This window comes from Proteiniclasticum sp. (assembly GCF_032054185.1).
Classification (GTDB): Bacteria; Bacillota; Clostridia; order Clostridiales; family Clostridiaceae; genus Proteiniclasticum.
The window spans coordinates 57672-114847 of the sequence record NZ_DAMBTF010000003.1 but is presented as its reverse complement, the minus strand read 5'-3'; the positions used below and the strand labels follow the sequence as shown (position 1 = coordinate 114847).

At 42.5% G+C, this 57176-nt stretch carries 62 protein-coding genes and 1 other annotated feature (2 of these 63 cut by a window edge); of the genes, 9 read left to right on the top strand and 53 right to left on the bottom strand.

Annotated elements, in window-relative coordinates; translation table 11 throughout:
• The 26 genes from tsf to pta form a co-directional block, all read right to left on the bottom strand.
• Nucleotides 1-56 carry the beginning of a translation elongation factor Ts gene (gene tsf, locus RTX25_RS02570; protein ID WP_312650100.1) on the bottom strand. The gene continues 856 nt to the left of window position 1, outside the view, so 56 of the gene's 912 nt are visible here — the first part of the coding sequence; the start codon lies at nt 54-56; the stop codon falls past the left edge of the window.
• A gap of 84 nt (nt 57-140) precedes the next feature.
• On the bottom strand, nt 141-842 hold the full coding sequence (rpsB, locus tag RTX25_RS02565; protein WP_312650097.1) for a 30S ribosomal protein S2: 702 nt from the start codon (nt 840-842) through the stop codon (nt 141-143).
• A gap of 186 nt (nt 843-1028) precedes the next feature.
• Nucleotides 1029-1802 (bottom strand): GTP-sensing pleiotropic transcriptional regulator CodY, encoded by a 774-nt coding sequence (codY, locus tag RTX25_RS02560; protein WP_312650094.1) that lies wholly within the window; start codon nt 1800-1802, stop codon nt 1029-1031.
• 455 nt (nt 1803-2257) lie between these two features.
• The gene (gene topA / locus RTX25_RS02555; RefSeq protein ID WP_312650091.1) at nt 2258-4354 is read right to left on the bottom strand and encodes a type I DNA topoisomerase; all 2097 of its coding nucleotides are present in this window, start codon (nt 4352-4354) and stop codon (nt 2258-2260) included.
• 312 nt (nt 4355-4666) lie between these two features.
• Nucleotides 4667-5632 (bottom strand): DNA-processing protein DprA, encoded by a 966-nt coding sequence (gene dprA / locus RTX25_RS02550; protein ID WP_312650088.1) that lies wholly within the window; start codon nt 5630-5632, stop codon nt 4667-4669.
• 83 nt (nt 5633-5715) lie between these two features.
• Nucleotides 5716-6531 carry a ribonuclease HII gene (locus RTX25_RS02545; protein WP_312650086.1) on the bottom strand — a complete coding sequence of 272 codons (816 nt, stop codon included), beginning with the start codon at nt 6529-6531 and terminating at the stop codon, nt 5716-5718.
• Nucleotides 6524-7378 (bottom strand): ribosome biogenesis GTPase YlqF, encoded by an 855-nt coding sequence (gene ylqF, locus RTX25_RS02540; protein ID WP_312650260.1) that lies wholly within the window; start codon nt 7376-7378, stop codon nt 6524-6526. Before ylqF ends, RTX25_RS02545 begins: the two co-directional genes overlap by 8 nt.
• A gap of 42 nt (nt 7379-7420) precedes the next feature.
• A complete protein-coding gene (locus RTX25_RS02535) occupies nt 7421-7930 on the bottom strand; it encodes a GNAT family N-acetyltransferase (protein WP_312650083.1) in 510 nt (169 codons plus the stop codon).
• Between the two features lie 141 nt (nt 7931-8071).
• Nucleotides 8072-8419: a 50S ribosomal protein L19 gene (gene rplS / locus RTX25_RS02530; protein ID WP_312650081.1), complete on the bottom strand. Its 348-nt coding sequence runs from the start codon at nt 8417-8419 to the stop codon at nt 8072-8074.
• 119 nt (nt 8420-8538) lie between these two features.
• Nucleotides 8539-9270, bottom strand: coding sequence for a tRNA (guanosine(37)-N1)-methyltransferase TrmD (gene trmD / locus RTX25_RS02525; protein WP_312650080.1), 732 nt, complete (start codon nt 9268-9270; stop codon nt 8539-8541).
• The gene (gene rimM / locus RTX25_RS02520; protein ID WP_312650078.1) at nt 9260-9757 is read right to left on the bottom strand and encodes a ribosome maturation factor RimM; all 498 of its coding nucleotides are present in this window, start codon (nt 9755-9757) and stop codon (nt 9260-9262) included. Before rimM ends, trmD begins: the two co-directional genes overlap by 11 nt.
• Nucleotides 9758-9840: 83 nt before the next feature.
• Nucleotides 9841-10068, bottom strand: coding sequence for a KH domain-containing protein (locus RTX25_RS02515; RefSeq protein ID WP_312650076.1), 228 nt, complete (start codon nt 10066-10068; stop codon nt 9841-9843).
• 14 nt (nt 10069-10082) lie between these two features.
• Nucleotides 10083-10328 carry a 30S ribosomal protein S16 gene (rpsP, locus tag RTX25_RS02510; RefSeq protein WP_312650074.1) on the bottom strand — a complete coding sequence of 82 codons (246 nt, stop codon included), beginning with the start codon at nt 10326-10328 and terminating at the stop codon, nt 10083-10085.
• Nucleotides 10329-10353: 25 nt separating this feature from the next.
• Nucleotides 10354-11697: a signal recognition particle protein gene (gene ffh / locus RTX25_RS02505; protein ID WP_312650072.1), complete on the bottom strand. Its 1344-nt coding sequence runs from the start codon at nt 11695-11697 to the stop codon at nt 10354-10356.
• 11 nt (nt 11698-11708) lie between these two features.
• The gene (locus tag RTX25_RS02500; RefSeq protein ID WP_312650069.1) at nt 11709-12026 is read right to left on the bottom strand and encodes a putative DNA-binding protein; all 318 of its coding nucleotides are present in this window, start codon (nt 12024-12026) and stop codon (nt 11709-11711) included.
• Nucleotides 12027-12132: 106 nt separating this feature from the next.
• Entirely contained in the window at nt 12133-13038 is a 906-nt protein-coding gene (gene ftsY / locus RTX25_RS02495; RefSeq protein ID WP_312650066.1) for a signal recognition particle-docking protein FtsY, read from the bottom strand.
• On the bottom strand, nt 13031-16597 hold the full coding sequence (gene smc / locus RTX25_RS02490) for a chromosome segregation protein SMC (RefSeq protein ID WP_312650063.1): 3567 nt from the start codon (nt 16595-16597) through the stop codon (nt 13031-13033). The genes ftsY and smc overlap by 8 nt, the downstream gene beginning before the upstream one ends.
• Nucleotides 16597-17619: a radical SAM protein gene (locus RTX25_RS02485; protein ID WP_312650061.1), complete on the bottom strand. Its 1023-nt coding sequence runs from the start codon at nt 17617-17619 to the stop codon at nt 16597-16599. Before RTX25_RS02485 ends, smc begins: the two co-directional genes overlap by 1 nt.
• On the bottom strand, nt 17612-18301 hold the full coding sequence (gene rnc / locus RTX25_RS02480) for a ribonuclease III (RefSeq protein WP_312650058.1): 690 nt from the start codon (nt 18299-18301) through the stop codon (nt 17612-17614). The genes RTX25_RS02485 and rnc overlap by 8 nt, the downstream gene beginning before the upstream one ends.
• 134 nt (nt 18302-18435) lie before the next feature.
• A complete protein-coding gene (gene acpP / locus RTX25_RS02475) occupies nt 18436-18669 on the bottom strand; it encodes an acyl carrier protein (RefSeq protein ID WP_312650055.1) in 234 nt (77 codons plus the stop codon).
• A gap of 68 nt (nt 18670-18737) precedes the next feature.
• Entirely contained in the window at nt 18738-19724 is a 987-nt protein-coding gene (gene plsX, locus RTX25_RS02470; protein ID WP_312650054.1) for a phosphate acyltransferase PlsX, read from the bottom strand.
• A gap of 208 nt (nt 19725-19932) precedes the next feature.
• A complete protein-coding gene (gene rpmF / locus RTX25_RS02465) occupies nt 19933-20118 on the bottom strand; it encodes a 50S ribosomal protein L32 (protein ID WP_312650052.1) in 186 nt (61 codons plus the stop codon).
• A 2-nt stretch (nt 20119-20120) separates the two neighbouring features.
• Nucleotides 20121-20618, bottom strand: a complete 498-nt coding sequence (locus RTX25_RS02460) for a DUF177 domain-containing protein (protein WP_312650049.1) — start codon at nt 20616-20618, stop codon at nt 20121-20123.
• Between the two features lie 167 nt (nt 20619-20785).
• A complete protein-coding gene (locus RTX25_RS02455; protein WP_312650046.1) occupies nt 20786-21502 on the bottom strand; it encodes a DUF2087 domain-containing protein in 717 nt (238 codons plus the stop codon).
• 172 nt (nt 21503-21674) lie between these two features.
• Nucleotides 21675-22868, bottom strand: a complete 1194-nt coding sequence (locus RTX25_RS02450; protein ID WP_312650044.1) for an acetate kinase — start codon at nt 22866-22868, stop codon at nt 21675-21677.
• A gap of 30 nt (nt 22869-22898) precedes the next feature.
• The gene (pta, locus tag RTX25_RS02445; protein ID WP_312650042.1) at nt 22899-23900 is read right to left on the bottom strand and encodes a phosphate acetyltransferase; all 1002 of its coding nucleotides are present in this window, start codon (nt 23898-23900) and stop codon (nt 22899-22901) included.
• 129 nt (nt 23901-24029) lie between these two features.
• Between pta and RTX25_RS02440 the strand changes: the two genes are divergently transcribed.
• Nucleotides 24030-25223: a nucleotidyltransferase gene (locus RTX25_RS02440; RefSeq protein WP_312650039.1), complete on the top strand. Its 1194-nt coding sequence runs from the start codon at nt 24030-24032 to the stop codon at nt 25221-25223.
• 135 nt (nt 25224-25358) lie between these two features.
• Nucleotides 25359-26237, top strand: a complete 879-nt coding sequence (locus tag RTX25_RS02435) for an SDR family oxidoreductase (protein ID WP_312650037.1) — start codon at nt 25359-25361, stop codon at nt 26235-26237.
• A gap of 106 nt (nt 26238-26343) precedes the next feature.
• On the opposite strand, the gene RTX25_RS02430 is transcribed toward RTX25_RS02435, so the two are convergent.
• The 7 genes from RTX25_RS02430 to RTX25_RS02400 all read right to left on the bottom strand — a co-directional run bounded on the left by RTX25_RS02430 (nt 26344) and on the right by RTX25_RS02400 (nt 33066).
• Nucleotides 26344-26835 carry a CarD family transcriptional regulator gene (locus RTX25_RS02430; RefSeq protein ID WP_312650035.1) on the bottom strand — a complete coding sequence of 164 codons (492 nt, stop codon included), beginning with the start codon at nt 26833-26835 and terminating at the stop codon, nt 26344-26346.
• A gap of 319 nt (nt 26836-27154) precedes the next feature.
• Nucleotides 27155-27712 carry an ATPase gene (locus RTX25_RS02425; protein WP_312650032.1) on the bottom strand — a complete coding sequence of 186 codons (558 nt, stop codon included), beginning with the start codon at nt 27710-27712 and terminating at the stop codon, nt 27155-27157.
• Between the two features lie 4 nt (nt 27713-27716).
• The gene (gene coaD / locus RTX25_RS02420) at nt 27717-28208 is read right to left on the bottom strand and encodes a pantetheine-phosphate adenylyltransferase (protein ID WP_312650030.1); all 492 of its coding nucleotides are present in this window, start codon (nt 28206-28208) and stop codon (nt 27717-27719) included.
• Nucleotides 28209-28211: 3 nt separating this feature from the next.
• Nucleotides 28212-28808 carry a 16S rRNA (guanine(966)-N(2))-methyltransferase RsmD gene (gene rsmD / locus RTX25_RS02415; protein ID WP_312650028.1) on the bottom strand — a complete coding sequence of 199 codons (597 nt, stop codon included), beginning with the start codon at nt 28806-28808 and terminating at the stop codon, nt 28212-28214.
• Between the two features lie 7 nt (nt 28809-28815).
• Nucleotides 28816-30837, bottom strand: a complete 2022-nt coding sequence (gene recG, locus RTX25_RS02410; protein ID WP_312650027.1) for an ATP-dependent DNA helicase RecG — start codon at nt 30835-30837, stop codon at nt 28816-28818.
• Nucleotides 30838-30879: 42 nt separating this feature from the next.
• Complete coding sequence (locus RTX25_RS02405; RefSeq protein WP_312650025.1) at nt 30880-32520, bottom strand: DAK2 domain-containing protein; 1641 nt, start codon at nt 32518-32520, stop codon at nt 30880-30882.
• Between the two features lie 198 nt (nt 32521-32718).
• The gene (locus RTX25_RS02400; RefSeq protein ID WP_312650022.1) at nt 32719-33066 is read right to left on the bottom strand and encodes an Asp23/Gls24 family envelope stress response protein; all 348 of its coding nucleotides are present in this window, start codon (nt 33064-33066) and stop codon (nt 32719-32721) included.
• A gap of 261 nt (nt 33067-33327) precedes the next feature.
• On the opposite strand from RTX25_RS02400, the gene rpmB reads away from it, so the two are divergent.
• Nucleotides 33328-33519 (top strand): 50S ribosomal protein L28, encoded by a 192-nt coding sequence (rpmB, locus tag RTX25_RS02395; RefSeq protein ID WP_312650019.1) that lies wholly within the window; start codon nt 33328-33330, stop codon nt 33517-33519.
• A 155-nt stretch (nt 33520-33674) separates the two neighbouring features.
• Here the strand turns inward: rpmB and RTX25_RS02390 are convergent, their stop codons facing one another.
• The 11 genes from RTX25_RS02390 to priA form a co-directional block, all read right to left on the bottom strand.
• Nucleotides 33675-34310 (bottom strand): thiamine diphosphokinase, encoded by a 636-nt coding sequence (locus RTX25_RS02390; protein ID WP_312650016.1) that lies wholly within the window; start codon nt 34308-34310, stop codon nt 33675-33677.
• Nucleotides 34307-34960, bottom strand: coding sequence for a ribulose-phosphate 3-epimerase (gene rpe, locus RTX25_RS02385; protein ID WP_312650013.1), 654 nt, complete (start codon nt 34958-34960; stop codon nt 34307-34309). The genes RTX25_RS02390 and rpe overlap by 4 nt, the downstream gene beginning before the upstream one ends.
• Nucleotides 34954-35817 carry a ribosome small subunit-dependent GTPase A gene (rsgA, locus tag RTX25_RS02380; protein ID WP_312650010.1) on the bottom strand — a complete coding sequence of 288 codons (864 nt, stop codon included), beginning with the start codon at nt 35815-35817 and terminating at the stop codon, nt 34954-34956. The genes rpe and rsgA overlap by 7 nt, the downstream gene beginning before the upstream one ends.
• Nucleotides 35818-35956: 139 nt before the next feature.
• Complete coding sequence (gene pknB, locus RTX25_RS02375; protein WP_312650007.1) at nt 35957-37870, bottom strand: Stk1 family PASTA domain-containing Ser/Thr kinase; 1914 nt, start codon at nt 37868-37870, stop codon at nt 35957-35959.
• Nucleotides 37867-38592 (bottom strand): Stp1/IreP family PP2C-type Ser/Thr phosphatase, encoded by a 726-nt coding sequence (locus RTX25_RS02370; protein ID WP_312650004.1) that lies wholly within the window; start codon nt 38590-38592, stop codon nt 37867-37869. Before RTX25_RS02370 ends, pknB begins: the two co-directional genes overlap by 4 nt.
• A gap of 14 nt (nt 38593-38606) precedes the next feature.
• Nucleotides 38607-39632, bottom strand: a complete 1026-nt coding sequence (gene rlmN / locus RTX25_RS02365) for a 23S rRNA (adenine(2503)-C(2))-methyltransferase RlmN (protein ID WP_312650001.1) — start codon at nt 39630-39632, stop codon at nt 38607-38609.
• A gap of 163 nt (nt 39633-39795) precedes the next feature.
• A complete protein-coding gene (rsmB, locus tag RTX25_RS02360; protein WP_312649999.1) occupies nt 39796-41112 on the bottom strand; it encodes a 16S rRNA (cytosine(967)-C(5))-methyltransferase RsmB in 1317 nt (438 codons plus the stop codon).
• Between the two features lie 11 nt (nt 41113-41123).
• On the bottom strand, nt 41124-41816 hold the full coding sequence (locus tag RTX25_RS02355; RefSeq protein ID WP_312649997.1) for a zinc metallopeptidase: 693 nt from the start codon (nt 41814-41816) through the stop codon (nt 41124-41126).
• Complete coding sequence (gene fmt, locus RTX25_RS02350; RefSeq protein WP_312650257.1) at nt 41816-42754, bottom strand: methionyl-tRNA formyltransferase; 939 nt, start codon at nt 42752-42754, stop codon at nt 41816-41818. Before fmt ends, RTX25_RS02355 begins: the two co-directional genes overlap by 1 nt.
• Nucleotides 42754-43269, bottom strand: coding sequence for a peptide deformylase (def, locus tag RTX25_RS02345; RefSeq protein ID WP_312649994.1), 516 nt, complete (start codon nt 43267-43269; stop codon nt 42754-42756). The genes fmt and def overlap by 1 nt, the downstream gene beginning before the upstream one ends.
• Before the next feature lie 25 nt (nt 43270-43294).
• On the bottom strand, nt 43295-45478 hold the full coding sequence (gene priA, locus RTX25_RS02340; protein WP_312649991.1) for a primosomal protein N': 2184 nt from the start codon (nt 45476-45478) through the stop codon (nt 43295-43297).
• Nucleotides 45479-45677: 199 nt separating this feature from the next.
• On the opposite strand from priA, the gene RTX25_RS02335 reads away from it, so the two are divergent.
• Complete coding sequence (locus RTX25_RS02335; protein ID WP_312649988.1) at nt 45678-46340, top strand: DUF3221 domain-containing protein; 663 nt, start codon at nt 45678-45680, stop codon at nt 46338-46340.
• Between the two features lie 33 nt (nt 46341-46373).
• On the opposite strand, the gene RTX25_RS02330 is transcribed toward RTX25_RS02335, so the two are convergent.
• On the bottom strand, nt 46374-47240 hold the full coding sequence (locus RTX25_RS02330; RefSeq protein WP_312649987.1) for a CHAD domain-containing protein: 867 nt from the start codon (nt 47238-47240) through the stop codon (nt 46374-46376).
• 324 nt (nt 47241-47564) lie between these two features.
• Nucleotides 47565-47799 (top strand) — a binding site (T-box leader).
• A gap of 67 nt (nt 47800-47866) precedes the next feature.
• On the opposite strand from RTX25_RS02330, the gene RTX25_RS02325 reads away from it, so the two are divergent.
• From RTX25_RS02325 to RTX25_RS02305, 5 genes are all read left to right on the top strand, one after another.
• Nucleotides 47867-49030 (top strand): ABC transporter substrate-binding protein, encoded by a 1164-nt coding sequence (locus RTX25_RS02325; RefSeq protein WP_312649982.1) that lies wholly within the window; start codon nt 47867-47869, stop codon nt 49028-49030.
• Nucleotides 49031-49101: 71 nt separating this feature from the next.
• Nucleotides 49102-49986, top strand: coding sequence for a branched-chain amino acid ABC transporter permease (locus RTX25_RS02320; protein WP_312649980.1), 885 nt, complete (start codon nt 49102-49104; stop codon nt 49984-49986).
• 8 nt (nt 49987-49994) lie between these two features.
• Entirely contained in the window at nt 49995-50918 is a 924-nt protein-coding gene (locus tag RTX25_RS02315) for a branched-chain amino acid ABC transporter permease (protein ID WP_312649978.1), read from the top strand.
• 2 nt (nt 50919-50920) lie between these two features.
• A complete protein-coding gene (locus RTX25_RS02310) occupies nt 50921-51709 on the top strand; it encodes an ABC transporter ATP-binding protein (RefSeq protein WP_312649975.1) in 789 nt (262 codons plus the stop codon).
• Nucleotides 51693-52397 carry an ABC transporter ATP-binding protein gene (locus tag RTX25_RS02305; protein ID WP_397428509.1) on the top strand — a complete coding sequence of 235 codons (705 nt, stop codon included), beginning with the start codon at nt 51693-51695 and terminating at the stop codon, nt 52395-52397. The genes RTX25_RS02310 and RTX25_RS02305 overlap by 17 nt, the downstream gene beginning before the upstream one ends.
• 49 nt (nt 52398-52446) lie before the next feature.
• Here the strand turns inward: RTX25_RS02305 and RTX25_RS02300 are convergent, their stop codons facing one another.
• From RTX25_RS02300 to RTX25_RS02265, 8 genes are all read right to left on the bottom strand, one after another.
• Nucleotides 52447-53076, bottom strand: coding sequence for a zinc ribbon domain-containing protein (locus tag RTX25_RS02300; protein WP_312649969.1), 630 nt, complete (start codon nt 53074-53076; stop codon nt 52447-52449).
• On the bottom strand, nt 53073-53420 hold the full coding sequence (locus RTX25_RS02295; protein WP_312649967.1) for a hypothetical protein: 348 nt from the start codon (nt 53418-53420) through the stop codon (nt 53073-53075). Before RTX25_RS02295 ends, RTX25_RS02300 begins: the two co-directional genes overlap by 4 nt.
• Nucleotides 53407-53898 (bottom strand): RNA polymerase sigma factor, encoded by a 492-nt coding sequence (locus RTX25_RS02290; protein WP_312649964.1) that lies wholly within the window; start codon nt 53896-53898, stop codon nt 53407-53409. The genes RTX25_RS02295 and RTX25_RS02290 overlap by 14 nt, the downstream gene beginning before the upstream one ends.
• Nucleotides 53899-54067: 169 nt before the next feature.
• Nucleotides 54068-55273: a bifunctional phosphopantothenoylcysteine decarboxylase/phosphopantothenate--cysteine ligase CoaBC gene (gene coaBC / locus RTX25_RS02285; protein ID WP_312649961.1), complete on the bottom strand. Its 1206-nt coding sequence runs from the start codon at nt 55271-55273 to the stop codon at nt 54068-54070.
• A 1-nt stretch (nt 55274) separates the two neighbouring features.
• A complete protein-coding gene (gene rpoZ, locus RTX25_RS02280) occupies nt 55275-55493 on the bottom strand; it encodes a DNA-directed RNA polymerase subunit omega (RefSeq protein ID WP_312650255.1) in 219 nt (72 codons plus the stop codon).
• On the bottom strand, nt 55490-56104 hold the full coding sequence (gene gmk / locus RTX25_RS02275) for a guanylate kinase (RefSeq protein WP_312649959.1): 615 nt from the start codon (nt 56102-56104) through the stop codon (nt 55490-55492). Before gmk ends, rpoZ begins: the two co-directional genes overlap by 4 nt.
• Nucleotides 56097-56372, bottom strand: coding sequence for an extracellular matrix/biofilm regulator RemA (gene remA / locus RTX25_RS02270; protein ID WP_312649956.1), 276 nt, complete (start codon nt 56370-56372; stop codon nt 56097-56099). Before remA ends, gmk begins: the two co-directional genes overlap by 8 nt.
• A 10-nt stretch (nt 56373-56382) precedes the next feature.
• Nucleotides 56383-57176, bottom strand: the 3' portion of a protein-coding gene (locus RTX25_RS02265; RefSeq protein WP_312649953.1) for a YicC/YloC family endoribonuclease. Its footprint extends 85 nt past the window's final position; the window shows 794 of its 879 coding nt (coding positions 86-879); its start codon lies off the right edge, out of view — the gene reads right to left on this strand; the stop codon is at nt 56383-56385.

Below are 57176 nucleotides of genomic sequence, written 5' to 3'. Positions count from 1 at the left end.
ATCATACCTGCGCCGGTCTTATCTCTTAATTCTTTAACAGCTTGTGCACTTATCACAATAAATTCCTCCTAATTGTTATTTAAGTATTTAACTTACTCTATAAGAAAAGGTAAATGGAAAACCACCTACCTTTTACTTTTTTACTCAGCTAATTCTTCGCCCTGTCTTGCTTCTAAGATAGCATCTCCAAGTCTTGCTGTGATTAGCTTTACCGCTCTTATAGCATCATCATTTCCAGGGATGATGTAATCAATTTCGTCTGGATCGCAGTTTGTATCTACGATAGCAACGATAGGAATATTCAGCGCCTTTGCTTCAGCAATGGCTATTCTCTCTTTTCTTGGGTCAACGATGAAGATCGCACCGATGTTGTTCACATCAAGGTTCTTGATTCCACCAAGGTTCTTTTCAAGCTTTTCAAGCTCGTTCATTAGGGAAGCTACTTCCTTCTTAGGTAGAACATCAAATGTTCCATCTTCCTGCATGACACGGATTTCTTCCATTCTTGCTATTCTCTTCTTGATTGTACCGAAGTTTGTAAGCATTCCGCCTAGCCATCTGTTGTTTACGAAGTGCATGTTTGCTCTAAGCGCTTCTTCCTGAATCGCCTCCTGAGCCTGCTTCTTTGTTCCAACAAACAGAACGTCCTTACCTTCTGCTGATACTTCTCTGATGAAGTTATAAGCTACATCTACGAGCTTCACAGTCTTCTGCAGGTCTATGATATAGATCCCGTTTCTCTCTGTGAATATGTATGGAGCCATCTTAGGGTTCCATCTTCTGGTCTGATGACCAAAGTGAACACCAGCTTCTAGAAGCTGTTTCATTGAAATTACTGCCATTTTTTCTACCTCCTGGTTTTTAACCTTCCATCTACGTCATCTCCCAGAGAAACCTCTTCGGCACCCTCTCTGAAATCAGCAGATGTGATTATTTTTATCCTTGAGTAGTATATCATAGTTACTTCCACTAAGCAACAAAAACCGGTCCTAAAACCGATTTTTGCAGATTTTCAATATTCATCTCTATTACTTTTTGATATCCAGCTTTTCCAGAAGTTTATCATTCAGAATGGTAATTCTTGTCCCCTTCATGCCTAGTGATCTGGATTTGATTACGCCTGCACTCTCAAGTTTTCTCAGAGCATTGACGATTACCGATCTTGTGATGCCCACCTTGTCTGCGATTCTGGATGCAACAAGAAGTCCTTCATCGCCATCAAGTTCCTTGAAAATATGATTTACAGCTTCTTTTTCGCTATAGGACAGTGTATGGATGGCAAGATCAACCACATCATTCTTTCTCTGGTTTTCTTCGCTCTCCAGCTGCTTGGATCTTAAGATCTCAAGACCTACGATTGTTGCGGAATACTCGGCAAGAACGATATCTTCATCACTGAATTCATCTGAAAGCGTAACAAGAATCAATGTTCCCAGTCTTTCACGATTGCCGTTGATTGGAACGATGGTCGTCTTTTTGTTTTTGCCTTCATATTCATTTTCGATATTCAGTACATAACGTTCATCTGACTTCAGGTTTGTCAGCGTTTCCCCGATTTTAAGTAGAACATCATTATATTCATCTTTGAATCTCATATCATCGAGAATATACGAATATTCATCTTTAACCGTAAACTGACGGGTAAACCTGTGGCCCAGAATCTTTCCTCTTCTACTGACAACATATACATCTGAGTTTAATTCATCGCTGAGAATTTCGCAGATATCATCAAAAACGACTGGTTCTGTTCCAGATTTCTGAAGTATTTTATTGAGCTTTCTGGTTTTATTAAGTAATGACATTGTACATCCCCCTATTTATTTATCTATTAATATTGTGAATATTTAGAATTATTATTTATCCTTTACAGATAATATCATAAAAATAAAGATTATTCAATAATATTACACAATTCACTCACTTTAAAGTATCTTTATTTTTAGACATGTTTCTTCCTGAATCCCTCAGATCAATAGTCTGAACTTAACTTTTTTACAAATTCATCCGAATTCAGGCTAACTGCAGATTTCAGCGTTCGTATTGAGGTTCAGTCCATATTATGAAACTGACACGGAATTCTATACTTGATTCTGTTGAGAATGTGTACAAAATATGAATCGCACCATTAAGAATTATATCTTCATTTTATGCACAAAGCAAACAATTAATTCGAAATTTTAGAATTCACAGAATTTCTTTAAAGGGTTTTGCCAAAGAAAAGAGCGTCAGACCTATATTGCGCTGACGCTCCTATGTTTTATTCCTGCTCTTCAGTTTCTTTCTTTTCTATGATTTTATGTCTACAGCTTTCATTGGAACATTCAAGATAACTGCCGTCCTTTTTGGAATACTTCTTGTACATCAGGCTCTCGCATACTGGACAAGGAGTCTTCACCGGCTCATACCAGCTTACATAGTTGCAGTCAGGGTATCTTGAACATCCGAAGAATTTTTTTCCCTTTCTGGATTTTCTTGCAAGTACGTCACCTTCATGACAGGTAGGACATTTCACGTCCAGTCTTTCCACAATGGCCTTGGTATTCTTGCATTCCGGGTAACCCGAACAGGCGAGGAATTTACCGAACCTTCCATTTTTGATGACAAAATGACTTCCGCACTTTTCGCATATCTCATCGGTGACCTCATCCTCTATGGTCACCTTTGACACTTTACTCTCAGCGAAGTCGATGTCCTTCTTCAATGGATTGTAGAAACTTCCTACAACTTCTTTCCAGGTTTCCGTACCTTCTTCGATAAGATCCAGTCGGGATTCCATTTCAGCCGTAAATTCCACGTCTACGATATCTTTGAAATATTCGCTCATGATATCATTGACGATTTTACCGAGATCCGTAGGAACAAGACTTCTTTTGTCTCTTTCCACATATAAACGGTTAAGCAATGTGGATATTGTCGGCGCATAGGTTGAAGGTCTTCCGATTCCAAGCTCTTCCAGAGTCTTGACAAAGCTTGCCTCTGTAAATCTTGGAGGCGGCTGTGTGAAGTGCTGATTCAGATTGATGTCCTTGCTCTTCAGCTTCTCGTTCTCTTCAAGATCAGGAATGGAAGTGTTTTCCTCTTCATCCTCAACTTTATAGTCATAAAGTTTCATGAATCCGTCAAATGCGACAGATGAACCGCTGGCTCTGAATTTGTAGTCACCGTTCAGCACTTCAAGGCTGATGGTATCCAGTTTACACGAAGCCATCTGGCTGGCTACGAATCTCTCCCAGATGAGCTTGTAGAGCTTGTATTCTTCGGACTTCACACTGGCTTTGACCATTTCAGGTGTCAGATTCACATCACTTGGTCTTATGGCTTCATGAGCATCCTGAGCATTTTTCTTACCTTTATACACTCTGGGTGTACTTGGATAATATGCTTTTCCGTAGGTTTCTTCAATGTAGGTTTTTGCCGAAGCCTGAGCTTCCGATGAGATTCTCGTGGAATCGGTTCTCATGTAAGTGATGAGACCTATCGAACCGTAACCCTTGATGTCCATACCTTCGTACAGTTTCTGAGCAATACTCATGGTTCTTCTTGTCTGATAATTCATCCTTCTTGAAGCTTCCTGCTGTAGGGTGGAGGTGATAAAAGGTGCAAGAGGATTTTTCGTCTTTGTTCCCTTCTTGATGGAAGAAACAGTGAACTCTCCTTTTTCCAGGTCTTTTCTGATTTTAAGTGCTTCTTTTTCTGATTCAATTTCCACTTTTTTGTTCTTGTACTGGGTGAGCTTTGTTTTGATGATTTTCTTGTCTTTGATCAGATCAGCCTCTATGCTCCAGTACTCCTTAGAAACAAAGGCTTCAATTTCCTTTTCGCGATCACAGAGTATTTTAAGCGCTACCGACTGAACACGCCCCGCACTCAGGCCCCATTTCACGTTACGCCAGAGAATCGGACTGATTTCATATCCGACCAGTCTGTCCACAACTCTTCTTGCCTGCTGCGCATCAAAGACTTTAAGATTGATGGGTCTCGCGTTCTTGATCGATCTTCTGACGGCATCTTTGGTGATCTCATTGAACTCAATTCTGATGTTGTCTTCGGGATCGAGTTTCAGTACACTGGCCAGATGGAAGCTTATGGCTTCTCCTTCTCTGTCAGGGTCAGTCGCGAGATACACTTTGTCGGCTTTTTTTGCAGCTTTGCGCAGCTTGGCAAGCAGATCACCTTTTCCCCTGATGGTGATATACTTAGGTTCAAAGTCTTCTTCCACATTCACGCCCAGCTGACTTTTGGGCAGGTCTCTTATATGTCCCATGGATGCTTCCACTACATAACCTGATCCCAGATATTTTTTAATGGTCTTGGCTTTTGCCGGTGACTCGACGATAACTAATTTCTGACTCATATACTCTCCTCTTATTGACGATTTCATTAAAATCAATTGCTTCTTATACTACTTCAATTTATAGTAGAACATTTCTTAATAATATATCATACTATTTCAACAATATTGTATTTATTCACCTTGGTGATAAATCCCTGAATTAATTCCATATTCTATACTATGATTTTTAAAATGTCAAAAGAATCTTAGTATCCAATTCGTTTACACCTGACAGGATTTCACCTAGAACAAGGTTTCACAGCAGAAACTACGGCAGAATATTAGCCTTTATTTAAATGAAACTCGGCAGCTTGTCGATTAGCTAACCTGTATTTATGTGAAATATTCTCCGGTGCCTTCCCCCAAAATATCCGACAATGACTTTATCCAGTCAAGCTCGACATTCTCCAGTCCGAAAATTTTCTCCAGTGCACTGAAATCAGGATTGAGCTCCATTAGCCCCAGATCTCTGATTCGGTAATCTAGAATATTCATCTCTTCAGAGAGAAAATCACTGATCAGATTTTCTTTTGCATATAGTATTTTAGCGCCAAGCTCGATCAGCTGATTACTCCCTCTTCCAGCAGAGGAATAGATACTGTGCGGAACCGCATGTATGATCCGGTTAATTTCCTCACCGAAGGAAGCTGTATGAAGCGAACCGCTTTTTTCTGCAGCTTCAGTGACGATGATCTGGTCTGAGAGTCCGGCAATGATCCGATTCCTCATCGGAAATGTCCATTTTTTCGGACCAAATCCACGAGGATACTCTGTAATCAAAAGCCCACTCTGCCTGATTTCCTCAAAAAGAGCACCATTCTCTTCAGGATAGACCACATCCAGCCCGGCGCCCAGTACACACACCGTTTTGCCGCTCTCCTTAAGTACTGCCCTGTGGGCAGCTGAATCCACTCCCCGTGCCCCTCCGCTGATGACGACCAGTCCGATTCTCGCCAGAGCGGATGCGATTTCAAAAGTCGCTCTTCTACCGTAGTCACTGCATCTTCTGGATCCAACAATTCCCGCTGAAGGTCTGTCAAGCAGCAGCAGATCTCCATCATAGAAAAGAATCAGAGGCGGTCCCTGCAGGTCATAAAGTCTCTCCGGATAATTCTCGTCTCCTATCACCACGTAGTTTCTGTTTGAGCGAATCAGCCTTCTGATTCTTTCTTTCTCCTCCACAGAGTATGATCCACCTGAATCCTCCATTCTTCTTACGCATTTCCGGTAGTCTGCAGAGTGCAGAGCTGCCATAAGCCTTAACTCCCGATCGATCTGTCTATAACTTTCCTTGTCCATAAATAAAACCTCCATGGAATAATGAACCTGGAATTTCTTCCTGGAATCATTATTCCATGGAGGTTAAATGTTAAACAGTATACTTACCGTTTTCCCATGCATTTCTCCTGATCTATGAAATTTCGTATAAAACTCATTCGGTGTACAGGAGTCGCACCATTTCTTTTCAGCGCTTCGATATGATCCTGACTTGCATAACCGGAGTTATGGTCGAAACCGTACTCAGGATAATAAACACTGAGATTTTCCATCAGTCTGTCCCTATGAACCTTGGCGATAATAGAAGCGCAGGCTATGGACGCACTAAGTGTGTCTCCTTTGATCAGCGAAATATTCTCTCCCGCATAGTTCTTAACCTTATATCCGTCAGAGAGTACAAGTTCAGGCTTAACATCAAGACTTCTTATGGAACCTCTGAAAACCTCATGGTTGCAGTAGGAGATTCCAAGTCTGTCGATATCCAGATTGCTCATCTCGTAGATGGCATAGGAAAGCGCCTTTTCTCTAATCAGAAGATCGAGCTCCTCCCGTCTTTTCTTCGACAGTTTTTTGGAGTCGTTGATGCCAAGGATGAGATTCAAAAGAGTGGAATCCGGCTTTAGAATCACGGCCGCGCCTACAATGGGTCCCGCAAGCGGTCCTCTGCCCACTTCATCAACACCGCAGACCAGTTTCCCGAAGGAGAGGTCATGGTCATACAGCACTTTCACTCTGTTTACTTCTTTTTCTCTTTTCAGATATTCACATTCCAGATAGTCTGCCAGCGAATTGACCGATTTACGCCTGTCCATACGGAGAAGCTTAAGACAGTTCTCTCTGTCTTCCTCGATGGATGCCATATTGTCTCTGATATAGGTTCTGATTTCTGTGACACTTTTATCCAGAATGTGGCTAATCATGGTTCGCCTCCGGCCATTCAAGAGAAATCTTTCCAAGCTTTGCGCTTCTGAACTCATCAAGAATCATGACAGCTACACGCTTATAGTCGATTTCTCCTCCTTTAAAGATACAACCTCTTTTATGGGCAATATTGTCCATATTCTCCAGAGGATCCTCAGAAAGGCTCTCCAGATTATATCTGTCCATGAGCCTGTCTTTATAATTAATGGAAAGTCGACCGATCAGCTTAAGTGCAAGGGTTTCAATATCCATAATTTCATCCTTTATGGCTCCTGTAAACGCAAGATTAAGCGAGGTCTCTTCTTCAAATTTCGGCCATAGTATTCCTGGGGTATCCAGAAGCTCTATCCCATCCTTTGTCTTGATCCACTGCTTGTTCTTTGTGACACCCGGACGGTTCCCTACTTTTGCGATTGAGTTTTTGGCCATTCTGTTGATGAATGAACTCTTACCGACATTTGGTATTCCGACAACCATTGCACGAATGGTGTAGCTTACGATACCTCTTTCCCTGTTTCTTGCCAGCTTGTCTTTGAGCAGCTCGTTCAGCGTCGGTTTGATTGCATTGAGACCCTTCCCTGTCAGAGAATTGACTTCAAGAACCAGGGTATTTTCATTCTCCAGAACCTTTTTCCAGTTTCTGGTGACTCTGTCTTCAGCCATATCCGCTTTATTGAGTAGGATGATTCTAGGTTTATTGCCCAGTATTTTTTCGATTTCAGGGTTCTTGGAGGATGCCACGATTCTTGCATCTCTGATTTCGATGACAGCATCCACTAGCTTCAGATTATCTGTAATTTCTCTTCTGGTCTTGACCATATGACCCGGAAACCAGTTGATTTTCATATCCATATTAACACTTCCTTTTAGGCTCTTCCTTTTTCTTCATTATAAATGGATCCAGTATCTTGCTACGATTTCTTCACCATATACTATTTCATTTTCGAGGATTCCACCATTTTTTATGATTGTTTTTTCTGAGGGGATGTTATTTTTACTGCAGGTGACGAGTACTTTCTGATAGTTCATTTCCTTGACAATCAGAAGAGCTTTCTTCAGCATGATGTCTGCCAGACCTCTGCCCCGTTCACTAGGTCTTATTCCGTAGCCGATATGCCCACCTACACTCATGAGGTAATCATTCAGCTCATGCCTTAGGGCGAAGGCACCAAGTATTCTATTCTCTCTTAGGAGAAGCCACAGGCTTGCGGTGACCATCCCATCGGGTGCGTCGTGTTCAAGCTGTCTGGACTCTTTCAGCCAGTCTTCAAAAGACATTCCCCTTAGATCTGCGGCATAGGGTACCATCTTTTCCATATGCTCTTCCCATTCCTGATTGAATTGAAGGAATTCATCTTCCATGGATTCGTCAGGTTTTAAAAGTATCAGCTCTTCCATCTTGCATACATCCCTTTGTATCTTTCTTCTTTCTATTATACCGTAAGGAAGAGAATTTCAGCATTAAATTCGTTTTCGATCATGAAAAGCCAGCTCCGGCAATAAAACAAAAAAGAGACCGAAGCCTCTTTTTTATCCATATTATCTAGCGTTCTTAACCTTTGCAGCCTTACCGACTCTGTCTCTTAAGTAGAATAGTTTAGCTCTTCTTACTCTACCCTTTCTGACAACTTCAAGCTTGTCTACGGATGGTGAATTTACCGGGAAAGTTCTCTCTACTCCAACACCATATGCAAGTCTTCTCACTGTGAAAGTCTCTCTGACTCCACCGTTCTGAACCTTGATTACGGCACCTTCAAATACCTGGATTCTTTCCTTGTCGCCTTCTTTGATTCTAACGTGTACCTTTACGGTATCTCCTACGTTAAATTCTGGTAGTGCAGACTCTCTCAGCTGCTCAGCTTCAATAGCTCTGATTAATTCGTTCATTGTGTATTCCCTCCTAAAGATAAATTGACGTTCATACAGAAGTTGAACTTCCCAGTGGACCGCCCGTACTAACACAAACTATATTCTATCATAATGTTTATTCCCATTACAAGTAGGATTTAATCATTTTTCTCTTCTTTGGAAAACTTTTTCAGGATTTTCCGATCATCCTTGGATAAGGTATGTTTATTGTAAAGATCAGGTCTTCTTACCATAGTCGTCGTAAGCATCATATATCTTCTCCATTGTCTGATGTTTTCATGATGACCGGAGAGAAGGACATCCGGTACACGCTTCCCTTCATACTCGTCAGGTCTCGTATACTGAGGATATTCCAGAAGATTTTCCGAAAAACTCTCTTCAACGGAGCTGTCGTCAGTTCCAAGAACGCCTTCCTTAAGTCTTAATATGCTGTCGATGATGGGTATTGCAGCCATTTCGCCACCCGTGAGGATAAAATCGCCAAGTGAGATTTCCAAATCGATCTCATCGTAGATTCTTTCATCGATTCCTTCATAGTGCCCGCAGAGAAAGATGATCTGATCCTCTCCGGACAACTGACGGGCGATCTCCTGATTGAATGTCTTTCCTTTTGGGCCAAGGAAAATCACAGGGCCTCTGTTCACTTCCTTCAGTGCTCTGATGGCATCAGAAACAGGCTGGACAGTCATTACAAGACCACTGCCTCCGCCATAAGGATAATCATCCACTTTTCTGTGTCTGTCTTTGGAATAATCTCTTATATTTACAGCATTGATCTCGAACAGTCCTTTTTCCTTGCCTCTGCCGATGATGCTCTCGTTGAAAAGATCGAACATTCCGGGAAACAGCGTGAGTATATCAATCCTCATCCATCCACTCCCTGACGGGCTTAATGACAATCCTTCCCTTTTCGATATCCACATCAAGCACTACATCTCTGATTACAGGGATAAGCAGCTCCTTAGGATTTTTGATCCAGTATACATCATTTGCTCCGGTCTGGATCACTTCCGAAATCTGGCCGAGCTCTTTGCCTTCTTCATCAAAAACTGTACAGTCCTTCAGATCTTCAATGAAATAGGCATCCTCTTCCAGTTTTACAGCTTCTTCTCTTGGTACTTCCATCGTCTTCTTACGGAATCTCTCGGCATCTTCAACCGACTCGCAGCCCTCAAGTTTCATGATGGCTCGATCGTTTCCAACGGTGACATAGACTACCTGAACTTCCTTACCGTCTATGAATACCCTCTTCAGCCTTTTGAACCTTGCAATATCATCCGTTAACGGGAAAACTTTGACCTCTCCCTTGATGCCATGGGGTTTTGTGATTTCTCCTATGGTTAGAAATTTCTTCATATATACCTCTTTATTTTACCTTACTTCATCCAAATACTCGAAAAGCCCACTTATTTCTAAGCAGGCTAAAGGAAAAACAGCGATTAAACTATTTCTACATGTACTTTCTTGTTTTCCTTCATGGAAGCGGCTTTGACAACAGTTCTGATGGCTTTAGCAATCTTACCCTGTTTGCCTATGACTTTCCCCATATCCTCTGCATGAACACTGAGTTCGAGAGTAATGGATCCATCATTGTCTACTTCCTTCACGGAAACTTCTTCGGGGTGATCTACTAATTCCTTAGCGATGAACTCAACTAATGCTTTCATATCATTCCCTCCGATTACTTCTTGATTCCAGCCTTGTCAAATAGTCTAGCAACAACCTCTGTAGGCTGTGCTCCCTTGTTTAACCATTCTGTAGCCTTTTCAGCGTCTATCTTGACTTCCTTTGGAATGCTTACTGGATTATAGTAACCAATCTCCTCGATAAACTTACCGTCTCTTGGGCTCTTTGAATCTGCAACAACCAGTCTGTAGAAAGGTGCCTTCTTGGATCCCATTCTTGTTAATCTAATTTTTACTGCCATTTATCTTTCACCTCCTGAATTCTTGTTAAAAGGGCATTTTTCCAAATAAACCTTTTTTTGAACCTTTTTGCATATTTCCCATCTGTTTCATCATCTTCTTCATGTTTTCGAAGCCTTTGATGACTTTATTGACATCCTGAATCGTAACACCTGCACCTTTTGCAATTCTTTTCTTGCGGGATGCATTTTCAAGGTATTTGGGATTCTTTCTTTCCTTTTTCGTCATGGACTGGATGATACTTTTCGTTTTCACCATTTCCTTTTCGCTGTCGTCAAGATTGATTCCTTTCATTTCCTTGCTGTTCATTCCAGGCATCATTTCCATAATTTTATTCAGTGGTCCAAGTTTCTGCATCTGTTCAAATGCTTTCAGATAGTCTTCATAATTGAATTCTTTGCTGAGCATTTTCGAACCCAGTTCCCTGGCCTCTTTTTCATCTATGGAGGACTGTGCCTGCTCGATAAGAGACAGTACATCGCCCATACCCAGAATTCGGCTTGCCATTCTTTCAGGATGGAATACTTCAAGATCGCTCATCTTTTCGCCCACACCGGAGAACTTGATCGGCTTGCCGGTCACTTCCCTTATGGAAAGCGCTGCACCACCTCTAGTATCACCATCGAGCTTTGTGAGGATCACTCCTGTAACGTCCAGTGACTGATTGAAAGTCTCTGCAACATTTACAGCATCCTGTCCGGTCATGGCATCTACGACGAGCAGAGTCTCCCTGGGTTTAACAGCGGACTTGATGCTCTTCAGTTCATCCATAAGTGTTTCGTCGATATGAAGTCTACCTGCGGTATCAATGATGACCACATCGCAGCCTTCTTTACGGGCGAATTCCATGGATGCTTTGGCAATGTCCACAGGGCTTACTTTGTCGCCCATGGCAAATACCGGAATGTCAATCTGTTTTCCAACGATCTGCAGCTGTTTGATGGCTGCAGGTCTGTATATGTCTGCTGCTACAAGAAGCGGCTTTCTGTTCCTCTTTCGAAGATGCAAGGCAAGTTTTCCTGCCATGGTCGTTTTACCGGCACCCTGAAGTCCTACCAGCATAAATGCAGTGATTGATGAATCAAAGCTGAGCTTTGCTTCACTGCCACCCATCAGTGCTGTGAGTTCTTCGTTGACGATCTTGACCACCTGCTGTCCAGGTGTGAGGCTATCAAGGACCTCACTGCCATTAGCCTTTTCACTGACTTTCCTGACAAAGTTTTTGACCACTTTGAAATTAACGTCAGCTTCCAGAAGGGCTAGCCGTACTTCTCTCATGGCTTCTTTGATGTCATTTTCTGTCAGCTTTCCTTTTCCACGAAGCTTCTTGAAAGCTTCCTGGAGTCTTTCCGCTAAACTGTCGAAGGCCATGTAATCCCTCCTTATAACTCCTCCAGGAGTTTTTCGATTTCACTACAGTAACAATTCTTCTCTATTAAAAGTGCTTTAATTCTCTCTCTGATCTCTTCTTCCCTGATGGAAGTCTTCAGAAGACTAAGCTTATCTTCATAATCATTGAGCGTCTTATAGCATCTTTTGATCAGGTCATGAATGGCTTGTCTGCTGGTATTCTGATTCTCAGCTATTTCTGACAGCGAGTAGTCCATATTATAGTATTGATCTAAAATATTTCTCTGCTTTTCTGTCAGAAGCTTCCCATAAAAATCCATCAACAAGGATATTTCAATTCTGTTCTCCATAACCTCACCTACCACATGCATTAGTTTACCCAAAAATAAAAGGGCTGTCAAGTACTTTTACCTGACAGCCCGAATTATTTTTTACATGAACTTCCACATCATCGTTTTAGATGAATGCGTCTGCAAAAGCCTTCGGATCAAAGTCTTCCAGATCATCGATTCCTTCACCGACTCCGATATATACCACCGGTATTTTAAGGGTTTCTTTGATGGAAAGCACCACTCCGCCCTTTGCAGTACCGTCCAGCTTCGTCAGGATAATGCCGTCAAGCTTTGCCACCTTCTGAAACTCCTGAGCCTGTATCACCGCATTCTGTCCGCTTGTACCATCAAGAACCAGAAGAGAATAGATATTGGCATCACTGAATTCTCTGTCGATGACTCTTCTGATCTTCTCCAGCTCGTTCATGAGATTTTTCTTGTTGTGCAGTCTGCCTGCGGTATCAACAAGAAGAACTTCCCCGTTTCTGGCTTTGAAGGCTTCCAGAGCATCAAAGACCACTGCTGCCGGGTCAGATCCTTCCTGATGTTTTACAATATCCACTTCTGCTCTTTTTGCCCATACATCCAACTGGTCGATGGCGGCTGCTCTGAAAGTATCTGCAGCCGCAAGAATCACTTTTCTGCCTTCTTTCCTGAATTTATAGGCAAGTTTTCCGATGGATGTGGTCTTCCCCACACCATTTACCCCTATGATCAGAATAATCGTCGGTTTTTCAACTTTGAAGTTCTTATCAACATCTTCCATGAACTCCGAAATGACTTCTTTCAGCGCCACAGACACTTTTTCCACTTCGGTTATTTTCTGCATCCTGATTTTATGCCTGAGCCGTTCGATGAGAATCATGGATGTTTCATATCCGATATCAGAGGATATAAGCACCTCTTCAAGCTCATCAAACAGATCATCATCAATGGTCATGGCAAGTCCCAGAACCTCGTTCATCTTGCCTGTAAAATTGTCTCTGGTTTTCGCCAGTCCGCTTTTTAGTTTTTCAAAAAAATTAGCCATTTTCTCTCCTTGCCACAGACAGATCCATGGAGACGATCTTGGAGATTCCCTTCTCTTCCATAGTCACGCCATAGAGCGCATCCGCAGCTTCCATGGTTCCTTTTCTGTGCGTTATCAATATAAACTGTGTATCACGTGCAAATTCCGTCAGAAACTCTGCAAACCGGTAGACATTGGCATCATCAAGAGCCGCTTCAATCTCATCGAGGATACAGAACGGTGTAGGTTTCATTCTGAGGATCGCAAAAGTCAGTGCAATGGCAGAGAGAACTTTTTCTCCACCACTCATGAGTGTGATGTTCTGCAGCTTCTTTCCCGGGGGCTGAACACTGATTTCAATCGGCGCTTCCAGAATATCCCCTTCTCCAAGTATCAGTCTTGCGGTTCCACCCTGAAACAGTCTTCTGAAGGTATCATTGAAGTTTTCGTTCATCACTTTGAAGTTTTCCGTAAACAGCGTTCTCATTCTGAGCGTCATATCCAGAATAAGCTCCTTAAGTTCAAGCTTAGCTTTTTCCAGGTCATCTCTCTGAACAGATAGGAATTCACTGTGTTCGGATACTTCTTTAAATTCCTCAATAGCCGCTACATTGACCACACCAAGTGATGTGATCATTCTCCTCAGTTCATTGAGCCTTTTTCGGAATGCATCTTTATCAGGAATCGGAATCCGTTCTTCTTTCGCCTCAGCCAAAGTGAGGTTCAGCTCGTCATTGATCTTATTGAGAAGAACCGTCTTCTCTTTTTCCAGTTTTTCAGCAGCATCCTTCACTTTATACAGTTCCTTGTCCAGCACATAGAACTCTTCATCCAGTGTTCTTACGGTATTGACCTGCTCTTTAAGTGAAGCCTTGTCTTTGACTTCGTCCATGGACATGAGATCGAGCTCTTTTTCCATTGTGCTTAGACCATCTTTAAGCATCAGAACAGTTTCTTTCATTTCTTCGATTTTAGCCTGTGACTCATTTATCTCACCGGAAAGTATTTCTCTTTCCTGCTCAAGTTCAGAAATGGAGAGCACCAGCCCGGAAAGACTTGCTTTTGTTCTCTCCATGGACTGTTTCTTTGCATCATGGGCTTCCAGAAGTCTTCCTTCCTTTACAGATTCATCCATGATAAACGCAGTAAGCTGATCGAACTCCTGATATTCTCTTGTCCTCCTGTCCTTGATTCCTTTGAGGTAATCCTTGTTCTTTTCCTTCTGATCGATGAGCTCGCTGATTTTATGCTCCATGTCTTCAATCATTTTATCCAGGGATTCCAGCTCAGTCCGTCTTGAAGAGAGATCGCGCTCAGTATCAAGAATGATCTTTTGAAGTCTATCCATATCTTTCTGAAAACCCTGCTGTCTCTCAGAGAGCTTGGCAAGTTCCATATTGAGTGTATTGATGAGATAGGAGCTTTCTCTTTCTTCCCTGGTTTTTTCCTGAAGTTCCTTTTCGATTTCCTGTTTTTTCCGGACTTCATGAAGTCTCTTTTCTCTTAATACTGCTGAATTCTTATCCAGATCATCAAGATCTTTCTTACGGGAGAAAATACCGGATGACTTTTTGTACAGGCTTCCTCCTGTAAGGGAACCGCCGGAATTGATGATGTCACCTTCCAGTGTAACGATTCTCATGGTATAGCCCATTTCTTTCGCACTGATCAGCGCTTCATCCATATTTTTCGCAACAAAAATACGGCCAAGAAGATTCGCTGCGATACCTTCATACTTCTGTTCAAAATTCACCAGATCAAGGAGATTGCCAAGAAGATTCCCTCTCTTCAGCATGGGATCCTTAGCCTTGTAGCCTTTGATGACATTCATCGGATAGAACGTTGCCCGCCCATAAGATTTCGCCCTCAGAAGATCAATCAGTTCTTTCGCATCTTTGTCTGTAGGGGTAATGATGTTGTTCACCTGTGACCCTAAGGCAACTTCCAGAGCAAGTTCAAATCCTTTCTGTGGTTTGATCACTTCGCCAACAAGATGGACCTTTTCATTCAGTTTATGTCTGGCTTCTTTGAGATGTGTCATCAGGGATTTGACTGACCTTGTGTATCCTTCATAATGCTCCTCCAGATTTCGAAGAAGCTTCATCTGAGACTCCTGACCCCTAAGCTCATAATCAATATCCTTGATGGCGGAATCGACCACACTGAGCCGATTAAGCACCTCTTTACTGTTCTCTTTTCTCATGGTCAGAGACCGGTCTTCATCACTGATTTTATCTTTCAGCGCTTTAATCTCCTCTTCTGTCGCAGTCTTCGCCATCTCGTTCATGGACAGCGAAGCCTTGTAGCTGCTCACCATGGACTCGGTATTATCGATTCTGCCCTTTAACGTATCTCTGTCGCTGTAGCTTGATTTGGACTGTTCTCGGATATTCCTTATTTTCTGCTCAGTGTCCTCTTCTTCGTCTCGAAGGCCTTTTTGAGCATTTTCACTCAGTTTCAGACTTTCCTGAAGTTCTTCCTGCCTTCTTCTCTTTTCTTCAAGAAACTCAGTCACTTCAGAGATTCTATCGGTCCCTTTAAGAATTTCTTCTGCGAGTGCACTTAAATTCTGCTCTTCTTCAATATGCCTTGCTGTTGTGAGCTCCAGAGATTTTTCATTTTTCAGAAGACTCTTCTTTCTCTCTTCGATGAGCTGATAGAGCATTCGGATTTCGGTTAAAGCAGCTTCACTCTGCTCTCTCTTCACATAGAAGGCTTCTTTCAGCTCAGTTTCTTTCCGCTTCTTCTCTTCCATCGAAAGTTCGAGTTCATCTCTTGATGCCGTTGCTTCTGCTCTTCTTCTTTCCACCTCATGATAGTTTTCACTTACCCGATTCAGCTTTTCATCAAGTGAAAGTTTTTCATTCTCGAATTCTTCCAGATCGGAAAGGATGAGAGAAATCAGAATTTCTCTTTGCTCCTTGCTCAGTACAAGAAACTTTTCCGCCTTCTCTTTTTCTCTTTTCAGCGGTCCTATTCTTTCTTCATAGGTTTTCAGAATATCATTTACGCGAAGAAGGTTCTGTTCAGTATTATTCAGTTTCTTTTCGGATTCTTCCTTTCTGGACTTATATTTCACGATTCCGGCAGCTTCCTCAAGGAGCGCACGTCGATCATCCATTTTACCGCTTAATATGGCTTCAATCTTACCTTGTCCGATGAGCGAATAACCTTCTTTACCGATACCGGTGTCCATAAACAGCTCCTGGATGTCTCTCAGACGGCAGGAGGTGTTGTTGATGAGGTATTCACTCTCACCTGAACGAAACAGCTTTCTTGTGACACTGACATCCGTATAGGGAACAGGCAGTTTCTTCTCACTGTTGTCAAGAAGCAAGGTAACTTCAGCATAGCCAAGAGGCTTTCTGAAATCAGTACCGGAAAAAATGACATCTTCCATCTTACCGCCACGCAGTGACTTTACCTTCTGCTCACCCAGTACCCATCTTACCGCATCGGAAATATTTGATTTACCTGAACCGTTCGGTCCTACAACACCAGTAATTCCATTATTGAAATTCAGGAGCGTTCTGTCGGCAAAGGATTTAAACCCTCTGATTTCTATGGATTTTAGATACATTACAAAACACCCCTCTCGTCACATGGATAAACTTCCATAATTCCCGGAATCCTCTGGGGAACCACTTCTACATCTATCTCTTTAATTTCGCTCACTGGCCTGAAATACCTTTTTCCACCGGCATAAAGCTTGGATAGATCCTGAGCACCGATCCTCACTTTCACTTTATCCGACTTTAGTTTCCTGATCCGTTCAGAAAGCAGAAATGCTTCCGCCAGTTCCCTGAAGGCAGGATGAAACGGTCCTGCTACGACGTCATTATTCTCGCTGATTTCTTCAGTAGGCTGAAGTCCAACTCGGATGACCTGAATTCCTTCTTCCTGATAACGCTTCATCATCAGTCCTGCAATTTCAACCGCTTCATCAAGACTGTATGGAACATAGCTTCCGTTTCTGAAGTCCCCTTCCATTTCCGTATCTTTAATGACAAGAGCAGGATAGATTCTTGCTAGGTCGGGTTTCATCATGATGCTCTCTTCCAGAGACATCATATCTTTCTCCTTCGAATCACCAGGCAATCCGATCATCAGCTGATGACACAGAACCATTCCGAAACTTTTAATCAGTTTCGATGCCATTTCAACTGCACCTTTCTGATAACCTCTTTTAGCAAGACGAAGCACCTCATCATCCATGGACTGAACACCAAGTTCAACCACATCGACGTTATAGCTTTTCAGGTGATTCATGATGGGCAGAGTAATGTAGTCGGGTCTTGTAGAAAGCCTGATTTTATCAATCAGGCCCTTTTCCTTGGCCGATTTTGCCGCACCAAGAAGTTCCTTCTGCTTGATCAGACTGATTGCAGTAAATGTCCCTCCGAAAAAAGAAACCTCGACAGCAGTATGTTTCCTGTCTATGGTTTCAAGATACTTCTCTATGGTTTCCTGGACAGACTTCCCGGTAATCTTTTCATAATCCTCGCGAAGCTGACCCGTTATTTTCGCCTGATTGCAGAATATGCAGTCATGGGGACAGCCTACATGGGGAATGAATATGGGTATGATGATGTGTCTAGTCATGGGTTTCCTCAACTCTCACATATTTTTCCAGCGCATCCTTTGCCGCGAGCTGCTCGGATTCTTTTTTGGAGAACCCTTCACCTTTACCCATGGTGATGTCGTCTATAACCACCTTGGAATAAAATTTACGTCGGTGAGGCGGTCCTTCATACTTGATCAGCTCGTACTTGATTTCAATTTCACCATTTTCCTGAAGGATCTCCTGAAGACTGGTCTTGTAGTCCAGAACAATCTCATTTTTATTGGCCATATCGATGATCTCAAGGAAGTTCCTGACGACAAATTCCTTTGCGGCATCCATTCCCCGATCAAGATATACCGCTGCAATGACCGCTTCAACACCATCCGCAAGAAGAGCGGCACGCTCACGGCCTCCCGTAATCTCCTCTCCCTTACTCATGCGGATATGTTTACCTAGATTCCATTTCACAGCGACATTGTACAGTGATGCTTCACATACAATAAGTGCTCGCAGCTTTGTCAGCTCTCCTTCAGATTTTTCAGGAAAACTTCTGAAGATATATTCTGTTATGGCAAGCTGCAGTACTGCATCTCCGAGAAATTCCAGTTTCTCATTATAGGCCATATTCTTATGCTGGTTTGCATATGAGGAATGAGTAAGTGCTGTTTCCAGAAGTCTCTTTTCCTCAAAAATTACCCCGATCCTGTTTTCAAATTCCATCTTAAACTCCTTTTCTAGAAGTTCATTCGTCAAGCTACCATTTAGCCTCACGAATAAACTTATAATCCACTTTATTATACAAAAAAAACAAAGTCCCGTATATAGGCATAGCCTTTCATACGGGACATCTCTTATTATTCCTCGCCTACTACTGTTGAAAGATAATTAACTACATCTCCAACGCTCTTAGCCTGCTCAGCTTCATCATCAGAAATCTCTATGTCAAACTCTTCTTCAAGAGCCATGACGATTTCCACGATATCAAGGGAGTCAGCACCAAGATCCTCAAAAGTAGAGTCTAGAGTTACTTCATCAGCATCTACACTAAGCTTGTCTACAATAATTGCCTGCAATTTTTCAAAAATCATAATCGAATTCACCTCCATCATTTGTATAATATTAGAAATGGCTATCTTATGCAACAGTAAAATATTTTTTATTTCAGATTTTCTTTGAAATGTTCAAGATAATTTCTGTCATAAAAATTCTTTCCCTGCCTGATGGCATTCTTGAAAGCCCTTGCATCTGACGTTCCATGGGCTTTTACGACGATTCCGTCTACGCCAAGAAGACATGCTCCGCCCTCTTCCTTATAATCATTCTTCATCATAAATTCTTTGAGGCTCGGCTTAACAAGAAGCCCTCCGATTTTGCCTTTTGTGGTGCTCATCATCGCTTCTTTAATCATGGACATCAGATTCTTGACGACCCCTTCATACATTTTCAGTACGACATTTCCGGTAAACCCGTCGCATACAAGAATCTGTACATCACCGTCTGTGATTTCTCGAGGCTCGACATTCCCCACAAAATTGATGCCCTTCTCTTCTTTCAGAAGTGCATAAGCCGCTTTTGTCAGTTCATTGCCCTTCTCTTCCTCTTCGCCGATGTTGATGAGGCCTACTTTTGGTTTTTCGTAGCCCTTAAGCGCTTCGAAATAGACAGTTCCCATCTTCGCAAATTCAACCAGATTCTGAGGTTTCACATCAGCATTAGCCCCAAGATCAATCACCATAAACTGGCCGTTTTTACCCGGCATCAGCGCACCAAGTGCAGCACGGTCAACACCTTTGATTCTGCCGACTACAAGAAGCCCTCCTGCCAGAATGGCTCCTGTGGATCCGCCTGATACGACAGCATCCGCTTTTCCTTCCTTGACGAGATCCATTGCACGTCTAAGAGATGAATCTTTTTTTCTTCTTATGCCCATTACAGGTGATTCATTCAGTGAGATGACCTCTCTCGCATCTAGAATATCGATTTTATTCTTATCATAATCATACTGATCCAGTTCTTTCTGGATGATTTCCTTAGGACCGGTTATGGTCACATCCACCCCGTATTCCTTTACCGCCAGAACAGCACCATGTACCGCTTCCGCCGGAGCAGAATCTCCACCCATTCCATCTAAGGCAATTCTCACAAGACATACCTCCCAAAGTTCCGTTCGTCCGAAAGGATTAATAATATATTCCTTTTCTCATAACGTTTCTATCATACTATTATAATACATAAGGATAATCATATCTTCCTTCTCTTAAGAAAGATTTAAAATTTCGCCCTGCATAAGAAAACCCGCCTTCTCCACTGATGGAGAAAACGGGTAAAAAAAAGGAAAGTCATCGACTTTCCTATTCAACTTCAGTTGTTACAACTTCCTTGCCGTTGTAATATCCGCAATGCTTGCAGATTCTGTGACCAAGTTTCATTTCATGACACTGTGGACATTCAACAATTCCAGGTGCACCTACTTTGAATGTTGAGGCTCTTCTTCTATCTCTTCTACCTTTTGAAAACTTTCTTGCTGGATTTCCCATTATTACACCTCCTTAAACATGTCTTTGAGGGCTGAGAACCTGGGATCAATCTCTTCAAACTTACAGTCGCATGGACCATTGTTGAGATTTGAACCGCAGTCCTGACAAAGACCTTTACAATCCTCTTTACAGAGTATTTTTAAAGGTAATGCTAAATAGATGTTATTGATTACAACATCTCTTATATCGAGAACATCTCCTTCCTCTAAGGTGATGACATTCTCGTCTTCCTGTTCATTTTTAGAAACCTTCTCATCCACTATAAGGTCCAGATCTCGCTCAAACTGTTCAAGACATCTGGAACAGGTATGCAGCATTCTGGTCTTTACAGATAGCTTAACATCTGCAATTCCCTGACTCACTACAACTTTACCATTAACCTGGATGGGCTTCAGAATCTTTATGGTCTCATTGTTATAAACAAGATTCTCTTTGTGGTAGGCAAAATCAACATCCTTGATTATGGATTTTACACTTGAATCCTGTAGTATTATTTCCATCTTAATTCTCCTGTTCATCTGCAGAAACGCAGATGCTGCTTATGTCGAGTTATACTTCTCAAGCAAACACATATAATTATATAAAGGCAAATTTCAAAAGTCAAGGGTTTTCTGCCCCATCCTTCAAATCCTTTATTTCATCATATGACTCATTAAGTATACACTTCTTACCTTCTGATGTAAATAGACCCATTTCTTGTTCGGTCAAGAAACCCGTATTCGATAAGATATCTTCTTAAAAGAACATGATCGCCATAGATCCTTGCAAGAATTCTATTCACTTCTTTCTCTGAGTACTGGGTACCCATCTTGAAATTTTCTGAAATTTTTCTCAAAACCACTATCTTTTTCTTCTCTTTTGAGGGGAACACTTTAATGGCCCCTTCTTCTGTCATATGCGCCATGATCACTTTGTCTTCCTCTTCTGAGCTGATATGATAGCGATCATCAAGCATCTTCGCACCATTATGTGGTGGAACGGATTTTTCGTCCGGATCGCCAAGGGCTTCCATAAGTCTTACAAACAGTCTTGCCTGCTTCTCTTTTTCTCTTAATCTGAATCTGTGATTTCTCACTGTACTCGGAGCGATTTTCAGAATATCCGCAATTTCATTGTCCTTCATTCCCTGACTGATCAGAGGAATCAGTGTTTCTTGCACTTCTGTAAGCCCCGTTGCGCTCCGTGGGAGTTTCAGAATCTCAGTGACCCTATCATGACTCTTCAGATGATTTCTCAACATCCATTCGGCGGAATATAACTTATCCTCAAACGGATAGATCCGTCCCTTTTCAAAAAATTCACCGCAGTAAGCACAGATGTAATTCCATTCATCTTCAAAACTTTCTGCCATAAAATCTGGATATCCATGACCTTCACCCATCATAACAACCTCCCAATTAACAAACAGATCACCCTTATGTTTGTTCTATGATAAACATCATACAGTAGTATTTACCAATATACTAGTCGGAATATCAAATTATTCCTTCATCCATGATCAGAAATGCAAGAAAAACCTGTTACGATCTGATGACCGTAACAGGCATAAATTTCCATTATTTAACTAGAGTCATCGTATCTCTGGCAATCATGAGTTCCTCGTTAGTAGGAATTACAATGATCTTGACCTTTGATCCTTCTTTTGAGATGATTCTTTCCTGTCCTCTTACCTTGTTTCTTTCGGTATCAAGTTCAATGCCGAACCATTCAAGATCCTTCACGATCTCTTCTCTTGTTTCAACCGCATTTTCACCAAGACCCGCGGTAAAGATAATCGCATCCACGCCGTTAAGTACTGCCATATAGTCGCCGATGTACTTTTTCACTCTATAGTGGAATACATCAAGAGCAAGTTTCGCTCTTTCGTTACCTTCTGCTGCAGCATCTTCGATATCTCTGAAGTCTGATGAAACGCCGGACAGTCCTAAGACACCGGATTTCTTGTTCATGATGTTGTTCACTTCATCATAGCTGTATCCCTTGACTTCCATAAGGTATGGAATGATCGCAGGGTCGATGTCTCCGCATCTTGTACCCATGATAAGACCTTCTAGCGGTGTGAATCCCATAGATGTGTCTAAGGAAATACCACCATTTACCGCAGTCACAGAAGCTCCGTTCCCAAGATGACAGGTGATGAGTTTAAGATCCTTGATGTCTTTTTCAAGTATCTCTGCAGCTCTGAATGATACATACTTATGGCTTGTGCCATGGAAACCGTACTTTCTGATATGATTTTCCTTGTAAAGCTCATATGGCAGACCATAAAGGAATGCTTTTTCAGGCATTGTCTGATGGAAAGCGGTATCAAATACTGCAACCATTTTTGTGCCAGGCATCAGCTCCATACATGCATTGATTCCAATAATGTTCGGTGGATTGTGCAGCGGTGCAAGAACTGAAAACTCTTCCAGATCTTTCATGACTTCATCTGTGATGATGACTGATGTGGAATACTTCTCCCCACCGTGAACGACTCTGTGCCCTACAGCTTCGATCTCATCAGAAGATCTGATCACGCCCTGTACATCGTCCATAAGAGTCTCGATGACATGAGCAATGGCATCCTTGTGATCCTTCATTGGAGTAGTAAGAACGTACTTCTCTCTACCTTCAACTTTCTGAGTAAGCTTTGATCCTTCAATACCTATTCTCTCAACTAATCCCGTGGACAGTGAGCTTTCTGTTGACATATCAATAAGTTGGTATTTCAGAGAAGAACTACCGCAATTGATTACTAAAATTTTCATTAATCCAAATCCATCCTTTATTATCTAATTTTATTTACTGTTTTGTGCCTGAACAGCGGTGATCGCCACCACATTCACGATGTCTTCAACACTGCATCCTCTGGACAGGTCATTGATCGGCTTAGCAAATCCCTGACAGATCGGTCCTATGGCATCTGCACCAGCAAGTCTTTCCACCAGTTTATAGCCTATGTTTCCTGCCTGAAGATCAGGGAAAACGAGAACGTTAGCCTTTCCTGCGACAGGTGAAGCCGCTGCCTTCTTCTTTCCTACTGACTCGACAATTGCCGCATCCAGCTGGAGCTCTCCATCAATGGACAGATCAGGTCTTAATTCCTGAGCTTTCTTCGTTGCTTCCACAACCTTACTGACCAGTTCATGCTTTGCACTGCCATAGGATGAGAATGAAAGCATAGCTACCTTAGGTTCAAACTTCATCAGATTCTGAGCTGATTCTGCAGTTGCGATTGCAATAGCAGCAAGTTCATCTGCATTCGGATTCGGATTGACTGCACAGTCTGCAAAAAGCATCTGTCCATCCTCCCCGAAACTCCTGTCTTTAAGAAGCATAATAAAGAATGAAGATACAACACTGATTCCAGGTGCAGTCTTGATGATCTGAAGACCTGGTCTTAAAAGATCTCCGGTAGTATGAACAGCTCCGGAAACCATACCATGTGCGTCATCATTTTTCACCATCATCGTAGCGAAATACATGGGATCCTGGACGATATTATCAGCCATGGTCTGTGTAACGCCCTTCTTTTTTCTTAGTTCATATAGTCCTTCAGCATAGCCTTTAGTTCTCTCTGAAGTGGAAGGATCTTCTATGGTAATTCCTTCAATGTTCACACCAAACTTTTCAGCATTGGTCTCGATTTCATTTCTGTTTCCGACAAGAATCACTTCTGCAATTTTTTCCGCATGAATAATCTGAGCCGCTTTAAGATTTCTTTCCTCATTACCTTCAGGAAGCACTATCTTTTTTAGGTCACTTTTTGCAAGCTCCTTCATCTTGGATACAAAATCCATAATATTCTCCTTTCAACTATAAAATATCTTTTTTAACAACATACCTTATAATATAATACATCTTTACGACTGTCCTTTTCAAGTCGAAAGAGATAAAATGAAATAGAAATACACTTAGGAGATTCACATATGAAAATAGCAGCCATCATATCAGAATATAATCCATTTCACAAAGGGCATGAATATCAGATCAGGATGACAAGGGAAGAGGGTAATGCAACTCATGTTATTGCACTGATGTCCGGTAATTTTGTTCAACGCGGACTTCCCGCAATTGTCGATAAATACCGAAGAGCAGAAATGGCCATACTTGGTGGTGCAGATCTTGTTCTTGAGCTGCCTGCTGTATACGCCCTGTCTTCCGCGGAATTTTTCGCGGAAGGTTCCATAAGGATACTCAATGCGCTAAATGGAGTAGACATGCTCTCATTCGGCTCTGAAGAAGGTGAACTCAATACGCTCCAGTCGGTTGCAGAAATTCTGGCTGCGGAACCTGAAGAATTCCGGGAGCTCCTCAGAAAAGAACTGTCTGAAGGGCATTCCTATGCAAAAGCCAGAAACTATGCACTGGCAAGACTTTATCCACATTTAGATGTGGATTTCATCCAGAGTCCGAACAATATACTAGGCATCGAATATCTTAAAGCCCTGATCCGGACAGATTCCAGCATCGTCCCCTTTACCCTGAAGAGAAAAGGGAAAGGATACCACGATCTTGAACTTATTGAAGAAGAATTTGCTTCTGCCACTGCATTGAGACAGACTATCCTGAATGACGGTGCCATAAAAAACTACATCCCTCAGGAAATCAGTGTATATATTGAACAGCTGAAAAAAGACAAGTATCCCTTCATGACTCAGGAGGATTTCAAAGATCTGCTGCTTTACCGCCTGATTGCCGAAGAGGATTCACTTAACAATATCCTGGAAGCCAGTGAAGGGCTTAATCACCGCATCATATCCAATCTGTCCTCTCTTATGGAGGATGATGTAGAGACTTTCATTGATGCCATCAAAACAAAAAGGTATGCAAGAACACGGATCTCAAGAATTCTTATGCAGTTTCTTCTCTCATTTGATCGGGAACCCATCGAGATTCTAAGAAGAAAGACTCCCGAGACCGTAAAAATCCTCGCATTAAATGATAGAGGCAGAGAGATTCTGTCTTTCCTAAGAAAAGACAGGGAAATCGAGGTTGTACACAACTTCGGAAAAAGAACTGACGAGTTTCAGAAAATCGATCAGAAAGCATCCAGAATATACGCACTCAAGAATCACGCCTTTGATCCCAGATGGGATTTTAAAGGTTATAGAAACCGATAAAGAAGCGTCCAGAAGTGGACGCTTTTACAATTTCTTAAAGACATGTCAACCAACACTTCACAAGTTCCGACTATATTATTTAACAAGAACATTTTGTGTTCTATAACATGCATCAATCCAAAGGAGGATAAACACATGAAAGATGAATTAAGAGATAAAGATATGCCACGAGATGAGGATATTAAGGAACAGGATCAGAAAAGTGATGACGAATCCCAGATGGATCCTCAGCCTATATATGATAATACCACCCATAGAGGTTATGGCAGGCTTAAGGACAAAGTCGCCATCGTCACTGGTGGAGACAGCGGTATCGGAAGAGCGGTCTCTGTGGCCTATGCTAAAGAGGGTGCAAAAGTTGTGATCGTGTATTATGACTCAAATGACGATGCAGAGAAAACACAGGAAATCATCGAATCATACGGCGGAAAATGCATACTGATGAACGGAGATCTGGGCGAAAGCAGGTTTTCTGAAGAAATCATCGAGAAGACGATGAAGGAGTTCGGTAGAATCGACATCATCGTAAACAACGCTGCAGAGCAGCACCCTCAGGAATCCCTCCTGGATATTACAGATGATCAGCTTGAACGGACATTCAGGACCAATATTTTTTCCATGTTCTATCTGATCAGAACTGCGCTGCCTCACCTTAAAGAAGATGCGTCAATCATCAATACCACATCCGTCACATCCTTCCGAGGTAATCCTGTACTTCTTGACTACTCCTCAACTAAAGGTGCAATCAGTTCCTTTACCCGATCCCTTGCACTTAATCTTGCAGAGAAGAGGATCCGAGTCAATCAGGTCTCCCCAGGCCCCATCTGGACACCGCTTATCCCCTCTACCTTCAGCGGTGATGATGTTAAGAACTTCGGTAAGGATGTACCCATGGGCAGACCGGGACAGCCTGTTGAACTGGCTGAAGCCTATGTATTCCTTGCATCCGACGGATCCACCTATATGACTGGACAGACACTTCATATCAACGGTGGGGATATCATCAACGGATAAAAATATCTGGACGGGGCAGCGGATCTGCTCCGTTTTCTTTATGAGCTCGAAACAGCACCGGATTTTCATCAATAAAAATCCGGTGCTGTTTCTGTCAGATTACTAATTAAAGATACTGTGTGATGTACGGAATGACTTCATCACATTTCATATCAAGGGCTACGGAAAATTCGCCGCTCACAAGGTTCAGTGCTGATTTGTATATCGCTTCATCACTTGAAGAAAGCTTCTTCCCTTCCTTGTATTTTTCTCGTTTCTCATCGGCGAGAATTTTGATGAGCTTAAGCCAGATTTCCGAATCTCCTGACTTCAGCAGTTCCGCGTACTCCCTGTTACGTTCTTTGCTGTCATCTATCCAATCAAGATTTTTCTGTTCCAGCTGCTTAAGAAGTGCTTCTGCGGTTTCTTTTGAAATCACTTTTCTCATTCTGAGCTCTTTATTCATGATGGGAATCATGATGATTGATTCAGTCTCTTTTATCGGGCTCAAAATATAATACTTGCGCTCCCTGTTTGTACCTTCATCATCACTTCGGATATCCGTTACTTTACATGCTCCAGTTAGACCATACATGACATAATCGTTGATTTCGAACATTAATATTACCTCCTTGAACGAAACATCAGGCTTCAGACCATATCACCATCCACGAAACAAAGTGCTTCTCAAGAGATCAGAGTGGACCAGTTTTTTATATCATTCACCAATCGAATTGTTATTATAAATATATTTTCTATTTTAGTGTTATCTCTCAATAATATTATTATATCAAATTATCGGACAAAAATGAAGTTTTATATTTTCCGCTTCATATTCATTGAACAATTACCCCGCCCAAAACACAAAAAAACCCGTACAGAGTATTCTCCTGCATAGGGTTTCCAGTGTTCTGACCATTAAATCATCATCTGAGAACTTATTTCATCTCTCTTAATTCTTTGATGTTTTCTTTGATGGTGGTAGAGGTCTCATTGAAACTCTTATTGTATTCCTGAACAAATCCTTCAAAAAGATTCTTGAAATTCATCATCATCTGCTGATTTCTGTCTTTTATTTCGGTATCAAGATCTGACAGCAGTGAATCAGCATAATCTCTGGCAGAAAGCTTCACAAGTTTAGCTTCTGTCTGGGCTTTATTGATGATCTCCTGGGCTTTGAGTGTCGCTTCTTTTACGATGTCGTGATTATCCACTTTTTCTCTCATCATACGATCCACTTCAGCTTTTGTCCTGTCATATTCCGTTTTTGCTTCCGTAAGAATACGGTCCTTCTCACCCAGTACCCACTGCGCGGTGCGTAGATCCTCCGGGATTGCCTGAACAATCTCATCCAGAATGTTGGCGACCTCTTCTTTGTCCACAAGAACTTTTTTGGAGAATGGCATTTTGGAGCCATCATCAATAATTTCCTGCAGTACTTCCACAAGACCCGTGATTTCGATTCTTCTTGATGTCACTTCATAATTTTCTTTCATTCAATTACCCCTCCATCGTTTCCGACTTTTTTAAAACGTCCTGTATAATTTCTTCCGGAACAAAGCTTCTGATATCACCCTTGAAATGAAGAATCTCTCTCACGGAAGATGAGCTGATATACGAGTATTCGGTACTTGCCATCATCAGTATGGTCTCTACACGGTCATCTGACAGTTTACGATTCATATGCGACATCTGCAGCTCGTAATCAAAATCCAGTCCGACCCTTAATCCTTTGACGATAATCTGAGCATCTACAGTTTTCATGAAATCAACAAGTAATCCCTGAAAACTCACCACTTCAATATTATCATACTTTTCTACCAATTTACTAATCATTGCAACTCTTTCTTCAATCGGAAACAGCCCTTTCTTCTCGACATTACAAAGAACAGCAACCACAAGCTTATCAAATACCTTTGCTGAACGTCTGATTATATCCATATGACCTAAAGTTATCGGGTCAAAGCTACCGGGATAAACAGCAATTTTCATAAGTTACTCCTCAATCCTCTGCTGATAAAAACCAAGTATGGTCTTACCGTACTTTCTTTCATCAACCAGTTCGTATTTTTCCGTTGGTCTGTAAATAGGCTCTTCGTAATCATATTTTGAAACAATCACTCCATTTTCTGTAAGGAGATCGTATTTTCCGATGAGCACAATTGACTCTTCCACCATATTGTTCAGGTAAGGCGGATCTACAAATATTATATCGAACTTTTCCCCTCTAGACCCTAAACTTTTTATGAATTCATATGAATCTCGATGGTGGACAGATGAAACCTCTTTAAAGCCAAGTATAGTTATGTTCTCAACGAGAATGTCATAGGTTTCCCTGAATTTTTCAAGAAAAACGACTTCACTCGCTCCTCTGCTGGCACATTCAAGTCCCAGACTTCCTGTACCGGCAAACATATCCAGAACTCTGGCACCGTAGATCTTCTGGCTGATGATATTGAACATAGAAACCTTGACCCGATCAAGTGTGGGTCTGGTTGCTCTTAGTTCTCCTTTTTGTGTGATTCTTCCTTCATTTACCGGAGAAAGAATTTTCCTTCCTTTAGCAGTTCCTGATATGATTCTCATGGACAAAACTCCTCTAATTGAGACAGATAAAATTCATGCTTTTCGAAATTTTATCTAAAAACTCTTTTTTCATTTTCATTTCTTCCGGACTCCTGCCGCTGTATACTTTCACCGCATAGCTGTTTGCTCTAAGAAAAAGTTCATAGTCGGCTGCAAGATCTGACAGCATAAGCCCTGAATGGCCGCTCTGATGTACGCCGAACAGCTGTCCGGTACCTCTTTGCTTCAGGTCTTCTTCTGCAATGAAGAATCCGTCATTGCTCTTTACCATGATTTCAAGCCTTTCGCGCGTCGTCTGACTTCTGATATTCGCGATCATGATACAGTAAGACTGATATTCTCCTCTTCCGACACGTCCTCTCAGCTGATGAAGCTGTGCAAGTCCGAATCTTTCAGCATTTTCAATGACCATCATACTGGCATTCTGAACATTTACGCCGACTTCTATTACAGTCGTGGCAATAAGCACTTGGATTTTCCCCTCTTTAAATGACTCCATGACAGCGGCTTTTTCCTTTGAAGACATTTTACCATGTAAATACCCCATACGTATACCTTTTAGGAGTCCCTTCGAAAGCTCATCATAGAGACCGATTACCGAATTCAGCTCACCGTCTTCATCAAGATCGATAAGAGGAGTCACGATATAAGCCTGTCTACCTTTATCAACTTCTTCTATTACTTTACTATAACATGATTTTCTTTTTGTTTCATCTAGAAGAAGCGTTCTGATCTCTTTTCTTCCTGCAGGCAGTTCATCGATCACAGACAGATCGAGATCCGAATAGATGGTCAGCGCCATGGTTCGGGGGATGGGTGTTGCACTCATGACAAGAACCTCGGCAGTTTTGCTCTTATTGATCAGTTTCGCCCTCTGATTGACGCCAAACCGATGCTGCTCATCCGTAATGATCATCCCCAATTTAGAGAAGTTCACCTTCTCTTCTATGAGAGCATGAGTGCCAACCATAAGCACAGGCTTTCCTTTTTCAAGTTCCCTTGCAATCTGATCTCTTTCGGATTTTTTCGTGGATCCTGTCAGCATCCTGACTTCAACACCCATCGGACATAGAAGTCTTGTCGCCTCTTCAAAATGCTGCTTTGCTAAGATCTCTGTAGGCGCCATCAGTGCACCCTGGTATCCATTTTCGATGACATTGAAAAGGGCAACAAGAGCGACTATGGTTTTACCCGAACCCACGTCTCCCTGAAGAAGACGGTTCATCGGGAAGCTGTGCTTCTGATCTCTTAGGATTTCCCTTATCACCCGATTCTGTGCACCCGTCATTTCAAAAGGGATTCTGTTTTTCAGCTCCGCAAGTCTTGGGCTCATTTTAAATACGATTCCTTCTTCGTTGGTCAGTCTCATGCTCTTTGAAAGCATGATTTTCATAGAATAGGAAAACATCTCCTGAAATTTCATTCTTTTCAGGGATTCTTCAAGTCTGTGCCTGTCTTCCGGAAAGTGCAGATTTCTGACCGCTTCATCAAGGGATACAAGGCTTTCTTCCTTCAGAATCTCCGGCGGAAAATTCTCATTGATGATGACTTTTGTAAGAATCTGTCTCACCAGTTTTTTCACAAGTGTGCCGGTCACTTTTCCCTCAGCCGGATAAACCGGTACAATTTCTTCAGTATCTTTATTTAAAACTGGGTTGATGCATTCTATATTTTTACCTTTCTTCACAAATTTACCGTTCAGCACATAGGTTTCACCGATCGTGTAGTTGCTGGAAACATAAGGCATGTTGAAAAACATGGCCTTAAGCTGCCCGAATCGGGTTGAAAAATAGATGGTCGACATACTTTTTCCCGTTCTTGTTCTGAATGGTCTTGCGATTTTAATCGGTACAGCTTCAAGTCTTACTTTATCCATTCCGTTGAAATACATCTCATCCGCTTCAAAGTACTGGTCATATGCCCGAGGAAAATAAAGAAGAAGATCCAGTAGAGTGAACAGACCCATGTTTTCCAGCTGCTCTCTGGTCTTCTGTCCTACTCCCTTCAGCGTTCCAACAGAATCGTATATATCCATAAAATTCCTCCTAAAAAAAGAAGGCCGAAGCCTTCTCCATTTCTATTCCACTGCAATGATAAAGTAGTAAAGAGGCTGTCTGCCTGCAACGCTCATAACATCCAGATCTTCGTATTTCTCTTCAAGAAGTGTTATAAGCTCATTGAACTCTTCCTCATTGACATCTTCTCCATAGAATAAGGTAATGGATGAACTTTCATCATCTACCATAAGCTCAATCAGTTCTTCCACAAGAGGATATAGTTCTCTTCTGACAACCTTGATCTTGCTCTCCAGAAGCCCGAGATAATCACCCTGCTTTATTTCTTTTCCTTCGATTTCTGTGTCTCTGACGGCATAAGTCACTGAACCGGACTTGACCGTTTCAAGGCTTGTCAGGAGATTCTCGTAATTCGCTTCCATATCCAGTTCAGGGTTAAACGCTGTCAGAGCAGCTACTCCCTGCGGGATAGTCTTTGTCGGTATTACATATACATCTTTCCCGGATATCTCCTTTGCCTGATTGGCGGCCATAATAATGTTCTTGTTGTTCGGAAGGATGATGATATGTTCTGCATTGGCTTCTTCAACAGCCTTGATGATATCCTGGGTAGACGGATTCATTGTCTGTCCACCTGAAATCACAAACTGTACACCAAGGTCCTGGAACACTTCTTTGATGCCTTCACCCATTGAAACGGAGATGAACGCATACTTTTCTCTGGCTTTTGGTGCAGCTTCTTTCTTGATCTTTTCTTCCAGCACTTCATGCACATCAGGAGTTTCCTGCAGGTTTCTGTGCTGTTCTCTCATGTTTTCGATTTTGATTTTTGTAAGTTCTCCACGTTTTCCTGCTTCTGCAAGAACCAGCCCAGGCTCATCCGTATGAATGTGGACCTTTACGATGTCATCGAAACCGACATAAACGATGGAATCTCCCATCGTTTCAAGATAGGCCTGGAACTCACCTGTGTCCGGTTCCGCCAGAACGATGAATTCTGTACAGTAGCCGAAAGTGATCTCTGTATGGGTATCTCTCGCAGCAACATACTCTTCAAAGGATTTCTCTTCCTTCTTTTCCGCCATCTGGAATCCTCCCTGAAGCGCTTCATACATTCCTTTAAGAATGACAAGAAGACCCATTCCACCTGAATCGACAACATTTGCCGCTTTCAGCTGTGGCAGAAGATCTGGAGTTCTTTCCAGAGTATCACCGGCATCTTCGACAACTTTTTTCATAAGATCAGCGATATCATCTGTATGATATTCCGTCGCCTTCTCTCCAACTTCTCTGATTACAGTAAGAATCGTTCCTTCAGTAGGTCTCATAACCGCTCTGTACGCGGATTTGGAACCCTCAAGAATGCTGAGGGCAAATTCGTATGGATTCACTTCATCTTTTCCTTCAAGACCTTTTGCGATCCCTCTGAAAATCTGCGATAAAATAACACCGGAATTTCCACGGGCACCCATCAGTGCTCCCTTAGCCATAATTTTGGAAACTTCCCCAATGGAAGTCGATTTGCTGTTCTTGATTTCCTGAACTGCTGCTGTAAAGGTCATAGACATGTTTGTACCTGTGTCTCCATCAGGAACAGGAAAGACATTCAGCGAGTCTACATATGCCTTTTCATTTTCTAATCTGATGCTTGCGTTGGTCACCATGTTTAAAAAATGCTGTCCATTTATCTTGTTATATTTCATATGATCTTCCTCCTGCAAAATATGGACAAATTCACAACATGTCCACGCCACTACTTTTAAATTTATCAATCAGACTATAAGAAAACCCTAAGCTTAGGGTTTTGCACTAAATATTAAACCAAATCTTATTATACAAAAATGCACTACTCAAAATCAAATTTTGCTCTCCAAATCTTAATTATATTTAAGATTTGCGATCTAGAATCTTACACCTTCGATATTGACGACGATATGGTTCACTTTTAAACCAAGATAATTTTCCACATTGTATCTGACTTTCTTGATGATATTGTTGGCAATCACGGAAATTTTTGTGCCGTATTCAACAACAACAAACAGGTCGATTGATAATTCATTGTTTTTGGCATTGATCTTTACACCTTTATTGAGATGTTCCACTCTTATGAGTTCCCAAAGACCATCCTTGGTATTTTTAGACGCCATCCCTACTACGCCATAACATTCCATTGTGGATAGACCCACTACATTGGCTATGACATCATCTGAGTATGAGATATGCCCTTGTTCATTCATTAATCCTATCATGAAACTTCCTCCTCAATTACCTAATCCTGTCTAAAACAGTTCACTTATATTACAGGCTGTCTGCCTTAACGGATTGACGCCCACAACTCTTATCCCTATAATAATATTATATTTCCGAGGATACTTCAATATAAACAAATTTGGTCTAAATTTATGTTGCAATATCTTCGCATCTTATGGTAGAATGATATCTGTTCAAAACAAATAATAAATGATAAGCTTTTGAGATGATTAAAATCTCTCAGGAGGAGGTGTATTTTAATGGCAAGAAAATGCGATATCTGTAATAAAGGTGTAATTGCTGGTGTACAGTATTCCCATTCACACAGACAGTCAAAGAGAACATGGGCACCAAACCTAAAAAGAGTACGTGCTGTTGTTAACGGAACTCCCCAGAGAGTTAACGTTTGTACTAGATGCCTACGTTCAGGTAAGGTAGAAAGAGCAATATAACAGAGTAAGAGAGTATAGCTGGTCCATAGGACCGGCTATTTTACTTTTAAAAGAGCTTCAGTGAATCGATTATAATCGACGCACTGAAGCTCTTTTAAATTCTTCTTCAATTTCAAGATCTCCATAGCAGAGATATCTTCTCTTCTTCAGGCAGGTTAATCTCTTGTCATCATGACCATGAGAATGCCTTCTTTGAATGTTACAGAAATGATTTTATCTGCAAACTCGTTGGATACATTCCTAGGATCACCCAGGAGCAGTTCGTAACCCCACAGCGGATACTTTACCCCTTTCACACCAAAATCCTTCACAGGGCCTCTAAAGCCCTGAAAAGAGATATAGTCTCCGAAGTCCTTTCTGATCATTGAAGGTTTATCCAGAAGAAAGATTTTATTGTGATCATCCATAAGATAAGCTCTGATTCCTCTTTTCAGCGCTCTGTCAAGAAGCGACAGATTCCCGATAAAATGATCCAGTCTGCTGCCTGTACAGCCAAGGAAATAGATTTCATCCGGTGAATCCTTCACTGCTTCATTATAGGCCGCTTCAGTATCCGTAAAATCCTTGACGGCATCGTACCTCAGAATCTTCGTTCTGCCTTCAAAATATTCCAGAGTCTCTTCACTGATGGAATCAAAATCACCCAGCAGAAGATCCGGTATGATATCGTGCTCTCTGAAGAACTCAGCACCGCTGTCGGCACCGATCACCTTACAGGATGGATCGGATAATCCGCTGAACAGCTCAAAACTGGGATGTTTTCCTCCGGAAACGATGATTATCCGTTTCATTTCAGAGAGTCTCTCAGCGCTGTGATATTCTCTGTAATTTTTCCATTTCTGTACACCGCGGAACCTGCAACTACAACATCGACGCCTGCTTCCACGGCAGACTTTATGGTTTCGCAGGACATTCCTCCATCGATTTCAATAAGCAGTGAAGGATTCACCTCTGCTGCCATTTCTCTCAGTTCCCTTACTTTATCCAGAGTATATGGAATGAAGCTCTGTCCCCCAAATCCCGGATTTACGGACATGATCAGCACCATATCCAGTTTGGGGAGTATGTATTTCAATACAGAAACCGGCGTAGCCGGATTAAGTGTGATTCCCGCTTTTACACCTCTTGATTTTATCATTTCAACTGCACGGTCTATGTGGACTTCCGCTTCATAATGGAAATTGATGAGATCCGCTCCTGCATCCACGAATGCATCAATAAAGTTTGTGGGATTGACGATCATAAGATGTACGTCAAAAAACTTATCTGTAAGGGGTCTGATCGCCTGTACAACAGGAAGACCGAAGCTGATGTTCGGTACGAAGGATCCGTCCATGACATCGATATGGATCCAGTCCGCTCCCGCTTCTACTGTTTTCGTAATATCTCTGCCGAGATTCGCAAAATCTGCAGAGAGTATGGATGGTGCTATTTTTACCATTTTCTCTTATTCTCCTCAATCAGTTCATTATAGTATCTGACGTAATAGTCATATCTAGCCTTAGAGATATTCTTTCCGACTTCCTCTTTCACTCTGCATCCCGGTTCGTGATTATGGTTACATCCGTTGAATCTGCATTCACCTTCAAACTCGTAGAACTCAGGAAAATAATCCTTCAGCTCATGGGCATCCATGGTAAAGTCCATGCTGGAGAATCCTGGCGTATCTACAAGCAGCGCATCGTTGACTTCGATGAGTTCACTGTGCCTTGTGGTATGCTTTCCTCTATTAAGGCGCACAGAGATGTCTCCCGTCTCCATTTTATCGCTTCCTGAGAGTTTATTGAGGAGTGTCGACTTCCCGGCTCCTGAAGGTCCGCACAGCACAGTGATGTTTCCTTTGAGCTGGTTGAAAAGCTCATCAAGACCTGCACCTGATTTCGCTTCGATGAATAATATTTCATAACCTGTTCCGACAAAATCATCACGGAGCTTTGTCATCTCTTCATCTTCGGCCAGATCGCTTTTATTGAAAACCAGAACCGGTCTGATGTGATTTTTTTCAAGGGATACCAGAAATTTATTCAGCATATCGAAATTGATGTCCGGGTTTCTCATGGCAAAGACGACATATGCCTGGCTTACGTTTGCGACGAAGGGCCTTACAAGCTCCGATGAGCGCTCGTGGATCTTATCGAGAATATTCCCCTCCGCTGCAGGAATGACCGTTACACGGTCTCCTACCATAGGTGTGACATTGTTCTTCCTGAATATTCCTCTGGCTTTACATTCCAGTATTCCATTTTCAGTTTTCACATAATAAAAACCTGCGATTCCTTTAACAATTATACCTTCCATTGCATCATTCCTTTTTTCTCTTTGTCTTAATATCCCTATTATAAACCATTTCTCCTTAATTGTTTACCGAGCTTCAAATTTTGAATCAAAAAGCCAGTGATAAAAACAAGTTTTATCACTGGCTGATTTTACAGTCTGTTTATGGATTCGCTGGTGTAGCCGGATCAGGATCGATCGGTTCGGGTTCCTGTTCCGGTTCTCCAAGTACCTGTACACTGGCTCCATATCCGACTTTGCTGCCGCCGCCTGGGGTCACTTCCACAACGATGTCGCTGCTTTCCGTTCCTGATTCCATAACAGGATTCAGTCCCAGTCCACGAAGCGTGTTCGCCACATCTCCGGCTTTCTTTCCGATGAGATTGGAAGGTATGGTCACTTCTGTATATTCATATGAAGTCACATTGATCTTAGTTCCTTGCTTGACTTCCGTACCCTCTGGAATGCTCTGCTCGACAATTCGTCCAGCCTGAGCTTCATCTCCTGTGGAAACCTTGGTCACAGTACCCAGGGACATGCCTCTAGCTTCAAGCAGCGCCTGTGCTTCTCTTTCTGTCTTCCCGATTAAGCCAGGTACATCTGATACTACGATTTCAGGTCCTTTGGAGACCAGTACATTTACAGCACTGCCCTTAGGCATTGATGTGTTGACTAACGGATCCTGACTGATGATTTCTCCCTGGGGAACAGTCTCGCTGAACCCTTCAGTAACCGCACCTAAAATAAATCCGTTGTTGCCAAGAACGATCTCGGCAGCCTCAAGTGTGCTTCCTGTTATATCCGGAACAAACAGCTTCTCTTCACCTGCGCTGAGCACAACAGCTACGCTGCCGCCTCTCTTGACCATCTGCCCCTGTTCTGGAATACTTCTCAGCACATTGCCCTCAGGCTCTATAGAAGTTTCTGTAGACTGCACTTCAAGTGTAAGGTCGAACTTTGCAAGCTCGGCTTCCGCCTCTTCCTGTGTCATACCTACGATCTGAGGAATTGCCACTTCCTCCTCTTCCACAACACCTGGATTTTCTCCATTAGGTCTGCTGAAGACAGCATCTCCGATAAGCGCACCCGCCACAACCACAAGAATCATGGCAAGTCCGATGATCAGACCTTTCTTTTTGCTGCTTGAAGGCTTTTCATCATCATAAATATCGTTACTTTTCATGTTATCCCTCTCTGGTACCACCGCACCCATAATCTGTGTATTTTCCTGATTGAAAGTCTGGGCATTTTCTATTCTCTCACCGTTCATCAGCGTACGAAGATCGACCATGAGATCTTCTATTCTCTGATATCTGTCTATAGGGTTTTTCGCGGTAGCTTTTAATATGATTTTTTCAAGGCCTTCACTTATTCTGGGATTGATCTTCCTAGGTGAAGGCAGCGGTTCCTGCATATGTTTGAGCGCGATTGTAATCGGACTTTCCGCGTCAAAGGGCACTTCTCCCGTAGCCATCTCATACATCACGATACCCAGTGAATAGATATCCGATCTTCTGTCGGTCATATTTCCTCTTGCCTGTTCAGGCGAGAAGTAATGAGCTGAACCGATGATCTTGCCTGAATTTGTGATGGTTGCAGAATCTGAATGCTTTGCGATGCCAAAGTCAGTCACCTTGACCAGATCATCCTTAGTGATGATGATGTTCTGGGGCTTGATGTCTCTATGGATAATATTGTTTGTATGTGCCGATTCCAGAGCTCTTGCGATCTGATAGGAGTAATTGAGCATCTCTTCGTTGGATAATATGCCTTTTTCTCTTATGATCTCCTTAAGCGTTTTTCCCTTTACATATTCCATGACGATATAATGGATCTTTCCTTCACTGCCAACATTATAAATGTTGACGATATTGGGATGGGAAAGAAAAGCGACAGCATTTGCTTCCTGCTTGAATCTTTCAAGTATCTCATCATTGGATGTAAATTCTTCCTTAAGCACCTTCACCGCGTCATAGCGGTTCAGATTAAGGTCTAAGGCCTTATAAACGACGGACATGCCGCCTTGAGCAATCTTTTCTGTGATTTCGTATCTCTTACCTAAAATTCTTCCTATCATTTAAGCGCTTCTCCTCCAAATATTACTAGCGTGATATTATCCTTTCCGCCTCGTTCCTTTGCCATATCGGCCAAGAACAGAACTGAATCTTTCTTGTCGTCATGGCTGGTCACTTCATTGAGGATTTCTTCGTCAGAAAGATAATCTGTAAGTCCATCTGTACAAAGGACGTAAATATCGTCCTTTTCTGTTTCAAAACTGTATGTATCAACAATAACTTCAGCATTTGTACCCACAGCACGGGTGATGATGTTCTTATTGGGATGATGCTTCGCTTCTTCCTGCGCAAGTTTGCCCAGATCGACAAGCTCCTGCACATAGCTGTGGTCTTTGGTAATTTTATGTATACTGTGATTTCTTATGAGATATAGACAGCTGTCGCCCACATGTGCAACATCTATTCTCCCACCATGGGACAACGCTGCAGTGACTGTCGTGCCCATACCTCTCATGGATCGCTCAGAATCTGAGCGCCTGAAAATTTCTCTGTTCGCAAATTTTATGGCATCGGCCAGAACAGCACCCGGTTCATCATGATCATAATTTTCCTCAATGGAGGTCAGTATCGCATCTTTCGCCATTCTGCTCGCGATTTCCCCGGCGTTATGTCCGCCCATTCCATCACAGATGACAAACAGATTGAACCTGTCTCTCTCCAAGATTCCAAATGTATCTTCATTCAGTTTTCGAATATTACCGATGTCAGAAATCCTTTCTATCATATCTGTCTCCTTGACTACATGTTCTCCAAATAGCTTCTTCTTAATTGTCCGCAGGCTGCATCGATATCCGAGCCCATTTCTCTTCTCACTGTGGCTTCGATTTTATGACTGAGAAGCACATCTCTGAATCGGTTTACCGATTCATTAGTCGATGGCAGAAAGAGCATTTCCTTAATGGCATTTACAGGTATGAGATTCACATGGACCTGCATGCCATGAAGAAGCTTAGCCAGGGCTCTGGCATCATCTTCGGTATCATTGGATCCTTTGACCAGCGCATATTCAAATGAGACTCTTCTGCCGGTCTTGTCCATATAATATTTTACACTATTTAAGATGTCATGAATACTATATTTATTCGCTATAGGCATAATTAGTTTTCTTCTTTCATCTGTGGTTTCATGCAGTGAAATCGCCAGAGTGATCTGAAGCTTTCTGTCTGCAAGTTCATAGATCCGGTCCACAAGTCCGCATGTGGAGATGGTGATGTTCCTGTGAGAAAGATTCAGTCCCTCTTTCGCATTGATGAGTTCAAGAAACTTCATGACCTGATCAAAGTTATCAAGAGGTTCTCCTGAGCCCATAAGGACAACATGGGACATTCTTTCGCCCACAAGGAGCTGAGAAGCGATAACCTGGGAAAGAATTTCACCAGAGGAAAGATTTCTGACCATACCGCCTTTTGTGGATGCACAGAATGTGCATCCCATTTTACAGCCGATCTGTGAGGATACACAGACAGAATAACCGTAATGATACTTCATGATGACAGTCTCTATAATGTTATGATCTTCAAGAAGCATGAGCATCTTTATGGTTCCGTCTTTTGAAGTCCTCTTCTCAAGTATTTTCGGAAGAGCCACTTTAAAGTTCTTTCTCAGTTTTTCTTTGGCCTCTTCATTTATGGTCTTCATCTGATCAATATCCGCTATCCCCTTGTAGAGATAATCAAAAACCTGTTTACCTCTAAATGCGCTTTCACCATTGGATTTGAACCATGCTTTAAGCTCTTCCAGAGAATAGTCATATATATTTTCCATTTCAACTTCCTTTATTCACGTTTCATTTTGCTGGCTCTAAATTGTATTCATAAACATTAGACATTTTAACACAAAAGATGTTAAGTTTCTTTAAATTCTTCTTATAATTTTAAAAAAGACTTCAGTATCAGCTGTTTCCAACATTTACAGAAGTCCTTAAATGTTAATTTTTTCTTAACTTGCTGATGAAAAAACCATCCATGGTCTCTCCTGGAAGTATGGTGACGAATCCTTCGGATGTATATCTGAGCTGCTCTGAATCGCCCAGCTCTATCGGTACTGGAGAAAATTCGGGATGATTTTTCAGAAACCATCTTACATTTTCCTCATTCTCCTCTTTGTTCAAGGTACATGTGGAATAGACAAGGTTTCCTCCATAAGGAACATACTTCATGGCAACTTCCAGAAGATTCCTCTGAATCGTGACCAGCTCCTCAAGTTCTTTCCTGTTTTTCGTCATTTTGATTTCCGGTTTTTTTCTGATGATTCCAAGCCCGGAACATGGTGCATCAAGAAGAACATTTGCGCTGTCTTTCAATTCCGGGATATAGTTCAGCCCATCATTTTTCTCGATCTTCAGAGATTTAACGCCTAATCGCTCTGCGTTCTGGCGAATGAGCTTCAGTTTGCTGTCATATATGTCATAAGCGTGAATCTCACCCTGATCATCAAGCAGCTCAGCCAGATGGGTGGCTTTTCCTCCAGGTGCGGAGCAGATATCCATATAGCGCTTCTCTTCACTAAGGAGAAGAGGTGCAACCAGCATGGAACTTTCATCCTGTACAGTGAGGATCCCTTCTTTAAACAGCGGATTCAGAAGAACACTTTTTCCTCCTTTGACTTCTATGCCAAAAGGTGAGATCTTTGTCTTCTCCGCATGATAACCATGCTCAATGAGCTGCTCAAGAGCTGTATCTCTGTCCATCTTCAGTGAATTCACTCTGAACGTGATCACTGGTCTTTCATTCAGGCCTAGAAGTATACGTTTGTAGTCTTCACCATACTGATCTTTGAACAGCCTGATCATCCATTCCGGGAATGAATATTTAAATGCATCTTCCTCAAACTGATTCCTGAACTTCATCTCCTTGTCTTCCTTTCTCAGATAGCCTCTGAGGACCCCGTTGACAAAGCCTGAAGCCTTCTTGGACTTTTTCTTGGTCAGGTCTACTGCCTCATTAATCACAGCATAGGAAGGAATTCTGTCCAGATATTTCATCTGATAGATTGAAATCCGAAGGATGTTCAGTACATCCCTTTCAATTTTTTTCAGTGGCACCGTCACATTTTTTTCCAGTATCTTGTCGATGGTAATCAGGTATTTTAACGTTCCGTAAGTGATCTCGGTAACCAGCCCAGTATCTTCTTCTTTCAGACTGACAGAAGAAAAGGCATGATCCAAAGCGATGTTTGAATATGCCCCCTGATAAAGAACTTTACCTAACACATCCACAGAAACTTCTCTGGGGTTAGCTAACATATTTTTTTCTCCTAACTTCTTCTTCGATCACGAATAACGAGCAGTCTCACAAGTGTCATTATCGATGAGAACGCTGCAGCGACGTAAGTGAGTGCAGCCGCATCAAGAACCTTTTTCGCCTTTGGCACTTCGTCCACTGTGAGAATATTATAATCCCCCAGAACAGCCAGTGCTCTGCTTGAAGCATTGAACTCTACCGGGAGTGTAAACAGCTGAAACAGTACGACCAGCGAGAAGAGTACGATACCAAGATCGATGAGACTTGTAAACCCAATGATCAGTCCCAATATGATGATGATCATGGCAAATTTCGAACCGAATGATGCGAAAGGCACCATGAAGGATCTCAGTCTCAGCGGTCCGTATTCCATCTGATCCTGAATGGCATGGCCGGCTTCGTGAGCGGCTACGCCGGCAGAGGCGATGGTCGGTCTGCTGTACACTTCATCAGAAAGCCTGAGCACTTTATTTCTTGGGTCATAGTGGTCTGTAAGACTTCCGTTTACTCTTTCAATAGTCACGTTCTGAAGTCCTGATCGGTCAAGCACCATTCTAGCCACCTGGGCACCGGTCATACCGCTCTGCAGCCCTTCGCGTGAATAGATATTATATGCACTCTTTATTTTGCTCTGTGCATAAAATGACAGAATCATGGCAGGAATCAGAAGAAATATCGTCGGATCAAATCCTAAATATGGAAACATTATTCAACACTCCTTTTGAATTTCTTGGCGGTGAAGTCATTTCCATTCAGAAAATCCTTCACAAGCATCGGTTTTTTACCAGGATACTGAAGACGAAGAATACGGATCGCACCGTCCCCTGTAGCCACATCAATACCCTCCCTGCTGACATGAAAGATGTTTCCCGGCTCTGCATTTCCGCCCGGAATCACTTCAGTTTCAAGGATTTTGACTTTATTCTCATCGATATAGGAAAACGCTCCAGGAGCGGGAGATAATCCCCTCACCAGATTGTGGATTTTTTGTGCTGCGCTGTCCCAGCTGATTTCACAGGTTTCTTTTGTAATCAGAGGTGCATGGGTCGAATTTTCATTGTCCTGTTTCCTTGGCTTCAATTCACCGCTTACAAGACCTTCCATGGTCTCAATGAGCAATCTGCCTCCTCTTGTACTGAGCGTATCATGAAGCTCTTCCACGTTCATCCTGTCGCTTAAGGCTATCTTATCCACAAGGAGCATATCCCCTGTATCTATACCTTTATCCATGAGCATGGTCGTTGATCCGCTTTCAGTATGGCCCTCGATGAGGGCAAAATTAAGCGGTGCAGCTCCTCTTAGTTTAGGCAGAAGACTTGCATGCAGATTGATGCATCCATATTTCGGAATAGCCAGGACCTCTTCGCTCAGAATCTGTCCAAAAGCCACCACGATGATGAAATCCGGCTGGAGCTCCTTCATCTCATCGATCACTTCCCGGTCACTCCTCAGTTTCACAGGCTGAAGGACTCTGATTCCTCTTTTCTCGGCTTCTTCTTTGACTGGAGTAGCCTGAAACTTCTTTCCTCTCCCCTTTTGCTTGTCCGGCTGCGTCACAACCAGATCGACCCCATAGCGGTCATCTATTTCCTTAAGTGACGGAACAGAAAAGTCGGGTGTACCCATAAAAATGATTTTCAAAATCAGTTCTCCTTTTTTGTATAAGTCAGGCTGATCAGAAGATCTTCTTCCTGCTCTTCAGGTTCGAAATCATCTTCTACATCCACCAGTTTATCCGTGAATAAAACACCGTCAAGATGATCCAGCTCGTGGAGGATACATCTTGCCAGCAGATATCTTGCCTCAATAATGAACTCTTTGTTGTTTTCGTCCATCGCTCTCACCTTAACATAAGTCGGTCTCTCCACAACACCTGTTTCTCCAGGTATGGACAGACATCCTTCAATATCAAGGTATTCACCGCTCTGTTCCAGAACTTCCGGATTCACAAAGCAGAGTCTGATGTCCCCGATTCCTACTGTAAAGATTCTCTTCAGTATACCAACCTGGGGAGCTGCAAGCCCTATTCCGTCTTCATTGTCCATAGTATTGTACATGTCCTTGACAAGTGTCTGCAGTCTTGGTGTCATCTCCTTTACAGGTTTTGCTGACTTTCTCAGTACACTGTCCGGTACAAATCTTACTTCTCTTAATGCCATTTTTTAACTCCTAAATTCTATTTTTTTACATCATACTGTTCGGATTGATGTCCATGCTGACCTTGATTTCTTTATACAGATTCTTCATTTCGTCATGAATCAGGTTTCTGATTTCAAGGGCGGTTTCTTCTTTGATGTCACCTTTGATGAGCACCTGCCACCTGTAGCTGTTCTTGATTTTTGAAATGATACATGGACCCGGTCCTAATAAAATCATATTATCATATTTTGTCAAATGTTTTCTTAAAAGTCCACCAAGATATTGTGTATTTTTGATTAATAGCTGTTCGTCCTCAGAACTGAATACAAGGTAGAGCAGTTTCGAGAAAGGCGGATTCTTAAGAACCTCTCTCATCTGTATTTCTCTTCTGTAAAAACCCATGTAGTCATGGGATTTTGCAGAAAGTACGGCGAAATTCTCGGGACTGTAAGTCTGGATAATGACTTCTCCCGGCTTGTCGCCCCTTCCTGCTCTTCCCGCCACCTGGGTGATCAGCTGAAATGTCTTTTCAGCCGCCCGGTAATCAGGAAGGTTCAGCGAAAGATCCGCGGCAAGTATCCCTACCAGGGTCACATCCTTGAAATCCAGACCCTTGCTGATCATCTGTGTGCCGATGAGAATGTCGCATTCATTGTTCTTGAAATCATTGTACATGGTCTCATATGAACTCTTCTGTTTCGTTGTGTCTCTGTCCATCCTCATTACTCTTGCAGAAGGAAATGCCTGTCTGATCGCAGCTTCCACTTTCTCTGTGCCTGTACCGAACTGTTTGATGTATTTAGACTGACAGGAAGGACAGGTTTTCGGCAGGTACTTTCTTGCTCCACACTGATGACACATCAATGAGTTATCCCTGTGATGGGTCATGCTGATATCGCAGTTCTCACATTTAAAGACGAAACCGCAGGCACGGCACGATACAAATGTTGAAAACCCTCTACGGTTGAGAAAGAGAATGATCTGCTCTTTTCTTTCGAGCGTCTCGGTGATCTTCTGCATCAGCCTGTTCGAAAAAATCGATCGGTTGCCGCTCAGAAGTTCGTCGCGCATATCCACTACGTCCATCTGAGGAAGGCTGGCACTTGTCGCTCGTTCACTTAGGGTAATGAGTTCGATTTCCTTATTTTCAGCACGATGAAACGACTCCACCGAAGGTGTTGCTGATGCAAGAATCAGCTGACCTTCATTTCTCTTCATCATATATTCGGCGATTTCCTTGGCGTTGTATTTCGGACTCATCTCCGATTTGTATGTGCTCTCATGCTCTTCATCAATCACGACCAGTTTGAGATTCTTAAAGGGCAGAAACAGCGCAGACCTTGCACCGATGGCGATCTTCACCTTCCCGCTTCTTACTCTATGCCATTCATCATATCTCTCTCCATCACTTAATCTCGAATGGAAGATCGTGATGTCCTTTCCGAATCTGCCTTTGAACCTTTCAATCATCTGAGGTGTGAGACTGATTTCCGGAAGAAGCACAATACTGTCATAACCCTTCTCGATGTTCCTTCGAATAAGTTCCAGAAACACTTCTGTCTTTCCCGATCCTGTAATTCCATGCAGAAGGTAAGTTCCTAGGGCACTGCTTATTTTTTCCACGCCATACGACTGCTCTTTATTCAGATTTTTTGCTTTATAATCTTCAAATTCATCCACATTATATCGATAGTCATTTTCACTCATAACAGTCAGATAGCCATGTTTAATCAGCGTATTTACTGAACTGAGTGAAAAACCCAGCTTCGAAATATCCGCTTTGATGAAATTACCCTGGTTCTTTTTCACGAGGTCCAGAATGCCGAGATAAGGTTCTTTTTCATACCTGCCGTCGGCTTCTTTGATATGATACAGCTTCTCGCTCACCTTATATTTCATTCCATTCAAAATGCCTCTTGGGATAAGAAGTTTTATTGCATCCAGATAGGTCGATAAATATCTTCTTCGGATTTCTTCAATAAAATCCACTTTATCCTCGTCAAAATAAATTTCAGGATAAACACTATGGATTTCCTTGATCCTTTTTATGTTTTCAGGTACATTCTCTGTAATCTTCAGGACGAATCCATCGATTTTTTTATTGCCCTGACCAAATGATACTTTCACCCGCTGTCCCACGGAGACTTCCATAGCCTCTGGTACTTTATAGGTAAATATCATATCCATTGCCAGTGCTTCATTATTTACGATAATCCCTGCAAACGACATTTTCTCACCACCTTATCAACCTTATTATTATAGCATCAAACCGACACAGCTTCCATCATACACTTCGAATCCTTTATACTGCAGCTGGACTCCATCTAGTCACTTATTACGGTATGTGTAAGAAATCTGTCATTTCATTTTACCCAATCCATGTTATAAATTGGATAATAAATACATGAATGAGCTTTATGGAGGAACCATGAAAAAACAGACGAGTACAGGAAAATTCATCATCATTGCACTGCTCATCCTAACAGTCTCTGCATTTGCGCTTTACAGATATCTGGACAGATCTGATAAAACCGTATATGAAGGAACCATCATCAGCATCAGTATCAATAACGGCATCGCATCCATGCTTGTAGATGGGAGATTCATCCATTCGGAGAACACCGGTGCAAATACCGTGACAAGTTTTATGCTGAACCGGGACACAAAGATCGGCCAGAGAAAAGGCTGCTTCAATGACCTTTCCATCGGAAACCACATCAGAATAGCAGGTCCGGACAGCATACGCACAAGCTATCCAGCTCAGGCAGATGCTGATACAATCGAAATCCTTTCAGAAGATTCTCCATACTTTATGATTTCAGGGGAAGTCCTGGAGGTTAAGCCCGGAAGCGGTACAACGATCCTGACTTTTCTTGTCCGAGGAAATGTCACTGGATACGGTGAGAATACAGAAGTTTATGTCAGTATTCCTCGAGATTCCTTTTACCCATTCGGTAATCAGGAAAGAAGTGGAATGATTATCCCAGGAGATGAGGTTTTCGTTTTAATCCGCGGTGCCATGGCAAAGAGTTATCCGATGCAGGCCATATCTTCATCAGTCGTCATCACAAAGATCAGGGCAAATGACTAACCGGAACAAAAAGCAGAAGAAAAGGAATCACCACTATGAATGCGATTCCTTTTCTTCACGTCTATCCGGATGGATCAGTTCCTTGAGATCTGAAACCTTTCTTTTTCTCTCTTCACTGAGATGGTCTAGAAATCCTTCCAGAACATTATTCTCTTCTTCAGACAGATTCAATTCTGACAGAATTTTAAGATTCACATCTGCATCATGAATCTTTCCAGCAATGTTCTGAATCTCCTTAAGATAGGCTGCTCTGCGCACAGCAAGTTCTCCTAGACTCTCCTGTCTCGACTCCAGAGTGTAGTAAATATTCTTGGCTGCAACCCTTAACCGGTGAATGGACCTCTTCTTCTCGAAATTTACAGTATCCTCCAGATGCTTAAGCTCCTCCATCATCTCCTTGTATCGGTTGATGGAGAAGGCAAGTATGTCACTGCACTGAGAGCTGTTTCTTCTGAAGATTTCCCTACCGAAACCAAGAAGTGTCTTCAGTGTTCCTTCGTAAGTCACTCTGAAAGAAAGTGGATCCAGATGGTGCCGGTCGATTTGTTTCTTCAGAGCCATTTCGCGCTCGACGATAGCCTTTAGTATACGGCCATGTTCACCCTCTTTATCATATCTTTCAATGTTCTTCATCAGGACATGACCGGTTCTATCCGCAGCAAAGCTACGAAGCAGGAGTTCAATGTCTTCATTAAGCCTTTTTAGAGGCTTTTTTCTGATGAGCGTTTTATGGAAATATAAAAGAGAAATCAGCCTTCTGAAATTCACCCGGATCTCATGGACAAGCTTCTCCATATCCTCGTTTTCACCATTCAGCTTCAGTTTAAAGAGAAGTTCATCCAGTTCCAGAAATATGATTCTGACATGTCTTCTGAAATCTCCGATCACTTTATGTTCCATCTTTTCACCTTCTTCTGTCAGCAGAAATCCACTGCAAAATCATCAAATTTTCAAGAACTGTCAGGCAAGATTTTAATTCATCATAAACTTTGTCTTTGACGAAATCAAGGATTATCGGTAATGTTATTTGATTATCCATAATTATGACAAATATGTAAACGTTTCTCATTTCCAATTACGAAATTAATGGATATATACCATCTCATTATAATTATTCGTATTAATTTGCCGTTATTATCATCAACATAAAAATATTGTTGACAGTATATTATTAAAGTGTTAACATCACTTCAAGGTTGTACACCTCGATTATTTTCCCATAGGATAAGGACCATGACGAAGAAAAAACTGCAGATCGTGTTTTTACAGAGAATCGGAAAAGCTGAGAACCGATGATACCGACGCAGAGAATAAATCACTTCTGAGTCTCATGACTGAACCATATAGTAAGTCGTGACGCATGCCAGCGTTAAAGGGCCAGGGTTTGTCTGAACCCGATGAGGTAAGATCAGTGATGATCTTATAAAGATAAAGTGGTAACGTGCCAAGCACCTTTATTATGCATTTGCATAATAGGGTTTTTTTTTATTACAAATTATATAATCATTAAAACGGAGGGAAAACAAATGAAAAAAGCACTAGGATTATTCACAGCCGGACTCATGTCCACAATACTTTTTACGGGATGCGGATCGAAAGAAGCTGTCGGCGCAGGAGACACAGTAAAGGTTGGACTTAACTATGAGCTGTCAGGCAGCGTATCCACCTATGGCACAAGTCTGGTCAACGGCATCGAATTTGCCGTCAAAGAGATCAATGCGAAAGGCGGAGTACTGGGTAAACAGATTGAGCTCATCAAAGCAGACAACAAATCTCTAGGCGATGAGGCGGCCAATGTTTCTTCAAGACTTGCCACAAGAGATAAGGTCGTAGCTATATTGGGACCTGCTACATCCGGTAATGTGAAAGCCGCCCTGCCCCCAGCCGAGGAAAATAAGGTACCGCTCATCTCGGCTTCATCTACGGCGGATGACGTAACATTCGATGCCAAGGGAGGCGTCAGACAATATGTCTTCAAGACCTGTTTCAGCGATTCCTTCCAGGGAGTCACCATGGCAAACTTTGCCGCCAAGGAACTGGGCTTTCTTAAAACAGCCATCCTCAGGGACAACACCTCAGACTACAGTCAGGGGCTCACAGATGCCTTTAAAGCCACATATACCGCACTGGGAGGAGAAATCGTGTCAGAAGAAGCATATCAGGCTAAAGATACAGATTTCAAGACACTTCTGACCACCATAAAAGCTGCTGATCCCGATGTTCTTTTTGTCCCAGGATACTATGAGGAAGTAGGACTTATCATCAAACAGGCTAGAGAACTGGGTATCGATGTTCCTATACTTGGCGCTGACGGTTTTGACTCGCCAAAGCTTGTTGAAATTGCAGGAGCAGAAAACCTGAACGGAACCTACTACTCAAATCACTACTCATCTGATGATACCTCACCCGAAGTGATCGCATACAGAAACGCTTTCAAGAAGGTATATGGTTCGGATCCCGATGCATTCAATGCTCTTGGCTATGACATGGCGTATATGCTCGCAGATGCTCTGGAAAGAGCTGGTGAAGTGGACCGCGAAAAACTGAAGGATGCCTTAGCTGCCACCGAGAACTTTAAAGGCATCACAGGAACCCTTACCATGGATGAATTCCATAACCCTATAAAGGCGGTTACCATACTTGAAGTCAAGGATGGAGTTCCAACCTATCTCATGAAGCAGGAACCATAAAAACGGAGCGAATGGATCAGGCTGTCCTTCAAAAGGACAGCCTGTACTCCAATTGAAGGAGGAAAAATATTTTGGAACAGACTGTCCAGCAATTGATAAACGGAATATCTCTTGGTAGTATCTATGCCCTTATTGCACTTGGCTATACTATGGTTTACGGAATCATCAACCTGATCAACTTCGCACATGGAGATGTGCTCATGGTCGGAGCCTATATCGGTTTTGCCCTGACAGGCATTCTGGGATTCTCATTCCTGCCCGCTCTTCTTCTTTCCATGGCGCTCTGCGGTATCCTTGGTGTAATCATCGAGAAGGTTGCGTATAAACCGTTAAGAGGGGGATCAAGAATTTCAGCCCTCATCACAGCCATCGCCGTTTCACTTTTTCTTCAATATGGAATGATGTATTTCGTCGGACCTGAAAGCAGAACCTACAAAGAGATTCTCCCATCAGATCAGATCCGGGTCTTTGGAACAGGTGCCGTCATTGATATCAGGAGCCTGTACATCATCGGTATCACAGCCCTACTCATGATCATTCTTATGTATATCACAAACAGAACCAAAGCAGGAAAATCCATGAGAGCCCTTTCACAGGATAGGGATGCCGCTGAGCTTATGGGCATAAATGTCAGCAGGACCATTTCATATACATTTTTTCTAGGCTCCTCACTTGCTGGAGCCGCCGGTGTACTGATAGGCGTCTACTACAGCACCATCAATCCCCTCATGGGTGCCACGCCAGGACTGAAAGCCTTTGTTTCTGCTGTAATCGGTGGAATAGGAATTATTCCAGGAGCGGTCTTCGGTGGATTTTTCCTTGGCCTTCTGGAAACACTGGTCAGCTCCATGGGCGGATCTCTATACAAAGACGCTGCAGCATTTCTGATCCTGATCATTGTACTCCTTGTAAGACCCACCGGTCTATTAGGGTATAAAGACAACGAAAAGGTATAGGTGTACATATGAAATCTATTATGAATCGCAATAATCTCATAAAAACCCTACTCATCCTGGCTTTCTATACTGCTGTGATGGTGATGATGAATGCCGGCATCATTGATTCCTACATTTTTCTGAACATCGTAAGCATCGGCATCAACATCATTCTGGCTGTCAGCCTTAACCTCATCACAGGATTTACCGGCCAGTTCTCGCTAGGACATGCCGCGTTCATGTCCATAGGAGCTTATGCTTCTGGTATCCTCACAGCAAGGCTAGGCCTGCCCTTTATCGCAGGTATTCTGGGTGCGGCTGCTACTGCAGCTCTGGCGGGGCTTTTAATCGGTATTCCTACGCTCAGACTCAAAGGGGATTATCTGGCCATCGCAACCTTGGGATTCGGTGAGATTGTAAGAATCATCGGGCTGAACTGGAAATATGGCGGTGGGGCAATGGGACTTAACGACATTCCCCGTTATACCAGCTGGACATGGCTCTTTTCCCTTATTGTCCTCACCATTGTGGTCATCTCGAATTTCATTTCCTCCTACAACGGACGGGCTGTAATTTCCATAAAGGAAGATGAAATCGCATCCAGATCCATGGGAGTCAACACCAGCTACTATAAGGTCCTGGTCTTTTCCCTTGGAGCGCTCTTTGCCGGTGTTGCAGGTTCCCTTTATGCCAACTTCTTCTATTTCATCAAACCGGATTCTTTCGGGTTTATGAAATCTGTAGACATCCTGGTCATTGTGGTTATGGGTGGTCTGGGCAGCATCAGGGGCTCTGTGATCAGCGCCATCACCCTTTCTCTTCTATCTCTTTCTCTTCAGGGAATACCCGAATTGAGAATGGTCATCTATGCCGTCATCCTGTTCATCATGATGGTATACAAACCTCAGAGAATTCTGGCTAAATTCAGAAAAATGATTTTGAAGGAGGCATAGCCATGGAACTGTTAAATGTATCGAAGCTTTCAAAGGAATTCGGTGGAGTCAAAGCTGTTCAGGATATAGACATCGTCATTGAAGAAAATGAGATCACAGGAATCATCGGTCCTAATGGAGCCGGTAAAACGACTTTCTTCAATCTTCTGACCGGAATCTACAGCCCCACCTCAGGTGAAATCACCTACAATCTTGAAGAGGAAGTGAAGAGCCGCCAGCTGAAGCCTCAAAGGATGGCCAGATACGGCATTGCCAGAACTTTCCAGAATATCCGCCTCTTCAAGGAGATGACTGTATTTGATAACGTACTTCTCGGATACCATTCCAATATGAATTATGGTGTACTGTCTTCCATATTAAGACTGCCATCTTACTTCACGGGAGAAAAGCAGGCCTCGGATAAGGTGACAGAGCTCCTTAGAATCTTCAATCTTCTGGAAAAGAAAAATGAAAAAGCCAGAAACCTGTCCTATGGAGATCAGCGTAAAGTGGAGATTGCAAGAGCTCTGGCTTCAGATCCCAAGGTACTTCTCCTTGATGAACCCGCGGCAGGTATGAATCCCAATGAAACCAATGAGCTCACAAAACTCATCCGCTGGGTCAAGGATGAATTCGGTCTGACCATCGTTCTTATTGAACATGATATGTCTCTTGTCATGAAACTCTGCGACAAGATCTTTGTGTTCGACTATGGTCATCTCATAGCTGAAGGAAATCCGGAGAGCATACAGAATAATGAAAAGGTTATCAAAGCCTATCTCGGAGGTGACTATGTTGCTCAAGCTAAATAATCTGTCCGTCCATTATGGAGCCATTCAGGCTCTCAAGGATGTGTCGTTCCATATTCAGGAGGGTGAGATTGTCTCTCTCATCGGCGCTAACGGATCAGGAAAGACCACTACCCTTCGGACCATTTCGGGGCTGGTGAAGAAAACATCAGGTGATATTCTCTACAGTGGAAAAGATATCTCTAGAACCCTGGCATCAGACATTGTTAAGCTCGGACTATCTCATGTACCGGAAGGAAGAAGAATCTTCCCTAGGATGACCGTCTATGAGAATCTGGAAGTCGGTGCCATCACAAGAAAGGATAAGGAAGGAATTTCCAGAGACTTTCAGCGATCTTTTGAACTTTTTCCAAGACTTCTTGAAAGAAAGCACCAGATGGCAGGAACTCTTTCCGGTGGCGAACAGCAGATGCTGGCCATCGCCAGAGGACTGCTCTCAAGACCGAGGCTCCTCCTTCTGGACGAACCCTCAATGGGTCTTGCCCCGCTTATTGTGGAAGAGATTTTCAGTATCATAACCGACATCAACAAACAAGGGACGACCGTCCTTCTGGTGGAACAGAATGCAAACCTCGCCCTGAAATATTCTCATCGCGGGTACATCCTGAAGAACGGTTATGTCGATATGGAAGGTGATTCCAAGGATCTTTTCAATAACGAAGAAATCAGAAAAGCCTACTTAGGCGGATAAATAATGACCAGATGATCATGATACATATCACAATCATCTGGTCATTTTCTCAGCTCTTATATATTTCTCCGGAAACAATGCACTCCCCTGTTTCCCATACAAGAACCGTTTCGTGCTCCTGATCTTCAAAATTGAAGAAATCCTCCTGAGGCACTTCAAACTCCGTTGTTCTCGTTGTTTCCATCCGATTGACAAAAAACAGTCCGCCCAGAAGGATAACGATGATAAGAGGAAGGAGCACCACAATGGCAAGAACTGCGATGAGTGATCCGTTGCTTCTCTTATTGACTCTGGTCCCTGACACCGCATTTATTCTGTCATTGGTGAGATCTTCTGAGCATCTGGGGCATACGTTGAAATGAGCTTCCACCGCTGTGCCGCATGAAGGGCATCTCTCCTTAAGTGAAGCTCCGCAGCGAGGGCAGCTCAGGTAGCTGTTCTGCACCGTTTCTCCACAGCTCGCGCAGGACAGAGAGGAATAGTTCTCCCTGAAAATCAGATAAATGATCAGCCCGATAAGTGAAGGAACAAACACCGCAACGATTGTCCAGAGCACTGCATTCATCCCTCTCTCTGTGGCATCACGATAGACATAGACACCGATGAGTACTGGAACCACCAGAAACAGCCCGATAATGATGATGAATGGAATTAATGAGGCTGCTATCATTGCATTCATAAATTCATAACCTCCTTATTCTGTACAAGTTTATTCAGTCCGTAAAACATTAGAACAATGGCTCCCGACATGAAAAGGAGCAGGAACGCCATGACAAAAATCATCCATGAAGCCATAGGAATGAAGCGTGATATGATGAGCGCAAATGAAAAATCCATCAGAGCCATCCCTGTGGTCGCCATAAAGATGATCAGTTTCCGTTCTTTTCTCTCTTTTTCGAGAGAACGAAGATGGGTTTCATTTAAGTAAGGTTCGAGCATATATGACCCGTCTTTTTCATTTTTCAGCTTTTCCTCATTAAAAAGCGCAGTCAACAGATCATCCGGTTTCCTAAAGTCTTTCATCTTCCAGTGCCTCCCTTAATTCCTCTCTTGCCAGATGAAGTCGGGACTTCACAGTTCCTTCTTTGATACCGGCCATGGAGGAGATTTCTTTCACCGAGTAACCTTCGTAGTAATGAAGAACCACAACAAGTCTTTTCCTGTAATCCAGTCTTTTCAGTGCTTCATTCAGTCTGTCGTTCCCGTCTGGAGTGTGAGTGTTCTTCTGTACATCCGTAAAGTACTCTCTTTCTTCATTACTCATGAAATTCAGAAACATGCCTTCAAATGCCCTTTTCTTCAGAAGGGTTCTGAAGCTGTTGACACAGACTTTTGTGATCCAGGGGTAGAATTCCTGAAGAGGGTCATAAGTATCCCAGCCTTTAAGCGCTCTCAGCCAGGTCTCCTGATACAGCTCATCCGCTCTTTCCCTGTCTCTTTCAAGCTTCAGACAGAGGTGGTAGAGTCTTTTCGAATATTTTTCGACAAATCCCTCCAGCATCTTATCCCATCCCCCCTTCCTTACTTCATCCTCTTACCTATATATACTTTATTATATTCAAAAAGGTTCATTTATTTATCTTTTTTTCCTGAATTTATATTCAGAAAGTCAAAAACCCAAGATTTCACTTAGTTCTAAGTGAAATCTTGGGTTGTTCTATATAACCGGTTCATAATCCTGTGGTCTGATCTCTTCTTGTAACCTCTTTCATAATCTCATCCAGGAGTCTATGTGCACTCTCTTCTTTGGAGAGTTCTCCAAATGCAGTCATCTTTCCATCCTTTGCATAAAGGATGATGCTGTTCTTCTCCTTGCCGAATACCATCCCTTCGGAAATGTCGTTGGCTGCGATAAAGTCCAGATTCTTCCTTTCCAGTTTCTCCCTGGCATGGGCTTCCAGATCTTGTGATTCTGCGGCAAATCCGATAAGGATCTGATTCTTTTTCTTTTCACCAAGACCTTTCAGAATATCCTTGTCCTTGACAAGTTCCAAAGTGAAACTGTCTTCACTCTTCTTGATCTTATGCTTAGAAATTTCTCTGACTTTAAAATCCGATACTGCAGCAGCCATAATCACCATATCCGTATCATCATAACACTTCAGGATTTCATGATCCATTTGCTCATTGGTGAGTGCACTTACTGTTTTAATGCCGTCAGGCACAGATGCGGTAAGGTGTCCATGAATGAGGGTAACGTCTGCGCCTCTGTCTTTCAGGGCTTTGGCCAGTGCAATACCCATTTTCCCTGACGAACGATTGGTCAGGACCCTCACCGGATCCACAGGGGCTTCTGTTCCTCCTGCAGTCACAATGACCTTCCTTCCTGCAAAATCCTTCTTAGGATAAAGGAGCTTCATTATCTCATCAAATATATCATCTACTACTGCAAGTTTCCCTTCACCGACATCACCGCAGGCGAGTCTTCCCGCACCAGGGCTTACGAAGGTGTAGCCTATGCTCTTAAGTTTTGCGATATTCTCCTGAACCATAGGACTCGCATACATCTGGGTGTTCATAGCCGGTGCGATGAGCACCTCAGCTTTAGTCGCCATGATGGAGGTGCTGATGAAATCATCCGAGATGCCATGAGCCATTTTCCCGATGATATTGGCTGTAGCCGGAACAACTGCAAATACATCCGCTTTTTTCGCCAGGGAGATATGTGCTATCTCATAGGCTTTCGGTTCATCAAACATGTCCGTAATCACCGGATTCTGGCTCAGACTCTGAAAGCTCAGCGGAGTGACAAATTCCTGGGCAGATTTTGTCATTGCCACGTCAACGTTGATGTTGTGTTTCTTCAGTCTGGAAACCAGTTCGAGCGCTTTATAGGCCGCTACTCCACCCGTTACACAAAGCACAACGTTTTTCATGTTACTTCACGCCGTCTTTGAGTGTTTCATACTCGATAAGACCTGCATTCACTTCGTTAACTGCTACGGAAAGAGGATTGACACTTGTCGCCGCTACGAGCGGCTGCTGACCGTCGATGATCTGTCTTGCCCTTCTTGAGGTGATGGTCACCAGGCGATATCTGTTTTCTACTCTGTTTAGTAATTCTGTTACTGATGGTTCTATTAATGAACTCATTATAATTCTTCCTCCTTCAAGGTTAAAATTTCGTTTGTTACACGGGTGACACGGCATCTTTCTGCTCTTACGATACACATAAGATCGCTGTATGCCTGATCTACGGTGTGATTGGTGATGGCATAGTTGTATTTTGAAACATAGTTGATCTCATTATATGCAGATTTGAACCGCGTCAGAAGGGACTCCGGTGTTTCGCTTCCTCTTCCGATGATTCTCTTTTTCAGTTCATTCATGGAAGGAGGAAGGATAAAGATGAAAATCCCCTCAGTGGTGTTCTCCTGAACATTCAGTGCACCCTGTATATCGATTTCCAGAATCACGTCTGAGCCTGCAGCAAGTTTTTTCTCCACTTCAGCCCTTGGTGTTCCATAGAAATTTCCATATACTTCAGCAAATTCCAGGAACTCGTCATTCTCGATTTTCCTCTGAAACTCTTCTCTCGTGACAAAATAATAACTTTCACCTTCCACTTCGCCCGCTCTTGGTGCTCGGGTGGTCATGGAAACGGAGTTCCATACGTGATTGCCGCAGTTTGTCTTGTATGCCTCACACACTGTACCTTTACCTGCTCCTGACGGTCCAGATATGACCAGGAGTAAACCTCTATTCATCTATACCTACCTCATCTGCAATATCATCCTTGGTCTCCAGTCTATGGGCAACTGTTTCAGGCTGCACCGCGGAAAGAATGATATGATCAGAATCCGTAACTACTACAGCTCTTGTTCTTCTTCCGTAGGTGGCGTCAATCAGCATTCCTCTTTCTCTGGCTTCCTGTATGATTCTTTTGATCGGTGCAGATTCGGGAGATACGATGGCCACGATTTTGTTTGCTGACACAATATTACCGAAGCCTATGTTCACTAATTTGATGTTCATATTCTCACTCCTACTCTATATTTTGCATTTGTTCTCTGATTTTCTCAATTTCATTTTTGATGAGGAGCACAAGATTGGTGATCTCGATGTCAACGGATTTTGATGCCATGGTATTGGCTTCACGATTCATCTCCTGAGCGAGGAAATCAAGTTTTCTTCCCACCGGCTCTTTCTCATCCAGAAATTTTTCAAGCTGCTCCATATGGGAAAGCAGTCTCGTTATTTCTTCATCTATGCTGGATTTATCTGTATAGAGAGCAATCTCAAGCGCAAGTCTCGACTCATCCACAGGAACGGTGTCAAGAAGTTCACCGATTCTCTTCTCCAGTCTTTCTTTATATAAAGGAATGACCATCCTGTCTTTTTCCCTGACACTTTCCACCATGCTGACAATTTCCTTTGCCTTTGACAGCATATCCGATTTCAGGGATTCTCCTTCAACAGTCTTCATTTCAAGCATGTTTCTGGAAGCGCCTTCCACAGCTTTTTCCAGCAGGCTCCAGATTTCATCGATGTTCTCTTCTTTCTCTTCTGTAAAAACCACATCGGGGAATCTGGCTAAAAGAGAAACTGATATATCGTCCTTAAGTGAGAATTCCTCCCCAAGACCTCTCAGGATATCCATATACCCTCTGGCAAGATTTCGATTGGATTTTACCGCAGTATCTTCTCGTGCATAATTCTTGTAGGTGATGAACACATCGATTTTTCCTCTGGAAATATATTTTGAAATCAGCTTTCTTACACGATCTTCCAGCGTCATAAGACTCTTTGGCATTCTGATATTCATATCCAGATATCTGT

Excerpts from the sequence above, each read along its gene's own strand:
- rpsB (WP_312650097.1), bottom strand. The coding sequence starts at position 842 with ATGGCAGTAATTTCAATGAAACAGCTTCTAGAAGCTGGTGTTCACTTT.
- codY (WP_312650094.1), bottom strand. The coding sequence starts at position 1,802 with ATGTCATTACTTAATAAAACCAGAAAGCTCAATAAAATACTTCAGAAA.
- topA (WP_312650091.1), bottom strand. The coding sequence starts at position 4,354 with ATGAGTCAGAAATTAGTTATCGTCGAGTCACCGGCAAAAGCCAAGACC.
- dprA (WP_312650088.1), bottom strand. The coding sequence starts at position 5,632 with ATGGACAAGGAAAGTTATAGACAGATCGATCGGGAGTTAAGGCTTATG.
- RTX25_RS02545 (WP_312650086.1), bottom strand. The coding sequence starts at position 6,531 with ATGATTAGCCACATTCTGGATAAAAGTGTCACAGAAATCAGAACCTAT.
- ylqF (WP_312650260.1), bottom strand. The coding sequence starts at position 7,378 with ATGAAAATCAACTGGTTTCCGGGTCATATGGTCAAGACCAGAAGAGAA.
- RTX25_RS02535 (WP_312650083.1), bottom strand. The coding sequence starts at position 7,930 with ATGGAAGAGCTGATACTTTTAAAACCTGACGAATCCATGGAAGATGAA.
- rplS (WP_312650081.1), bottom strand. The coding sequence starts at position 8,419 with ATGAACGAATTAATCAGAGCTATTGAAGCTGAGCAGCTGAGAGAGTCT.
- trmD (WP_312650080.1), bottom strand. The coding sequence starts at position 9,270 with ATGAGGATTGATATACTCACGCTGTTTCCCGGAATGTTCGATCTTTTC.
- rimM (WP_312650078.1), bottom strand. The coding sequence starts at position 9,757 with ATGAAGAAATTTCTAACCATAGGAGAAATCACAAAACCCCATGGCATC.
- RTX25_RS02515 (WP_312650076.1), bottom strand. The coding sequence starts at position 10,068 with ATGAAAGCATTAGTTGAGTTCATCGCTAAGGAATTAGTAGATCACCCC.
- rpsP (WP_312650074.1), bottom strand. The coding sequence starts at position 10,328 with ATGGCAGTAAAAATTAGATTAACAAGAATGGGATCCAAGAAGGCACCT.
- ffh (WP_312650072.1), bottom strand. The coding sequence starts at position 11,697 with ATGGCCTTCGACAGTTTAGCGGAAAGACTCCAGGAAGCTTTCAAGAAG.
- RTX25_RS02500 (WP_312650069.1), bottom strand. The coding sequence starts at position 12,026 with ATGGAGAACAGAATTGAAATATCCTTGTTGATGGATTTTTATGGGAAG.
- ftsY (WP_312650066.1), bottom strand. The coding sequence starts at position 13,038 with ATGGCTAATTTTTTTGAAAAACTAAAAAGCGGACTGGCGAAAACCAGA.
- smc (WP_312650063.1), bottom strand. The coding sequence starts at position 16,597 with ATGTATCTAAAATCCATAGAAATCAGAGGGTTTAAATCCTTTGCCGAC.
- RTX25_RS02485 (WP_312650061.1), bottom strand. The coding sequence starts at position 17,619 with ATGACTAGACACATCATCATACCCATATTCATTCCCCATGTAGGCTGT.
- rnc (WP_312650058.1), bottom strand. The coding sequence starts at position 18,301 with ATGGAATTTGAAAACAGGATCGGGGTAATTTTTGAGGAAAAGAGACTT.
- acpP (WP_312650055.1), bottom strand. The coding sequence starts at position 18,669 with ATGATTTTTGAAAAATTGCAGGCAATTATTGTAGACAAGCTTAGTGTA.
- rpmF (WP_312650052.1), bottom strand. The coding sequence starts at position 20,118 with ATGGGAAATCCAGCAAGAAAGTTTTCAAAAGGTAGAAGAGATAGAAGA.
- RTX25_RS02460 (WP_312650049.1), bottom strand. The coding sequence starts at position 20,618 with ATGGAAATAATACTACAGGATTCAAGTGTAAAATCCATAATCAAGGAT.
- RTX25_RS02455 (WP_312650046.1), bottom strand. The coding sequence starts at position 21,502 with ATGATGGGTGAAGGTCATGGATATCCAGATTTTATGGCAGAAAGTTTT.
- RTX25_RS02450 (WP_312650044.1), bottom strand. The coding sequence starts at position 22,868 with ATGAAAATTTTAGTAATCAATTGCGGTAGTTCTTCTCTGAAATACCAA.
- pta (WP_312650042.1), bottom strand. The coding sequence starts at position 23,900 with ATGGATTTTGTATCCAAGATGAAGGAGCTTGCAAAAAGTGACCTAAAA.
- RTX25_RS02440 (WP_312650039.1), top strand. The coding sequence starts at position 24,030 with ATGAAAATAGCAGCCATCATATCAGAATATAATCCATTTCACAAAGGG.
- RTX25_RS02435 (WP_312650037.1), top strand. The coding sequence starts at position 25,359 with ATGAAAGATGAATTAAGAGATAAAGATATGCCACGAGATGAGGATATT.
- RTX25_RS02430 (WP_312650035.1), bottom strand. The coding sequence starts at position 26,835 with ATGTTCGAAATCAACGATTATGTCATGTATGGTCTAACTGGAGCATGT.
- RTX25_RS02425 (WP_312650032.1), bottom strand. The coding sequence starts at position 27,712 with ATGAAAGAAAATTATGAAGTGACATCAAGAAGAATCGAAATCACGGGT.
- coaD (WP_312650030.1), bottom strand. The coding sequence starts at position 28,208 with ATGAAAATTGCTGTTTATCCCGGTAGCTTTGACCCGATAACTTTAGGT.
- recG (WP_312650027.1), bottom strand. The coding sequence starts at position 30,837 with ATGGATATATACGATTCTGTTGGAACGCTGAAGGGAGTAGGACAGAAG.
- RTX25_RS02405 (WP_312650025.1), bottom strand. The coding sequence starts at position 32,520 with ATGAAATATAACAAGATAAATGGACAGCATTTTTTAAACATGGTGACC.
- RTX25_RS02400 (WP_312650022.1), bottom strand. The coding sequence starts at position 33,066 with ATGATAGGATTAATGAATGAACAAGGGCATATCTCATACTCAGATGAT.
- rpmB (WP_312650019.1), top strand. The coding sequence starts at position 33,328 with ATGGCAAGAAAATGCGATATCTGTAATAAAGGTGTAATTGCTGGTGTA.
- RTX25_RS02390 (WP_312650016.1), bottom strand. The coding sequence starts at position 34,310 with ATGAAACGGATAATCATCGTTTCCGGAGGAAAACATCCCAGTTTTGAG.
- rpe (WP_312650013.1), bottom strand. The coding sequence starts at position 34,960 with ATGGTAAAAATAGCACCATCCATACTCTCTGCAGATTTTGCGAATCTC.
- rsgA (WP_312650010.1), bottom strand. The coding sequence starts at position 35,817 with ATGGAAGGTATAATTGTTAAAGGAATCGCAGGTTTTTATTATGTGAAA.
- pknB (WP_312650007.1), bottom strand. The coding sequence starts at position 37,870 with ATGATAGGAAGAATTTTAGGTAAGAGATACGAAATCACAGAAAAGATT.
- RTX25_RS02370 (WP_312650004.1), bottom strand. The coding sequence starts at position 38,592 with ATGATAGAAAGGATTTCTGACATCGGTAATATTCGAAAACTGAATGAA.
- rlmN (WP_312650001.1), bottom strand. The coding sequence starts at position 39,632 with ATGGAAAATATATATGACTATTCTCTGGAAGAGCTTAAAGCATGGTTC.
- rsmB (WP_312649999.1), bottom strand. The coding sequence starts at position 41,112 with ATGTTAGCTAACCCCAGAGAAGTTTCTGTGGATGTGTTAGGTAAAGTT.
- RTX25_RS02355 (WP_312649997.1), bottom strand. The coding sequence starts at position 41,816 with ATGTTTCCATATTTAGGATTTGATCCGACGATATTTCTTCTGATTCCT.
- def (WP_312649994.1), bottom strand. The coding sequence starts at position 43,269 with ATGGCATTAAGAGAAGTAAGATTTGTACCGGACAGTGTACTGAGAAAG.
- priA (WP_312649991.1), bottom strand. The coding sequence starts at position 45,478 with ATGTCGTTTGCAGGGATTATCGTAAATAATGAAGCACTGGCAATGGAT.
- RTX25_RS02335 (WP_312649988.1), top strand. The coding sequence starts at position 45,678 with ATGAAAAAACAGACGAGTACAGGAAAATTCATCATCATTGCACTGCTC.
- RTX25_RS02330 (WP_312649987.1), bottom strand. The coding sequence starts at position 47,240 with ATGGAACATAAAGTGATCGGAGATTTCAGAAGACATGTCAGAATCATA.
- RTX25_RS02325 (WP_312649982.1), top strand. The coding sequence starts at position 47,867 with ATGAAAAAAGCACTAGGATTATTCACAGCCGGACTCATGTCCACAATA.
- RTX25_RS02315 (WP_312649978.1), top strand. The coding sequence starts at position 49,995 with ATGAAATCTATTATGAATCGCAATAATCTCATAAAAACCCTACTCATC.
- RTX25_RS02310 (WP_312649975.1), top strand. The coding sequence starts at position 50,921 with ATGGAACTGTTAAATGTATCGAAGCTTTCAAAGGAATTCGGTGGAGTC.
- RTX25_RS02300 (WP_312649969.1), bottom strand. The coding sequence starts at position 53,076 with ATGAATGCAATGATAGCAGCCTCATTAATTCCATTCATCATCATTATC.
- RTX25_RS02295 (WP_312649967.1), bottom strand. The coding sequence starts at position 53,420 with ATGAAAGACTTTAGGAAACCGGATGATCTGTTGACTGCGCTTTTTAAT.
- RTX25_RS02290 (WP_312649964.1), bottom strand. The coding sequence starts at position 53,898 with ATGCTGGAGGGATTTGTCGAAAAATATTCGAAAAGACTCTACCACCTC.
- coaBC (WP_312649961.1), bottom strand. The coding sequence starts at position 55,273 with ATGAAAAACGTTGTGCTTTGTGTAACGGGTGGAGTAGCGGCCTATAAA.
- gmk (WP_312649959.1), bottom strand. The coding sequence starts at position 56,104 with ATGAATAGAGGTTTACTCCTGGTCATATCTGGACCGTCAGGAGCAGGT.
- remA (WP_312649956.1), bottom strand. The coding sequence starts at position 56,372 with ATGAACATCAAATTAGTGAACATAGGCTTCGGTAATATTGTGTCAGCA.